At 38.0% G+C, this 57,671-nt stretch carries 47 protein-coding genes and 1 pseudogene (2 of these 48 only partly in view); 30 read left to right on the top strand and 18 right to left on the bottom strand.

From position 1 onward, the window contains the following. The 3 genes from mnmG to tsaE form a co-directional block, all read left to right on the top strand. A protein-coding gene (mnmG, locus tag PALPR_RS10470) for a tRNA uridine-5-carboxymethylaminomethyl(34) synthesis enzyme MnmG (RefSeq protein WP_013445596.1) crosses the window boundary here: on the top strand, positions 1-1,089 show its 3' portion. 786 nt of this gene lie to the left of the window's left edge; the window shows 1,089 of its 1,875 coding nt (coding positions 787-1,875); its start codon lies off the left edge, out of view; its stop codon occupies positions 1,087-1,089. Positions 1,090-1,195: 106 nt separating this feature from the next. Further along, positions 1,196-3,013 carry an excinuclease ABC subunit UvrC gene (gene uvrC / locus PALPR_RS10465; RefSeq protein WP_013445595.1) on the top strand — a complete coding sequence of 606 codons (1,818 nt, stop codon included), beginning with the start codon at positions 1,196-1,198 and terminating at the stop codon, positions 3,011-3,013. An 85-nt stretch (positions 3,014-3,098) separates the two neighbouring features. Further along, the gene (gene tsaE, locus PALPR_RS10460; protein ID WP_013445594.1) at positions 3,099-3,539 is read left to right on the top strand and encodes a tRNA (adenosine(37)-N6)-threonylcarbamoyltransferase complex ATPase subunit type 1 TsaE; all 441 of its coding nucleotides are present in this window, start codon (positions 3,099-3,101) and stop codon (positions 3,537-3,539) included. Positions 3,540-3,784: 245 nt separating this feature from the next. Here tsaE and PALPR_RS10455 read toward each other — a convergent pair whose 3' ends face one another. Both PALPR_RS10455 and dusB read right to left on the bottom strand, forming a co-directional pair. Next, positions 3,785-5,815 (bottom strand): M13 family metallopeptidase, encoded by a 2,031-nt coding sequence (locus tag PALPR_RS10455; RefSeq protein WP_013445592.1) that lies wholly within the window; start codon positions 5,813-5,815, stop codon positions 3,785-3,787. A gap of 41 nt (positions 5,816-5,856) precedes the next feature. Beyond that, a complete protein-coding gene (gene dusB, locus PALPR_RS10450) occupies positions 5,857-6,882 on the bottom strand; it encodes a tRNA dihydrouridine synthase DusB (protein ID WP_013445591.1) in 1,026 nt (341 codons plus the stop codon). Between the two features lie 100 nt (positions 6,883-6,982). Between dusB and PALPR_RS10445 the strand changes: the two genes are divergently transcribed. Together PALPR_RS10445 and PALPR_RS10440 are read left to right on the top strand one after the other, a co-directional pair. Next, positions 6,983-7,837, top strand: coding sequence for a hypothetical protein (locus PALPR_RS10445; protein WP_013445590.1), 855 nt, complete (start codon positions 6,983-6,985; stop codon positions 7,835-7,837). Between the two features lie 126 nt (positions 7,838-7,963). Then, positions 7,964-9,202 (top strand): peptidase U32 family protein, encoded by a 1,239-nt coding sequence (locus PALPR_RS10440; RefSeq protein WP_041620894.1) that lies wholly within the window; start codon positions 7,964-7,966, stop codon positions 9,200-9,202. Between the two features lie 31 nt (positions 9,203-9,233). Here PALPR_RS10440 and PALPR_RS10435 read toward each other — a convergent pair. The 5 genes and pseudogenes from PALPR_RS10435 to PALPR_RS10420 form a co-directional block, all read right to left on the bottom strand. Continuing rightward, positions 9,234-9,602: pseudogene (locus PALPR_RS10435) on the bottom strand (VOC family protein); the annotation flags it as partial. Between the two features lie 12 nt (positions 9,603-9,614). Continuing rightward, complete coding sequence (locus PALPR_RS15440; RefSeq protein WP_013445588.1) at positions 9,615-10,031, bottom strand: helix-turn-helix domain-containing protein; 417 nt, start codon at positions 10,029-10,031, stop codon at positions 9,615-9,617. Positions 10,032-10,413: 382 nt separating this feature from the next. Beyond that, positions 10,414-10,980: a hypothetical protein gene (locus PALPR_RS10430; protein WP_013445587.1), complete on the bottom strand. Its 567-nt coding sequence runs from the start codon at positions 10,978-10,980 to the stop codon at positions 10,414-10,416. Positions 10,981-11,037: 57 nt separating this feature from the next. Further along, positions 11,038-11,967 carry a quinolinate synthase NadA gene (nadA, locus tag PALPR_RS10425; RefSeq protein WP_013445586.1) on the bottom strand — a complete coding sequence of 310 codons (930 nt, stop codon included), beginning with the start codon at positions 11,965-11,967 and terminating at the stop codon, positions 11,038-11,040. Between the two features lie 520 nt (positions 11,968-12,487). Further along, entirely contained in the window at positions 12,488-13,309 is an 822-nt protein-coding gene (locus PALPR_RS10420; protein WP_041620893.1) for an SDR family oxidoreductase, read from the bottom strand. Between the two features lie 121 nt (positions 13,310-13,430). On the opposite strand from PALPR_RS10420, the gene PALPR_RS10415 reads away from it, so the two are divergent. From PALPR_RS10415 to PALPR_RS10375, 9 genes are all read left to right on the top strand, one after another. Next, complete coding sequence (locus PALPR_RS10415) at positions 13,431-14,408, top strand: NAD-dependent epimerase/dehydratase family protein (protein WP_013445584.1); 978 nt, start codon at positions 13,431-13,433, stop codon at positions 14,406-14,408. A 17-nt stretch (positions 14,409-14,425) separates the two neighbouring features. Further along, positions 14,426-15,640 carry an aspartyl protease family protein gene (locus PALPR_RS10410; protein ID WP_013445583.1) on the top strand — a complete coding sequence of 405 codons (1,215 nt, stop codon included), beginning with the start codon at positions 14,426-14,428 and terminating at the stop codon, positions 15,638-15,640. Between the two features lie 187 nt (positions 15,641-15,827). After that, a complete protein-coding gene (locus PALPR_RS10405; RefSeq protein WP_013445582.1) occupies positions 15,828-18,443 on the top strand; it encodes a DUF5686 and carboxypeptidase regulatory-like domain-containing protein in 2,616 nt (871 codons plus the stop codon). A 177-nt stretch (positions 18,444-18,620) separates the two neighbouring features. Next, complete coding sequence (rpmH, locus tag PALPR_RS10400; protein ID WP_013445581.1) at positions 18,621-18,779, top strand: 50S ribosomal protein L34; 159 nt, start codon at positions 18,621-18,623, stop codon at positions 18,777-18,779. Positions 18,780-18,965: 186 nt separating this feature from the next. After that, positions 18,966-19,799, top strand: coding sequence for a PASTA domain-containing protein (locus tag PALPR_RS10395; protein WP_013445580.1), 834 nt, complete (start codon positions 18,966-18,968; stop codon positions 19,797-19,799). 20 nt (positions 19,800-19,819) lie between these two features. Further along, positions 19,820-20,890: an RluA family pseudouridine synthase gene (locus PALPR_RS10390; RefSeq protein ID WP_013445579.1), complete on the top strand. Its 1,071-nt coding sequence runs from the start codon at positions 19,820-19,822 to the stop codon at positions 20,888-20,890. A 122-nt stretch (positions 20,891-21,012) separates the two neighbouring features. Next, positions 21,013-21,990, top strand: coding sequence for a D-alanine--D-alanine ligase (locus PALPR_RS10385; RefSeq protein WP_013445578.1), 978 nt, complete (start codon positions 21,013-21,015; stop codon positions 21,988-21,990). Positions 21,991-22,098: 108 nt separating this feature from the next. Next, positions 22,099-23,076: a polyprenyl synthetase family protein gene (locus PALPR_RS10380; RefSeq protein ID WP_013445577.1), complete on the top strand. Its 978-nt coding sequence runs from the start codon at positions 22,099-22,101 to the stop codon at positions 23,074-23,076. A gap of 117 nt (positions 23,077-23,193) precedes the next feature. After that, complete coding sequence (locus PALPR_RS10375) at positions 23,194-23,922, top strand: hypothetical protein (RefSeq protein WP_013445576.1); 729 nt, start codon at positions 23,194-23,196, stop codon at positions 23,920-23,922. A gap of 10 nt (positions 23,923-23,932) precedes the next feature. On the opposite strand, the gene PALPR_RS10370 is transcribed toward PALPR_RS10375, so the two are convergent. Further along, a complete protein-coding gene (locus tag PALPR_RS10370; RefSeq protein WP_083807199.1) occupies positions 23,933-24,532 on the bottom strand; it encodes a 5-formyltetrahydrofolate cyclo-ligase in 600 nt (199 codons plus the stop codon). 198 nt (positions 24,533-24,730) lie between these two features. Between PALPR_RS10370 and PALPR_RS10365 the strand changes: the two genes are divergently transcribed. The 7 genes from PALPR_RS10365 to PALPR_RS15685 all read left to right on the top strand — a co-directional run bounded on the left by PALPR_RS10365 (position 24,731) and on the right by PALPR_RS15685 (position 33,482). Then, positions 24,731-25,549: a hypothetical protein gene (locus PALPR_RS10365; RefSeq protein WP_013445574.1), complete on the top strand. Its 819-nt coding sequence runs from the start codon at positions 24,731-24,733 to the stop codon at positions 25,547-25,549. A gap of 25 nt (positions 25,550-25,574) precedes the next feature. After that, positions 25,575-27,641 (top strand): ComEA family DNA-binding protein, encoded by a 2,067-nt coding sequence (locus tag PALPR_RS10360; RefSeq protein WP_013445573.1) that lies wholly within the window; start codon positions 25,575-25,577, stop codon positions 27,639-27,641. A 260-nt stretch (positions 27,642-27,901) separates the two neighbouring features. After that, a complete protein-coding gene (gene pta / locus PALPR_RS10355) occupies positions 27,902-28,903 on the top strand; it encodes a phosphate acetyltransferase (RefSeq protein WP_013445572.1) in 1,002 nt (333 codons plus the stop codon). 89 nt (positions 28,904-28,992) lie between these two features. Next, entirely contained in the window at positions 28,993-29,949 is a 957-nt protein-coding gene (locus PALPR_RS10350; RefSeq protein ID WP_013445571.1) for a 3-hydroxyacyl-CoA dehydrogenase family protein, read from the top strand. Between the two features lie 17 nt (positions 29,950-29,966). Further along, positions 29,967-31,172: an acetate/propionate family kinase gene (locus PALPR_RS10345; protein WP_013445570.1), complete on the top strand. Its 1,206-nt coding sequence runs from the start codon at positions 29,967-29,969 to the stop codon at positions 31,170-31,172. Between the two features lie 183 nt (positions 31,173-31,355). Continuing rightward, positions 31,356-32,558 (top strand): acetate/propionate family kinase, encoded by a 1,203-nt coding sequence (locus tag PALPR_RS10340; RefSeq protein WP_013445569.1) that lies wholly within the window; start codon positions 31,356-31,358, stop codon positions 32,556-32,558. A gap of 144 nt (positions 32,559-32,702) precedes the next feature. Further along, positions 32,703-33,482 (top strand): sulfite exporter TauE/SafE family protein, encoded by a 780-nt coding sequence (locus PALPR_RS15685; protein WP_013445568.1) that lies wholly within the window; start codon positions 32,703-32,705, stop codon positions 33,480-33,482. 78 nt (positions 33,483-33,560) lie between these two features. Here PALPR_RS15685 and rodA read toward each other — a convergent pair whose 3' ends face one another. From rodA to PALPR_RS15435, 9 genes are all read right to left on the bottom strand, one after another. Then, a complete protein-coding gene (gene rodA, locus PALPR_RS10330; RefSeq protein WP_013445567.1) occupies positions 33,561-35,027 on the bottom strand; it encodes a rod shape-determining protein RodA in 1,467 nt (488 codons plus the stop codon). Beyond that, a complete protein-coding gene (locus tag PALPR_RS10325) occupies positions 35,011-36,849 on the bottom strand; it encodes a penicillin-binding transpeptidase domain-containing protein (RefSeq protein ID WP_013445566.1) in 1,839 nt (612 codons plus the stop codon). Before PALPR_RS10325 ends, rodA begins: the two co-directional genes overlap by 17 nt. Positions 36,850-36,852: 3 nt before the next feature. Next, a complete protein-coding gene (gene mreD, locus PALPR_RS10320; RefSeq protein ID WP_013445565.1) occupies positions 36,853-37,350 on the bottom strand; it encodes a rod shape-determining protein MreD in 498 nt (165 codons plus the stop codon). Positions 37,351-37,433: 83 nt separating this feature from the next. Continuing rightward, positions 37,434-38,276 carry a rod shape-determining protein MreC gene (mreC, locus tag PALPR_RS10315; RefSeq protein ID WP_013445564.1) on the bottom strand — a complete coding sequence of 281 codons (843 nt, stop codon included), beginning with the start codon at positions 38,274-38,276 and terminating at the stop codon, positions 37,434-37,436. A 98-nt stretch (positions 38,277-38,374) separates the two neighbouring features. After that, positions 38,375-39,394 (bottom strand): rod shape-determining protein, encoded by a 1,020-nt coding sequence (locus PALPR_RS10310; RefSeq protein WP_013445563.1) that lies wholly within the window; start codon positions 39,392-39,394, stop codon positions 38,375-38,377. Between the two features lie 79 nt (positions 39,395-39,473). Then, positions 39,474-40,994 (bottom strand): bifunctional phosphoribosylaminoimidazolecarboxamide formyltransferase/IMP cyclohydrolase, encoded by a 1,521-nt coding sequence (gene purH, locus PALPR_RS10305; protein ID WP_013445562.1) that lies wholly within the window; start codon positions 40,992-40,994, stop codon positions 39,474-39,476. A gap of 196 nt (positions 40,995-41,190) precedes the next feature. Beyond that, positions 41,191-41,643: a DUF4268 domain-containing protein gene (locus PALPR_RS10300; protein ID WP_013445561.1), complete on the bottom strand. Its 453-nt coding sequence runs from the start codon at positions 41,641-41,643 to the stop codon at positions 41,191-41,193. 118 nt (positions 41,644-41,761) lie between these two features. Continuing rightward, complete coding sequence (dprA, locus tag PALPR_RS10295) at positions 41,762-42,880, bottom strand: DNA-processing protein DprA (protein ID WP_013445560.1); 1,119 nt, start codon at positions 42,878-42,880, stop codon at positions 41,762-41,764. Positions 42,881-42,888: 8 nt separating this feature from the next. Next, positions 42,889-43,284, bottom strand: a complete 396-nt coding sequence (locus tag PALPR_RS15435) for a VanZ family protein (protein ID WP_013445559.1) — start codon at positions 43,282-43,284, stop codon at positions 42,889-42,891. Positions 43,285-43,386: 102 nt separating this feature from the next. On the opposite strand from PALPR_RS15435, the gene PALPR_RS10285 reads away from it, so the two are divergent. Beyond that, positions 43,387-44,178 carry a M48 family metallopeptidase gene (locus PALPR_RS10285; RefSeq protein ID WP_013445558.1) on the top strand — a complete coding sequence of 264 codons (792 nt, stop codon included), beginning with the start codon at positions 43,387-43,389 and terminating at the stop codon, positions 44,176-44,178. Between the two features lie 138 nt (positions 44,179-44,316). Here the strand turns inward: PALPR_RS10285 and upp are convergent, their stop codons facing one another. Further along, on the bottom strand, positions 44,317-44,970 hold the full coding sequence (upp, locus tag PALPR_RS10280) for a uracil phosphoribosyltransferase (protein WP_013445557.1): 654 nt from the start codon (positions 44,968-44,970) through the stop codon (positions 44,317-44,319). A 1,072-nt stretch (positions 44,971-46,042) separates the two neighbouring features. Here upp and PALPR_RS10275 point away from each other — a divergent pair. The 8 genes in view from PALPR_RS10275 to PALPR_RS10240 are tightly spaced (at most 25 nt apart) and all read left to right on the top strand, a layout consistent with a single transcriptional unit that may run on beyond the window. Further along, positions 46,043-47,389, top strand: a complete 1,347-nt coding sequence (locus tag PALPR_RS10275) for a hypothetical protein (RefSeq protein ID WP_013445555.1) — start codon at positions 46,043-46,045, stop codon at positions 47,387-47,389. Between the two features lie 18 nt (positions 47,390-47,407). Beyond that, positions 47,408-47,815 (top strand): hypothetical protein, encoded by a 408-nt coding sequence (locus PALPR_RS10270; RefSeq protein ID WP_013445554.1) that lies wholly within the window; start codon positions 47,408-47,410, stop codon positions 47,813-47,815. A gap of 25 nt (positions 47,816-47,840) precedes the next feature. After that, positions 47,841-49,247: a hypothetical protein gene (locus tag PALPR_RS10265; protein ID WP_013445553.1), complete on the top strand. Its 1,407-nt coding sequence runs from the start codon at positions 47,841-47,843 to the stop codon at positions 49,245-49,247. A gap of 2 nt (positions 49,248-49,249) precedes the next feature. Beyond that, positions 49,250-52,657 (top strand): hypothetical protein, encoded by a 3,408-nt coding sequence (locus PALPR_RS10260; RefSeq protein WP_013445552.1) that lies wholly within the window; start codon positions 49,250-49,252, stop codon positions 52,655-52,657. Then, entirely contained in the window at positions 52,654-53,817 is a 1,164-nt protein-coding gene (locus PALPR_RS10255) for a hypothetical protein (RefSeq protein ID WP_013445551.1), read from the top strand. Before PALPR_RS10260 ends, PALPR_RS10255 begins: the two co-directional genes overlap by 4 nt. Positions 53,818-53,820: 3 nt before the next feature. Then, a complete protein-coding gene (locus PALPR_RS10250; protein WP_013445550.1) occupies positions 53,821-55,332 on the top strand; it encodes a hypothetical protein in 1,512 nt (503 codons plus the stop codon). 9 nt (positions 55,333-55,341) lie between these two features. Then, a complete protein-coding gene (locus tag PALPR_RS10245) occupies positions 55,342-56,085 on the top strand; it encodes a hypothetical protein (RefSeq protein WP_148226464.1) in 744 nt (247 codons plus the stop codon). 5 nt (positions 56,086-56,090) lie between these two features. Further along, positions 56,091-57,671, top strand: partial view of a hypothetical protein gene (locus tag PALPR_RS10240; protein WP_013445548.1) — the 5' portion only. 252 nt of this gene lie beyond the right edge of the window; the window shows 1,581 of its 1,833 coding nt (coding positions 1-1,581); the start codon lies at positions 56,091-56,093; its stop codon lies off the right edge, out of view.

Below are 57,671 nucleotides of genomic sequence, written 5' to 3'. Positions count from 1 at the left end.
TTCAACGGACAAATTCAGAGCATCGGGCCCCGTTATTGCCCCAGCATCGAGACCAAAATTGTTACCTTTGCCGATAAGATTTCGCACCAGTTATTTCTCGAACCCGAGGGTGTCGATTCGCAGGAATACTATTTGAATGGTTTTTCCTCTTCTCTCCCACTCCGTGTTCAGATTGATGCTATACATACCATACAGGGTTTGGAAAATGCTCAACTCTTCCGCCCGGGCTATGCCATCGAGTACGATTTCTTCGACCCCACCCAGCTAAAACATACGCTGGAAACGAAACGAATCAAGAATCTTTTCTTTGCAGGACAGGTAAACGGAACCACCGGATACGAGGAAGCAGGCGGACAAGGACTCATTGCCGGTATCAATGCACACATTAATTGTATGGGTGGAAAAGAATTTACCCTCGCCCGCAACGAAGCATACATTGGCGTTCTCATCGACGATTTGGTTACCAAAGGAGTTGATGAGCCTTACCGCATGTTCACTTCGCGCGCCGAATATCGTTTGATTCTTCGTCAGGACGATGCCGATGTTCGCCTCACCGGCAAAGGATACGAAATAGGATTGGCAACAAATAACCGATTCCAACAGCTGAATACCAAAATTGAGAAGCAAAACATCCTCACCGAGTTTATCAAAAACTACTCCATTAAGCCAGCATTCATCAACGAATTTCTTGCTTCGCGCAATTCGTCCGAACTAAAACACGGATGCAAACTGAGCGATTTGGTTCTTCGTCCGCAACTTTCCATCGAAGATTTGTCCGAAGCCATCCCTGCGTTGAAAGAAAAAATCGAAGCGATTGGAAGCCGCAAAGAAGAAATTGTCGAAGCCACCGAGGTTTTGCTCAAGTACGAAGGCTACATAGAACGCGAGAAATTAATTGCCGACAAGCTCCAACGATTGGAACATATCAACATTCGCGGACGCATCGACTACAATACTATTCAGTCCCTTTCCACCGAAGCACGCCAGAAACTTTCGAAGATAGATCCCGAAACCATCGGACAAGCTAGCCGCATTCCGGGCATTTCACCGAGCGATGTAAACATATTACTGGTGCTGCTCGGACGATAAAAACAACCAATTGTTTCACGTGGAACAAATCAAATCAACCGAAAAAGCAAAGAAACGAAACAAGAAAGCAAGTTGTTCCACGTGGAACAAACCATAAATAAACCGCATGAAATCGAATAATACATTAAAAGAACAGGTAAATGCACTACCGGACAAGCCGGGAGTGTATCAATATTTTAATGCCAACGACGAGATCATCTATGTAGGCAAAGCTAAGAATCTAAAGAAACGGGTTAGCTCCTACTTCAACAAAGTACACGAACAGGGTAAAACTAATGTGCTCGTAAAAAATATTGTCTCGCTAAAATACATCGTCGTTGAAACCGAAGAAGACGCGCTGTTGCTTGAGAATAATCTGATAAAACAATATCAGCCCCGTTACAATGTTTTGCTCAAAGACGGTAAAACCTACCCAAGCATTTGCATTACCAACGAACCTTTTCCCCGAATATTCAAAACGCGAAATATCTATAAAAATGGCGGGCAATACTTCGGTCCGTATAGTTCTACTTTTACCATAAACTCTTTGTTGGAAATCGTGCACGACCTCTTCCCTATCCGTACCTGTAAATGGATGCTAACAAAAGAAAATATTCAGGCGGGTAAATTCAAAGTCTGCTTGCAATATCATATTCACAAATGCAAAGGACCGTGCGAAGGAAAAGAAACGGAAGCAGAATATAAACTGAACATTGAACAAATACGTCAGATCATTCAGGGTGACGCCAACGAAATAAGCAAAATGCTGCTGGAGCAAATGCAACTGTTAGCATCCGAATATAAATTTGAAGAAGCGCACCAACTAAAACTAAAATACGATTTAATAGAAGGCTATAAATCGAAATCCATAATCGCCAACACGGTGGTAGAAAATACGGATGTGTTTGCATACGATGAAAATGAAAATTCCGCCTATGTAAATATTTTGCGTATTGCTAAAGGATCGATCGTCCAGGGCTACACCATCGAGTACAAAAAACGGCTCGACGAGCAAAAAGAGGATTTGCTCTTAATGGCCATTGTAGAATTGCGTGAACGCTTTCAAAGCAAGTCAAAAGAAATAATCGTGCCGTTCAAAATGGATATTCCGATAGCAGGGATAACAGTTACAGTTCCGCAACGCGGCGACAGAAAAAAACTGTTAGACCTTTCTCTGCAGAATGTTCGTCAATACAAACTTGACAAACTCAAGCAAGCCGAAAAACTAAATCCTGATCAGCGAGCAATTCAATTGCTGAAAACAATTCAGGAAGCGCTGCACCTCGACAAACCTCCGTTAACAATTGAATGCTTTGACAACTCCAACATTTCCGGATCGGATGCAGTAGCTGCCTGTGTCGTTTTTAAGAAAGCTAAACCATCGAAAAAAGATTACAGAAAATATAACATAAAGACGGTGGTTGGTCCGGACGATTATGCATCGATGAAAGAAGTAGTTCGTCGGAGATACAGCAGAATGTTAAACGAAGAATCCCCCCTACCCGACCTCATCATTGCTGATGGTGGCGTAGGGCAAATGGAAGTGATAAGACAGGTAATAGAAGATGAGTTAAAAATTTCTATTCCGATTGCAGGACTTGCTAAAGATAGCAAGCACCATACCCGGGAACTTCTTTTCGGATTTCCCGCAAAAGCAATCGGTCTAAAAATTAACGACCCACTTTTTAAACTTCTGGCATCGATGCAGGACGAGGTGCACCGGTTTGCTATCAGCTTCCATCGCGACAAGCGCAGCAAGTCACAAACAGCTTCCGAGCTCGATACGATAACGGGAATTGGAGAAAAAACAAAAAATGACCTGATAAAGCATTTCAAAAGCGTAAAACGCATTAAAAGTGCCAGTTTGGATGAGCTTACGGAAGCGATTGGAAAAAGCAGGGCTTCAATAGTTTATAGCCATTTTAAGGCAAACGAAAGCCTCTGAGAATCGAATATTTGATTTTTACCGTATCTTTGCACGTAAATAATGCATCCTAAAACATGAATTATAAGTAGAAAAAAAGGATAAAATGTCAATGAGTGAAAAAATAGAAAAAACAGAACTGGAAATTCAGTCACTGGGTACGATACACAAAACCGCACAAGAATTTATTGAGCTGATAGGCAAAAACACAGTTTTTGCATTTAACGGAAAAATGGGTGCCGGAAAGACAACCTTCATCAAAGCCATTTGCGAAGTTATGGGTGTTAAGGAAACCGTGAACTCTCCGACATTCTCTATTGTTAATGAATATGAGAGTGCAGATGGAAGGATAATATTTCATTTTGATTGCTACAGGATAAATAAAGTACAGGAAGCACTTGATTTCGGTGCAGAAGAATATCTTTACAGCGGAAACCTCTGCTTTATCGAATGGTCGGAAAATATAGCTCCTATCCTACCCGAGTCAATAGTCAATGTGGATATTGAAGAAACAGAAAACGGAAAAAGAAAAATAACGATTGTATAATGAATTTAAAACAAAAGAAAAATGAAACAAAAAAAGAAAAGCTCTGTAATGAAGCAGGTGAAGGCTGCACGCAAGCAAAGCCGTGAAGAAGAAATTCGAACGTACGGAAAGTTGATAAATTATCGAAAGGTTATGACCAGCAAAAAGCAGTATAACCGCAAAAAAAATAAGGCAGACGATGAGGTTCTGCCTTATTTGTTATATGACCTTATCACTACAGTGAAAAGGCTGTTCGAAGGGTTGTCTTACCAGATAGAAACACGCTTTTCTACAGGCACAAACATAGGATCTCCGGCTTTGATACCGAATGCACTATACCATGCTGAAATCTGTGGAAGAGCGCCGTTTACACGCCATTTACCCAATGAGTGAGGATCTGATTTAGTGCGTTTCAAAATTTCTTCTGGACGTACATTTCCTGCCCAAACATTTGAATAAGCCAGGAAGAAACGTTGTTCAGGAGTAAAACCTTTTTCTTTCTTAAGCGGAGATAGCGCTGTGGCTTTCTTGAATGCCTGATAAGAAATCTGTAATCCTCCGTGGTCAGCTATGTTTTCGCCCAAGGTAAATTTACCGTTTCCATGCACACCCGGAGCTACATAAATAGAATCGAAAAAGTCAGACATTACTTTAGCACGCAATTCGAATTTTTTTCCATCTTCTGCTGTCCACCAGTCTTTCAAGTTACCTTCTTTATCAAACTGACGACCCTGGTCATCAAATCCGTGAGTCATTTCATGGCCAATAACAACGCCGATAGCGCCATAATTGAATGCATCATCAGCTTTCATGTCGAAGAAAGGATATTGAAGAATTCCGGCAGGGAAACAAATTTCGTTGGTCGACGGATCGTAATATGCATTCACCGTTTGAGGAGTCATTTGCCATTCTGTTTTATCTACTGGTTTGTCGGCTTTAGCAAAACGGTAAGTATGTTCAAACTTATTGGCTCTTTGTATATTAGCGTAATAAGAATCCTTGTTGATATCCAAAGCGGTGTAATCTCTCCACTTATCAGGATAACCAATCTTAACATAGAAAGCTTTCAGTTTTTCATTAGCTTTCACCTTGGTTGAATCGCCCATCCATGGTAATGCATTGATGCGCTCACCAAGTGTAACCTGCAAGTTATGAACCAGCTTAAGCATACGCTCTTTAGCTGCAGCAGGGAAATATTTCTTTACATACATTTGTCCAACAGCTTCACCTAAAATACCGTCAACAGTACTTACAGCGCGCTTCCAACGAGGTGATTGTTCTTTCTTACCGGAAAGAGTCTTTCCATAAAAATCAAAGTTTTGAGCATAAATATTATCACTCATATACGAAGCAGCATCATCGATAAGTTTCCATTGCAAATAAGCGATATGCGCAGATATAGGCTCTGTAGTAAGCACTTTACCAACTTCAGTCAACGATTCTTTTTGCGAAACGCTGATATCTTTTATATTCTTTAATCCCAAAGAATTAAGATATGCTGCCCAATCAATCTCAGGCACCAACTTTTGTAAATCGGCAACAGTCATTTTATTATAATTGGCGTGTGGGTCGCGTAATTTTACTTTGTCGTAAGCTGCTGTTGCAAGACGTGTTTCGATTCTCAAAACATCTTCCATATTCTTTTGTGCGTCAGATGATGTAAAACCAACCAATTCGAACATTTTGACAATATGCGCTTTGTATTTGTCCCTAATGTCTTTAGTATTAGCATCATTTTCAAGATAATAATCACGCTGTCCGAGACTTATACCACTCTGATAAGTCTGAACCAGATTAAGGCTGCTGTTCATTGGATCGGCTCCAACATAAATAGAAAAATAAGGATCGAGACCTGATAGCACCAATTCTGGTGCAAGTTTAAGAATATCAGCAACAGTCTTAATCTGAGCTATACGCTGCAATTCATTCTTGATAGGCTTATATCCATCGGCATTGAGTTTGGTGCTGTCCATAGCCAGGCTGTAGATATCGCCTATTTTTTGAGCAACTGTACCTTTGGCAGCCGGTTTAGCGGCTAGACCTTCAATTAAACCGCGAAGCTGTTTGCGATTGTTTTCGGCCAACATATCGAAACTTCCAAAACGTGAATATTCACCTGTGAGTGGGTGGTTTTTCATCCAGCCACCGCAAGCATACTGATAAAAATCGACATGTGGTGAAACCGAAGGGTCGAGGTTTTCCAACTTAATACCCGGGCTTAACGGGGTTTTCTTTTGTGCATAGCCAGCTGTCATCATAAGCATTAATGCAAAAGTTGATAATAAAATTTTCTTCATCTTAAAATTATTTGAGTGATATATAATTGAAAATAATAACATTAAAGAGAGTGTTCGGGTTCACGAACAGAATCAATTATTCTGAAAAGTTCATCCAGATTTTCGGCACGAAGCATTGCAATACGGGTTTCTTTAAAGTTTGGAATACCTTTAAAAACGGGCGTAGCAGCCAGATGTCGACGACTATGGATAATTCCTTTAAGTCGCTGATTACTTACGCTTTCGATAGCGGTATTGTCATCAATATCAAGCCAACGAACGGAAGCAATAATATGCTCTTTCAAAATATTCTTTTGTTCTTCAAACGTGAGAACAGGATGTATTTCACCAGTTTGAAAATACTGCTTCATCTCTGCAAAAACCCACGGACGACCAATAGCAGCGCGCCCCACCATGACCGCATCAACCCCATATCTGTCAAAACATTCGGCTGCACGTTCGGCAGTAGTTACATCACCGTTGCCGATGATAGGAATATGCATACGCGGATTATTTTTCACCTCACCAATCAATGTCCAGTCCGCATCGCCTTTGTACATTTGCGAACGGGTTCGCCCATGGATAGCCAATGCTGCTATACCACAATCCTGTAGCCGTTCAGCCAGTTCAACAATCACCTTACTGTCTTCGTCCCATCCCAGTCGGGTTTTGACCGTTACCGGTAGATTTACAGCTTTGACCACCTCCGAAGTTATCTGAAGCATTTTCGGGATATCACGTAAAAGCCCCGCTCCTGCCCCTTTACCGGCTACTTTCTTTACAGGACATCCAAAATTCAAATCAATAAACTCCGGACAAGCTTCAGCTGCAATTCGCGCTGCTTCGGCCATGGCATCTGCTTCACGTCCATAAAGTTGTATAGCCACGGGGCGTTCTTCGTCGTATATCGTAAGTTTCTGTTCGGTACGCTTAACGCTACGAATAAGCGCGTCTGCAGAGATAAATTCCGTATAAACCATATCTACTCCGAAACGCTTGCATAAAAGACGAAATGCCGGATCGGTAACATCCTCCATAGGAGCCAAAAAGAGCGGTTTATCTGGAAATTCTATGTTTGAAATTTTCATGTTTATGCAAAAAATAGATACAAAGGTAGGAAATATTTTTAAGGTATAAATTGTGGATACAATTATCTATCTTTGCATCGAAATTTCTAGCGTGCAATAAATGAAAAAAAATCTGATTCTTTTGTTGGTAATAGTTTGTCAACAAGGTATTTATTCCCAAGTTCGTTATTCGAGTTCTTGGTTTGGTCCTAATGCAAATCCGGTTCCTGAATTTACCGATGCCACCATTCCTTCCAAAACAACTATCAGTTTAATGGGTGATTATTATTTTGGGCATGGTGACCTTACCAAAAACGGATATATTAAAGTGGATATTCCCTTGATTCCTGAGTGTGTTTCGTTCAAAATATGGTCGTCCGTGCTGGAGCATTATCAAACAACAGAAGAAGTGATGCAAAACCGCGGTGCAAGTAAAACAAGCGGATCGGAAATTGGGGATATTTATGTTCAAACAAGGATCAGACTTTGGAAAGAACAAAAAAACCGTCCGGAAGTTATATTGAACAGCACATTAAAATCCGCTTCGGCAAAATCATACGCTACCCGACGCTATTTCGATACGCCGGGCTATTATTTTGATGTAGAAATGGGAAAATCATTTTTCACTAAAAGCAGTTTTATCAGTGAAATAAGATTAGTGGCCGATGCAGGTTTTTTATGCTGGGAAACAACCAATAGTGCGCAGGATGATGCACCAATGTACGGTGGAAAAATCATACTGGGCAATCAAGACTGGAAACTGGAAAACACGCTGTCCGGCTACTGGGGTTGGAAAAATTTGAAGGATAAAACCTATGGTGATGTTCCGTTGGTGTATAGTGTGAAACTCATTAAGCAAAGCAAAAACCTGAATTATTTCGCACAATATCAGTATGGAATTCATGATTTTCCATATAACCAAATACGTGTTGGCATAAGTTTCACATTGAGTAAACTAACCCCTAAGTTTAAATGACCCCTAAAGGGGAATAAGATTAAAACATTCTACTTATTTATAAAAATGAATCAAGAAAACATACAAGACGAAGCTAACTCAATTCCCCTTCAGGGGCTTGGGGTTCTTCGCTCTGAAATAGAAATAATGGCTCCTGCCGGATCGTGGGAAAGTCTGTCGGCAGCCATCAAAGCGGGTGCCGATTCGGTGTATTTTGGCATCGAAAAGCTGAATATGCGCAGCAAATCCAGCAGCAATTTTACAACAGAAGACTTGCGCAAAATAGTTGCCATCTGTAACGAAAATAAGGTAAAAAGCTACCTGACCGTCAATACCATTTTGTATGATAACGATTTGACCTTGATGCGCGAAATTATCGACGTAGCCAAAGAATCGCAGGTTTCGGCCATTATTGCTGCCGATGTGGCTGCCTTGATGTATGCCAACAGTATTGGTGTAGAGGTACATCTTTCTACTCAGCTGAATATTTCAAACGTCGAATCGTTGAAGTTTTATGCCCAATTTGCCGATGTGGTGGTACTGGCTCGCGAACTGAATATGCAACAGGTTTCGGAAATATACCAGGCCATTATCAACGACAATATTCGTGGAAAAAGCGGTGAACTGATCCGTATCGAAATGTTCTGCCACGGTGCGCTTTGCATGGCTGTTTCGGGTAAATGTTACCTCAGTCTGCACGAGAAAAACGTATCGGCCAACCGCGGTGCCTGCAACCAGATTTGCCGCCGGGGTTATACGGTAAAAGACAAAGATTCGGAGATAGAGCTGGAGGTTGATAACGAATACATCATGTCGCCAAAAGACCTTAAAACAATTGGTTTTGTAGACGAAATGCTGAAAGCCGGCGTACGTGTTTTCAAAATAGAAGGACGCGCACGTGGAGCCGAATACGTAAAAGCCGTAGTGGGTTGCTACAACGAAGCCATTGAATCGTACCTCAACGGGACGTTTTCAGACGAGAAAGTGGCCGAATGGGACAACAGGCTCAGCAAAGTGTTCAATCGTGGATTCTGGAACGGCTATTACCTCGGACAGCGGCTCGGAGAATGGAGCAAGAACTACGGCTCGGAAGCCACCCACAAAAAGATTTATGTGGGTAAATGTACTAACTTCTTCCAAAAACTGGGTGTAGCTGAGTTTTTACTGGAAGCTCAATACCTGGAAGTGGGCGACGAAATACTGATTACCGGCGAAACGACCGGAGCTTACGAAGACACAGTAAAAGAAATACGCGTGAAGCTCGAACCAACGCATAAGGTAGAAAAAGGAACGTATTTCTCCATGAAAACAAACGAACTTATACGACGGAACGATAAATTATTCAAGATAGTTCCAACGGAACATGGCACAAAAAAAGCGGAGTAATATCCGCTTTTTCTTTCTTCCTAAAAGAGTATTATTTAGGAGCAAACATTTCGTCCGAGAGCTTTTGCATTTCTTCGAAACTAACGGCTTTTTTATGGGTTGCAATCATCCATTTATACCCAAACGGATCCATCACCTGCCCTACTCTATCGCCGTAAAATGCATCTTCAATAGGCATAACCACAGTAGCACCTGCATCAATCGCTTTTTGAAACACTTTATCAACATCTTTAACATACAATCCTATACATGTAGGATTTCCACCAATTGTCAAAGGACTTTTATTGCCCCATTCCAGATTTTCATCGGACATCATAAGTAGTGAACCTTCAATTTCTATTTCGGCATGACCAACTTTTCCATCAGGCATTTTTAATATGCCAAGCTCTTTGGCATCGAACGCTTTTTTATATTACACCCAACTCGGCTTGCCCATCCCTTTCCGCATCATAAACCGATAAAAGCCCGAATAACTTCCAAATCCGAGACGTTTAGCAGTTACTCTTAATTCTTTGTTTTTCTCTTTTAGCAGGTCGTTAGCCATAAGGAGAACATACGCTTCCGTGAAATCAGAATATTTCATACCGGTAAGTGTAAAGATAGTAATACACATTTGGGTTCGTTTAATACCCAATAAAGCTGCATGATAATTGCCCGTGCGAATACCATGTTGGTGAAAATTATTTACAAAAGCATCCAAAAAAGCATTCCCTGTGGGTCGGAAACCGGTAGTTGGAACTTCGGTTGAGCTGTCGGCTTCCATTGTCTCAGGTTGGTTCATGTTGATGTACAAATCTGCTGGGGTGTACTGTTTGAATGTTGCGTTCATACGATGATAATTTAAGGTTATTACTTTGCAAAAATAACAATAATTTTTATACAAAATAATAATGTATGAACTAAAATATTGCGATTCGTATATCACTGACAATATCCGAAAACGCGGAAATTACCGTTGATCGCTCATTAGCAATTTCCGAACAATAAAATATTGCCGCCGAGAGCTCAGTAGCACTTTCCGAGGGTTTGGAAAGTGCGAATGATATTTGATTGGCAATATCCGAAAATTCGGAAATTGCTGTTAGTATATCGTTGGCAATTCTACAAATTATTAAATGGCAAATGAAGTACGAACCGCAATAAATTAAAATACCGACTAAAATGAATCACTCATTTCAATCGGTATTTTTTTTATTTTATAGGTAAGTTTATCAAAATCTTTTCCCTATACACACCCCAATGCGTGGATAAGCATCATTTATATAATCTCCGAATAATCTTCCTACACCTGCATACACTTCACCTGTTAAGCCATTTCGAGCCAGCAATTTTACACCAATGGCTCCACCAAAACCAAAGTTTGTTTTGGAATTAGTATACAAAGGACCTTGAACGTAAGTGTTATTTACAAAGTACGATTCATAATAATTTTCTTTTTGACCCACCAATGCCATATTACCTTCGATGAAGAATCCTGATGCTTTTTTCTTCCCAAAATAAAGACGATAATAAGGTAATGCATACCAACGCATAGACATATCTTCTGTTTTTTCGAGCGAAACAGATCCGGCTAACCCTACACCCATATTATCTTCTATAAATCTCTCGTAATTTAACTCAGGAAATCCGATTATAGAAGTTGCAATATTAATTCTCAATTCGTTATTATCACGTTGATTAATTGAAGGAGAAGTAATAGTAGAACTGCTGTTTTCCTGACTAAATAGATTAAGAGCAATTACGCAAAAAGACAGACAAATGATTAATTTTTTTTTCATTGAAAGTAAAGTTTGAAATATTATTGATTTAAATTTAATTATTACAGAGGAAGATTTTTAGCTCATCTCCAGCATTCTCAAAATTGGTTTTACTGCCTTAACTCGTATTTCTTCATCAATCAAAATCTCAGGAGTTTCATCTTTCAGACAGTTATAGAGCTTTTCGAGTGTATTTAAGCGCATAAAATTACATTCATTGCATGCACAGGTACTATCGTTTGGTGGAACCGGAATAAATTCCTTATCGGGATTTTGTTTTTGCATTTCGTGTAAAATTCCACTTTCGGTAGCTACCAGAAATGACTTTTTATCCGAAGCTGTGGCATAATTCAGCAAAGCTTGTGTACTTCCAATAAAATCGGCCATTATCAAAACGGTTTTCTTGCATTCGGGGTGAGCCAGTATCAATGAATCGGGATGCTCCGATTTTAATTTCACCAGTTTTTCAACAGAGAATTGCTCGTGTACATGGCATGCTCCGTCCCATAATAACATCGAACGTCCGGTGACACTGTTGATATAATTTCCCAGATTCCGATCCGGTCCGAAGATTAATTTCGCATCTTTGGGGAACTGATCCACTATTTTCTTGGCATTGGTTGAAGTCACCACCACGTCAGTTAGCGCTTTTACGGCTGCTGTGGTGTTTACATACGAAATAACCGTATGATCTGGATGTGCAGTAGTAAATGCTTCAAATGCGTCCGCAGGACAGCTGTCGGCCAACGAGCAGCCGGCATTAATATCGGGAACCAGTACTTTTTTCGAAGGAGAAAGAATTTTGGCTGTTTCGCCCATAAAGTGAACACCGCAAAGCACAATGATATCGGCATCGGTCTTTGCAGCCCATTGAGCCAAAGCCAGGCTATCACCTACGTGATCGGCTATATCCTGTATATCGCCCATTTGGTAGTAATGAGCCATGATTACGGCATTCTTTTCTTTTTTTAGTCGGTTTATTTCCGATATAAGTTGATTTTTGTCCATTTCAAAGTTTTCAAAAACACATTAATATTATTCTTCTAAATTTTTCAAAAAACCTTTTAAAGATAATAATAGGCTGTTAGTTTGGTTGATAAAAATATTGCATAAAGCTTGTATATTTCGTTATTAAAAATCCACAGAATTATATGAACATTTTAATATGAATTATTTCTTTCAAAATAAGAAAATTACAAACTTTATCAACACGCTGTTAATAACTGCAAAGTTAGAAAGTTTTTACGAATGACCCTGCTGATAAACTTCAAAAACTGGTTAAAAAGTATCCATTAAAAAAGTGCTAACTTATTTGGTGGTATCAAAACAATCGATAAGAGAAAAGAGTTTCCGAGCTACCAAATGAAGTTATAATATTTCTATCACGGGTTTTCACTAAGTTTTCAACAGGTTGTTGATAGGTTATAAGAAGGTATTTTCATCTTCCGAAAGCAATACGAAACAATATTCAATAAAAAAAGGCGAAGAGTAATTTCTTCGCCTTTTGATTATATATAAAAACGTGTATTTATCCGTAAAGTAACCCAACAACCCACAAACTAATTCGGGTAGGAAGAATTTTGAACAGCCAGCAAATAACTTTATATTGAAATCCGGGAACAACGGTTACTTTCATACTTTTACGCATGGCCTGATCTGCCATTTGTTTTGCTACTATCCGAGCCTCCATGCCGTTTTGCTCGTCTTTTTCCATTCTGCCTACGGATTTTTTCATTGTCTGATAGTAAACCGAATCGGTAGATTGAGATTTTTCAGCATATTTTCTGGCCGAAGTAAAATCGGTTTTGGTGTCGCCCGGTAAAATAGTGCAGCATTGGATGCCAAAAGGTTTTACTTCGATAGCCAAAGCCTGCATAAATATAGAAAGTGCTGCTTTTCCGGCGGAGTAAAATGCCTGAAACGGAATAGGAACCACAGCAGCAACAGACGAAGTGGCTATGACTTTTCCGTAACCTTGCGATCGGAATACAGGCAAGCAAGCATTAATAGTATTGACAGCACCAAAGAAGTTGGTTTCTAATTGGTAACGCATTTCTTCGTTCGACGTGTCTTCAATAGATCCGGCAATACCGTTTCCGGCATTACAAATTACAGCGTCCAGACGGTTGTTTTCTTTCAAAATTTGTGCTACTACTGAGGCGATTTCTTCAGGTTGATTGACATCCATTTTTACAGGAATCAACTCCCCTACTCCACTGGAAGCTTTTTGCGAATTTCCACCACGACGCGAAGCTGCGTATACGCGAACTCCTCTTTCCATAAGTTGAGTCGCAGCCGATAAACCAATTCCGGCACTGGCACCGGTTATTAATACTACTTTTGTTTCCATTAAATTAAAAAAAGATTTGGCTGCAAATATACTGATAATTAAATTCATTCTAATTTTTGGATAAAAAGAAATTGTATTAAAAGTTTGTTACTTTTGTAAATCATCATTTTATACAATATAAATGAAAGTTTTAGTTACTGGTGCTAACGGATTATTGGGTCATCATGTTGTATTTGAATTAGTAAAACGTCAACTTGATGTAAGAGTTATTGTCAGAAGTACAGAAAATATTTACTTTGATGTGGCTAAAACAGACGTATATGTTGGTAATTTTACTGATTATGAAAGCCTGAAACAAGCTGCTGCAGGATGTGATGCTATCATACACATTGCTGCTGTAACGGCTACTGATTTGTTGCATTACGAGGACTACAGCAAGATTAATGTGGATGGTTCAAGACTGCTTTTAAAAGTAGCCAATGAATTGAATATTAATAAAATTGTTTACGTTAGCTCTGCCAATACCATTGGATTCGGAACTGAACAAGAACCTGCGGACGAATGTTTTAATATTGAATTTCCATTTACAGAATCGTACTATGCGCAAAGTAAAGTAGCTTCTGAAAAATTGTTTATAGAAGCTTCTAAAAAGTCCAATATGCACGTGGTTATTATCAACCCGACGTTTATGATTGGGTCGTACGATACCAAACCCAGCTCAGGCAAACTGATGTTGATGGGTTATAAAAAAAGGTTGATGCTAATTCCCAAAGGTGGTAAAAATTTTGTTTCTGCACACGATGTAGCCGTTTCGGTTTGTAATGCATTGGTTGAAGGCCAGACCGGTGAGCGTTATTTGGCTTCTGGAATTAATCTTTCATTTAAAGAATTCTATTCACTTCAAATCCAAATTGAAAATTATAAGCAATATATTATTGAATTACCGGATTTTATACTAATTTTGGCAGGTAAAGCAGGTGATTTATTACGGAAAGCGGGAATTGCCACTGAGGTTTGCAGCATGAATCTGAGGCAATTGATGATAAAAGAATATTACCGGAATAGTAAAGCAAAAGCCGAATTACATTTACCGGAAACAGATTTAAAAATAGCCATAAAAGAAGCAATAGACTGGTTTAAAAATCACAATATGACGTAATTTTTCATGCTAACCTTATGAAAAAAGTCTTCACAATATTATTGTTTTTTGTTTATTTATTCGACTTTTCAGCTAACGCCAAATTAAAGCCAACAGAGTCCATTCCTTTCGAAATGGTGGGAAGCTATGTGGTTATCTCTGTAAAAATAAACGGCTCTTCAACCCTCAAACTTGTTCTCGATTCCGGGATAAGAAATACCATTATTACTGAATTAATGCCAACCGATAAAGTTTCGCTGAATTTTTCTGATGTGAAAGATATCATGGGACTGGGCGGAGGTAATACCCTGGAAGCTTTTACCAGTGATTTCAATACATTAAAAATAGGAAAAATACAACTTACCAACCGGACTGTCTATGTGTTGAAAGATGATGTGTTTAATTTATCAAAGCATTCGGGAACAAAGATAAATGGACTGATTGGCGTAGATTTTTTTCAGGACCACGTAGTAGAGATTGATTACAACAGCAGACGAATTAGATTTTATGACGCTGAAAAATTTGAAGCCCCGGCAGACTATGGAATGCTACCCATTTTTCTCGAATCGCAAAAAATGTTTGTTAAACTATCAGTTTTACAATCGGACAGTACTCGTAAAGAAGTACGAATGTTGGTAGATACCGGCGCTGAACTGAACGCCTGGTTTAAAACTTCGACCAAGGAATCGGTAAAAGTTCCTCCAAAATGGGTTCAGGGCACTATTGGAGAGGGTTTAAACGGTACGATAACTGGAAAATACAGCCACATACCTCAAATTTGTTTTGGTAACTATTGTTTAAAAAATGCCGTTGTATCGTTTCCAGATTCGGCCACTATAGCAAGTATTGTATCGAGTTCAAAACGAGATGGCACCATCGGGAGCCAACTATTGAGCCGTTTTAATTTATTTATAGATTATACTCATCGTAAGATATACGTAAAACCCAACAGACATTATAACAAGCCTTTCTCATATAATGTAGCCGGAATCGAAATTATTCAGTTTTTTCTGATTGCTCCGGTCATACAAGTGCTGGATGTTTGGGCAAACTCTCCTGCCGCTATGGCCGGTATAAGGAGAGATGATTATATAATCGAAATAAACGGAACCAGTACATTTCAGATGACGATTGGTGAAATAAGAAAGATCTTTGAAACGCCATCGAAACGCCCGATGAATCTTATCCTTAAACGGGGATCTGAAGAAATCCCAGTGAATATAGATATGAAAGATAAATTCAAGTCCTATTAAATATACGCAGTCACAGATGAATGTTAACATTTATCTGAAAGTATGATAAAAATTTAAATGAATATTGGTTTTATCCTCTAAAATTTAAATATAGCTAAAATTTAAATGGTTCACTTATCTTGTTAAGGTTTATTTGATTTAAAATCAATACTTTTGCTTCTAGTTATTATTTTTACTCTGAATAGTTATGAAGCAAATTATTCCCTGTCTTTGTTTTTTCCTGTTTTCTTTCACGTTTCTTTCAGCGCAGGTTCTGAAAGGAAAAGTAGTTAGCTCCAATGGCGAACCCGTTTCAAATGCCACTGTTTACATTCACGAAATTACCTCGGGCATTGTTGCCGACGAACAGGGAAAATTTCAAATTAAACTCAATCCCGGTACGTACACCTGCGATTTCAGATCAATAGGATTTGAAGCTCAGACGAAAACCATCGACATAAAATCTACCGGTGCCGAAATACAAATTGTACTCGTTGACAAGCCGTTAAATTTGAAAGAAGTAATTATTACCCGATCAAAAGAAGATCCGGCGTATCAAATAATGCGACAAGCCATTGCCCGTGCTCCTTTTCATTTATATCAGGTTTCTTCTTTTACTTCAGATAATTATTTAAAAGGAAGTGCCAAAATAGAGAAGATACCGGGATTGATGAAGATGATGATCAACGATAAAAAGATCCTTTCGCTTATCGGTAAATTGTTGGTGCTGGAGTCGCAGAACGAAATAAGCTATCAGTCTCCGTCCAGATATACTCAAAAAGTGATAGCCTATAAAAGTTCCATTCCCAAAGAGATGGAACCCAAGGGAGGTATCAGAATTCCTACGTCCAGCATTTACGAACCGGTTTTTATGGATGAAATTTCGCCGCTCTCACCTCAGGCATTTCGGTATTATAAATTTAAGCTGGAAGATATTTTTACGAGTGGAAATTATCAGGTAAATAAAATCAAGATTACTCCTAAAGTAAATAGCAGTAAGCTGTTTTCGGGATACATATATATTTTGAACGGAAACTGGAGCGTGTATTCTGTCGACTTTAGTGAGACGGAATTAGGCACCGTTACCCGCACAAAGATAGATTACCACGAAGTGCGTCCCGATGTGTTTTTGCCCATTACGTACGAAATGAATGCTACTATCGGAACCATGGGAGTAAAAGGATACGGTCGTTTTTATTCTTCGGTAAAATATAAGAATATAAAATTAAACGAATCGGCAAATCAGGCCAAAAGCCCCAAAATAATGGTAAAAGCCACTCAGCCAAGCCTATCGAAAAAACAGCAAAAGACACTTGATAAGATAACCGAATTATCAGCAAAAGAAAAAGTTACAACAAAAGATGCTATTAAACTGGCGCGGTTGTCGGCTTCGGTTATAGAGCCGGAAGAGTTGAAAGAAAGAAGAGAATCTCTCGAAATAAAAAATGTAGAGCTTGTAAAAATGGAAATCGATTCGATGGCCACAAAACGCGATTCTACATTCTGGGAAGATGTGAGAAACGTTCCCTTACAGGTTGATGAAGCTAAAAGTTTAAGCCAGAAAGATTCTATGGATTTATCGGGTTCGGTAAAAACTACAAATAATTCCATTGAGATTAATTTAGGTCGCTCAGGTCGGTCAAACAATTTACTTTCGGGAGGAAGTATCGGTTTAGGCGGTTCAACGCGTCTGCATTACAACGGATTGATGCAAGGATTATTAAAAGAATACAACTTTGTTGATGGTTTTTGGTTTGGGCAAACGCTGACGTTGAAAACCAATACAACGAAAACCAATTCGTTGAGCATTTCTCCATCTGTTTATTACACTACAGCGCGTAAATCTTTGGTATGGACTCTTGACGGTTCCTATCAATATTCCCCAATACGTAAGGGTTTATTCAGTTTTAGTGCCGGAAATACGTCTGAAGACATACAGCAAAGTAATGGTACATCCCGTTTTATCAATTCTGTTTCTTCTCTGTTTTTTGGCGATAATGTAATCAGATTTTATCAGCGCAAATATTTGTTTGCAGAAAATCAAATAGATATATCCAACGGATTGCGTCTTACGACAGGTGCTGCTTATGAAAACCGGCTACTTTTAAGTAATCAAACCAATTATCATTTCTGGGGCAACTCTCCCCGACCGAATTCTCCCTCGTCGGCTTATACAACCGATTTTCCGGAAAATTACGCGACTACTGTGTGGATGAAAATGGAGTATACACCTTTTTTCAGGTATCGTATCAGAGATGGTCGGAAAGAATATGTTAGCTCGGCCTATCCCACATTTACGGCTGATTATAAAAAAACAATGAATTTGCTAAATAAAACGGAGCAAGCATCATACGACAGATTAAGCCTCTCGGTGAGACAAAGTTTGAAACTTTCCGAATTTGACAAGCTGACGTATAATATCTCTGCAGGAACCTTTCTGACAAAAAAGAAACTCTATGCACCCGATCTGAAGTATTTTAGTACCAGCCCATTATTTATAACCGAAAAGTCCTTTGATGCAACTTTCAGCTTGTTGGACAACTATAGCAATAGTCATAGCAGATGGTTAGCAGCTCACGTAAACTGGAGCTCCGATTATTTATTACTCAAGCGGATAAGCTTTCTTCAGACCTATTTGTTTAACGAATCGTTGCAGGTACGATCCTATTGGAGTGAACAGAATAAGTCGCCATATACCGAAATAGGATACTCGATCGGATTTAGTAATTTAGGCCGATTGGGAGTTTTTGGAGCATTTGATGGGTCAAAATACAAAAGTACAGGCATTAAACTGAGCATCCCATTGTTTTTCTCATTCCGATAAAAGATAAGATTAAGCAGGTATTTGTGCTTTTTTACAGTTATTTGCCATAAAATAAAAAATTACTTTCTGAAAAACAGACAGAAAAAGTTATCAACAGTTTGCCATTTCGAAAAAAACATCTATTTTTGCAGTCCCAAAGTCAGAAAGAAAAAATAATAACGCAAAATACAAAAAGCAATGAAAAGGACATTCCAACCTTCTGTTAGAAAAAGAAAAAACAAACACGGATTTCGTGAAAGAATGGCAACAGCTAACGGACGCAGAGTATTAGCAGCCCGTCGTGCCAAAGGTAGAGCAAAACTTACAGTTGCAGATGAAGCACGTCACAAACACTAATCTATCTGCTAAAACAGTATAAAGAAAGTAAAGACTTCGGGTGAGTTTTTACTTTTTTTGTTTTTATACCCTTAAGAAGCAATAAATTCATTATTTTTGGCATTGATTCCACAATTCTAAAATTTCAGACTGAATTGCTATTAATCAATAACTTGTAACTCGTTACTCTTAACTTGTAACTATAATATGGATATAAAAAAATTTTGGAAAGAGACTTTTGGTGGATTTGTACTTAAAAATGTATTGATAGCCATTGGTATCATCGTAGCCCTGTCATGGATTACTCTTATCTGTGTTGATTTCTATACCCATCATGGCGAAGCAGAAGTGGTACCCGATCTAAGAGGTTCTTATGTAGAAGAGGCTGAAGTAATTCTTGCTAAAAAAGGCTTGTATCCTCAGGTTATTGATTCGGTGTATGTTCGGGATAAAAAACTGGGAACTATTATTGAACAGATACCTGCTCCTAATTCAACCCTAAAAAAGAATCGTCCGGTTTATATTATAATAAATTCGCGTAAAGTAAGACAGGTAGCTCTGCCTGAAATTAACGACGTATCGTACCGACAAGCAGATGTTATGCTTCAATCGGTTGGTTTGAGTGTCGCCAGCGTGGAGTATGCACCATCAGAATATAAAGATTTAGTATCGGAAGTGAAATTTCATGGAAGAACGATTTTGCCCGGAACCCGAGTTCCCGAAGGAAGCGCTCTGGTGCTGGTAGTAGGTAGTGGTTTAGGCGAATCATCGTCAACAGTTCCAACACTCAAAGGTATGGGACTCGATGCAGCTTCGCAAGAAGCAGTTGCAGCTTCATTCGTAATTGGTGCAGTAGAATATGATGTTCCACCTTCAGGAAACGAATCGCAATATATTATTTACCGACAACGTCCGGCCGCCGGTAGCTCTTCAGCTGCAGGAACCCGTATTGATGTTTATCTGACAAGAGATAAATCGCGGTTAAATGAAGTGTTTGAAGAAGATAAAAAGCAAGCGGAAACTGATGAACAGTTTTTCTAAACTTACATAATCATCAAAAAGTGGCAGACGATTTTTTTGAAGAAATAGAAGAGGATGAAGTAGATGGAGTGGGAGGGGAGCAAGAGCTTTTCGAGCATTTTCGTTTCGTTGTAGACAAAGGTCAGGCTATGGTGCGGATTGATAAGCATCTGGTCAACTGCATGTCCAATACCTCACGAAACCGAATTCAGGAAGCTGCCGATGCGGGAAATATACTTGTAAACGGGAAACCCGTAAAATCTAATTACCGCATTAAGCCTTACGATATTATAAGCATCGTACTGTCTTATCCACCATCACAGTTTGAAATTATTCCGCAGGACATTCCGATTAATATTGTTTACGAAGATGATGATATTATTCTGGTAAACAAACAACCTAATCTGGTGGTGCATCCCGGATTCGGAAATTTTGATGGAACCTTGCTTAATGCTATTGCATGGCATTTAAAAGACCATCCGGAGTTCGATGCCAATGATTCTCGTATAGGTTTGGTACATCGTATCGATAAAGATACTTCGGGGCTGATACTGATAGCTAAAACAGAAGAGGCAAAAGCACATCTGGGCAAGCAGTTTTTTAATAAAACTACCCAGCGACGTTACCATGCGTTGGTTTGGGGAAACGTGAAAGAAGATGAAGGAACAATTGTCGGAGCTTTAGCCCGCGATCCGCGCGACAGGATGTTATTCACTGTTTTTCCTGAAGGTGAAAATCCGCTCGCAAAGCACGCCGTGACCCATTATAAAGTATTAGAACGTTTTGCCTATGTCACCTTGGTCGAATGCCGGTTAGAAACAGGCAGAACTCACCAGATACGTGTGCATATGAAACACATAGGTCATACGCTTTTCAATGATGAGCGGTATGGTGGGCACATAATTCTGAAAGGAACTAATACAGCCATGTATAAAGCATTCGTAAAAAACTGTTTTTATATATGTCCGCGTCAGGCTCTGCATGCAAAAACGTTGGGTTTTGTACATCCTCGCACCGGTGAATTTATGCATTTTGAAAGCGAATTGCCCGATGATATGCAGGAGTTGATTGACAAATGGAGGAAATATGCAAAACTTTTGGCTGAAGAGTAAGAAACCCTAAACTCTGTAAGGGAACTGGGTTAGTTTTCGCTCTGATGTTTAGGAAAATATATATTGAAAAAGAATAATAACAATACTATTTAAACTCCCCTTTAGGGATTGGAGGTTATATTATGAAAAAAAATATTGCCATCGTAGCGGGTGGAAATTCGTCGGAAGTAGTAGTTTCGCTTGACAGCGTTGCAGGACTGTACTCGTTTATGGATAAAGAACGATATAATTTGTTTATCGTTACTATTGTAGGTTCGGTTTGGCAGGTGGAGTTATCAGATGATGAAAAAATTACGATTGACAAAAACGATTTTAGTTTTACAAAAAGCGGGGTTAAAACGCTCTTCGATTTTGCTTATATCACTATCCACGGAACTCCGGGCGAAAACGGAATTCTTCAGGGTTATTTTGAATTAATCGGGCTCCCATATTCATGTTGTGGAGTGTTGGCAGCTGCTATCACGTTCAATAAATTTACCTGCAACCAATACCTGAAAGGCTTTGGTGTAAGGGTTTCCGACTCATTGGTGCTGCGTGCCGGACAAACTGTTTCGGATGAAGAAGTAGCTCAGAAAATCGGATTTCCTTGTTTTGTGAAACCGAATGTAGGTGGAAGTAGTTTTGGAGTAACTAAGGTGAAAAGTATTGAACAACTTCAACCGGCTATTGAAAAAGCATTTACCGAAGGCGATGAGGTGATGATTGAAGCATTTATGTCCGGTACGGAAATAACTTGTGGTATTTACAAAACCAAAACTAAAACTCAAGTGTTACCGATTACTGAGGTTGTTCCGAAAAATGAATTCTTTGACTTCGATGCAAAATACAAAGGCGAAGTAGAGGAAATTACCCCTGCCCGTATAAGCACTTCGTTGACAGAACGCGTTCAGAAGCTTACCTCTGCCATTTACGATATACTTGGCTGTAAAGGTATTGTACGCATAGATTATATCATTTCAGAAGGAGATGTTATAAATTTACTGGAGGTAAACACAACTCCGGGTATGACTGCTACCAGTTTTATACCACAACAAGTGGCTGCTGCCGGTTTGGATATAAAAGACGTAATGACTGAAATTATTGAAAATGAACTAGTATAGTTACAAGGAGATGGTTACATGTTACGAGTATTGGTTTGTTGGAAAGATACAAAAAACTAAATACTACGGTCTTGTAACTCGTAACTTGTAACTCGTAACTATATAATTATGAAAACATTCGACGAAATAACTCAGCTAATAAGCTCTGAAATTGAGCAAATTAATTGGAGTAAAGAGCCGCGAGGGCTTTACGAGCCGATTGGTTACGTTCTTTCTCTGGGCGGAAAACGTATTCGTCCGGCGCTGACGTTGATGGCTTGCAATTTGTTTTCGGACGATGTTCAATCGGCCATGAATACTGCGCTGGGCATTGAAATTTTTCATAATTTCACGTTACTGCACGACGATATAATGGATCGGGCCGATGTTCGTCGGGGGCGCCCCACGGTGCACAAAAAATGGGATGATAATACTGCTATCCTGTCCGGCGATGTGATGCAGATAGCTTCTTATCAGTTTGTCACCAAAACTCCTGAAAAATACCTCAAAAAAACGTTGGATTTATTCTCCAAAACAGCTGCCGAAATTTGTGAAGGTCAGCAGTATGATGTTGATTTTGAAAGCAGAGATGATGTAAAAGCAGATGAATATTTGGAAATGATTCGACTAAAAACTGCTGTTTTGCTTGGAGCAGCTCTTCAAACCGGAGCCTGGATTGGTGGAGCAGGAGAGGAGGATGCACAATTGCTTTACGATTTCGGAATCAATATAGGATTAGCATTTCAACTGAAAGATGATTTGCTGGATGTGTATGGCGACGAGGCTACCTTTGGGAAAAAAATCGGTGGAGATATTTTGTGCAATAAGAAAACATACCTGTTGATTCATGCTCTTGAACTGGCTAAAGGAAACGAAGCAGAAGAATTACAAAAATGGCTCAAACTGGATAATGAAGATTTATCTGACGAGAAAATTTTAGCTGTCACATCGCTTTATAACAGACTGGGAGTTGATACCATTTGCGAAGATAAGATGCAGTATTTTTATAGTAAGGCCATCGCAAATCTTGAAAAAGTAGAGGTTTTGGACAATAAAAAGCACGAATTGAGAAAATTAGCTGAAAAATTAATGTTTAGAAACGATTAATTTTTTATCTTTGTCGGCAAGATTACAATTTTCAATTTATTAATACACAATTTTCAATTCCGATTTAATTGCCCGGGCGATTAATCTGATGTTGTTTATTGTTAATTGTCAATTAAGATGCCCTATCGCCGACTTCCCAATACTGATCAAGCTCGCTTACGCGCTTTACGTACTGCTATTCAACGCGCGGATAAAGAAAACTATGGTGAGCAGGTTGTTTCCTACAAAACTATTCACGAAGCAAAAACCTATCTGAGTATTTTTGAAAAGCAGTTGATACAATACCAACAGACGCTCGAAAGTCAGGTTTCGGCCAATAAGCGTTACCAACAGATTGTACACAATGCCCGTCTTTATATCTCACATTTCATTCAGGTTTTCAATCTTTCGGTCATTCGAGGTGATATTAAAAAGGATCATAAGCTTTTTTATCAGCTCGACCCAAATGTGCATACTGTGCCCGATTTAAGTACGGAAGCTGCGTTGCTTAACTGGGGAAAATGCATAATTGATGGAGAAAATGAGCGATTACGCAACGGTGGATTACCGATATATAATCCTACGATTGCCAAAGTAAAGGTTCATTACGAGGTTTTTAAAGAATATAAATCTACTCAGAAACTTCATCAAAGTACTACCAACCGTAACTGGGAAGATCTTGTAAATTTGCGAGAAAAAGGCGATGCTATAATTTTGGATATCTGGAATCAGGTGGAGGCAAAGTATAAAAACGAAAAGCCTTATTCGCGCCTGATGAAGTGTAAGAATTATGGTTTGGTTTATTATTACCGAAAAGGAGAGAAAGAACTAACCAAAATTGATGATTTGGTTCCGGCAGACGCCTAGGTCGTTTATGCTATTCTATCAAATGAGATGCTGTTATTACTTTATCCATTTTTATGTCCGATTTTTCGGAAGGAATGCGTGGTAATAATTGCAAATCAAATCCTACACCAATTTTTACTAAGCGCTTGTTTGCCAAAAAACGATCGTAGAAAGCTTTTCCGCGCCCCAGCCGGTTTTTGTCTGAATCGAAGGCAATTCCCGGTATGATCATCAAATCAATATCTCCCGTAAAATTATCTTCAGTATCGGGTTCCCAGATGCCTAATGCCCCTTTTTTCATATTTTTCCCCGGCATATATGGTTTTAAAATCAACTTTTCACCCACTACAGTAGGAAGGATTATTTGTTTTTTAACGCTCCACTTTTCTATAATTTCATGTGTTGGTAACTCATCCGAAGTAGACCAATAAAGCAGAATATTTTCAGCAGATTTAAATTCAGGCAGAGTTTCTACTTTGCCAAAAACTGCACGTGCTTCCTGTTGTTTCTGCTCTAGCGGAATTTGTTTTTTCAAATCAGCTATTTCTTTTCTGAGCTCAGTTTTTCGGGTAATAACATCTTTGTTTCTTTCCGAAAACAATGATATTATGGAGGAAATTATTTTTTTCATTTTATCTGTTGGCTACAACTATTTTCATTGCAAAATTAAATATTTAATTATAGAAATGATTGAATGTAAATAAAAACAAAATATTTTTCACTAAAACCATTGTTAATTGAAATCTTTTTTATAGCTTTGTTAATCGATTTTTTGATTGATGTTCTTGAGTTTACTGTTTTATTAAGTTATAAAAACCCTTGAATACTTATGAAGAAAATAATTTCTGTGTTTACATTTATTGTCTTGTTTCAATTTCTTCAGGCTCAAATTTCCAACATTATTCCGTCTTCCGAAGACATTGCACAGACTTCTGTTGCCGATTCTCGAAATTGGTCAGCCTTCAACAATCCGGCTTCACTGGGCTATATTGAAAATGCTGAAATAGGAATTGGTTTTGAAAATCGATATTTTCTTTCCGAACTATCTACAAAAAGCATTCAACTCGGCATACCTTCCGAGTTGTTGAATACGGGACTTTCTTTTTCTCACTTTGGCTATTCGCTCTACCATGAAATGATGCTCGGGATTGGTTTCTCGCGAAATTTCTCCGACAAATTCAGCATGGGCATGCAGTTTAATTATTATACTGCGTTTTTCACAGCCACTAATTCGTATCATGGCACTTTGCTGCCTCAGATTGGTTTGTCAATAAAATTGTCTCCAACATTCAATCTGGGTTTCCAGTCTTTTAATACTTTTCAAACCAATGTGAAAACAGAATTTACTGTAAAACGTATTCCGTCCATTTTCAGTTTAGGGACAGAATACTTTTTTTCACCCGAAATGGTTTGGCGTACTCAAATAGATAAGGAAGTTAGTAGTAGTTATCGTTTTGCCTGCGGGTTTGAATATCAAATGCTTCAATTCACCAACATTAAACTGGGTGCATACGGTTCGGATTATTTGACTCCGTGTCTGGGTTGCGGTTTTAAAACAGGAGGTTTTTTGATTGATCTGAACTGCGAGCTGCATCCGTTGCTTGGTCTAAATAGCAATGCAACAATAAAATATCGATTCAGAAAATAAGTCATCACCTTAACCTTTTTTTATTGTGAAACGCTTGTTTGTTTATTTGGTTTTAGTTCTGTTATGTTCTTATCCGGTAAGAGCACAAGATGTTATTTCGACTACCGAACAACTGATTGCAGACATATTCGAACAATATACTGCCGAAAGCGAAGATGATATAGACTACGATAGTTTTTACGAAGATTTAATGTTTTGTGCTCAAAATCCAATTAATCTGAATCAGGCAACACGAGAACAGTTGGAAAAACTTCCATTTTTGTCGGACAATCAGGTTGAAAACATTCTAGCTTATGTTTATCAATCGGGTTCTATGCAAACGATTTTTGAACTACAATTGGTCGAAGGGCTTGACATGACTGATATAAGACGTATGCTCCCCTTTGTAAGCGTGGGCGATGGCTTACAGAATGACAAGAAAATTTACTGGAGCGATTTGTGGAAATACGGGAAAAATGAATTGTATTTTCGTTTAGACCGTGGAATAGAAAGCAAAGAAGGTTATAAACTTGTTCCGGATGAGAATCCGGATGCAAGCGAAACTAATGCAGAAAAATATATTGGAAATGAACTATACAATTCGCTCAGGTACCGATTTCATTACAAAGACAGAGTGCAACTTGGCCTGACGGCAGAGAAGGATGCCGGTGAACAATTCTGGGGAAAGACACATAAAGGATATGATTTCTATTCCTTTCATGTACAGCTTAATGGATTCGGAAAATTTAAAACTGTTGTGGTTGGTGATTTCCGTGCCAACTTTGGTCAGGGTCTTGTGCTACATCCGGAATTTTCGATGGGGAAATCTTCGTATGTACTGAATGTGACACCCCGAAATTCAGGATTGAAGAAATTCAGCTCAACCGATGAGAGTAATTTTTTCAGAGGTGGAGGAGTCACTATTCGATTAGGAAAGTTTGATATTTCAGTTTTTTATTCTAGTAAGATGATAGATGGTGATACTGTGAACGGAACTTTCTCTAGTTTTATCAAAACGGGTTACCACCGTACTTTGAAAGAATTGGGCAAGATGCATACTGTTAACCAGCAGATAGCAGGAGGTAATGTGACTTATACCAATATGAATTTGCAGGTGGGTGTAACAGCCGTTCATACCGAGCTTGATAATGCGCTTATGCCTGATAAATCGGTTTATAATTACTTTTATTTTAGTGGGAAAAAACAAACTACTGCCGGTATTTTTTACAGATATCGTTTGTATAAACTCAATTTATTTGGCGAAACTGCTACCGCCGATAATGGTTCTATTGCTACCCTGAATGGCTGTTTTTTCAGTCCGCTTTCTTATATCAGCCTGGTGATGTTGCATCGCTATTATTCGCGCGAATATGATACGTTTTATGCTTCTTCGTTTTCAGCAACATCCAGAATAAACAATGAAAACGGATTGTATCTGGGAGCCGAAATCAGGCCTTTCAGAAAATGGAAATTTGCAGCATACGCTGATAGTTATAGCTTTCCATGGCCAAAGTATGGCATTGATTTACCTTCCATTGGTAAAGATTATCTTGTTCAGGCAGATTTTGCCCCGAAACGTGATATTGCTATGTACTGGCGATTTAAGTTTGAAGAGAAGCAGACCAATCTTTCCGATGTGGGGAATGTTATGCCCGTTGTGATTCCTCTTCAGAAAACTTCTTTGCGTTATCAGCTAAGTTATTCTTACGGAAACTTTAGTTTTAAAAACGTGCTTGAAGGAAATTTATCAAAGCGCAAGGGAGAGGACATGACCTACGGTGTTATTGCCTTGCAGGATGTAAGTTATTCTTTTAAGAACATCCCGCTAAAAGTAAATCTGCGTTATCAGTTTTTTGATGCTGTAAATTATGAAAACCGGCTTTATTCATACGAAAATGATGTATTGTATGCATTTTCCATTCCCATGTATTTTGGCTTGGGCAACCGGTATTATCTGAATTTGCAATACGATATGAACAAAAAACTGTCTTTGTGGTTTAAAATAGCACAAACGGTTTATGCGGATGATCGTGAAACCCTGAGTAGTGGCAATGAAACCATTTCGGGCAATAGGAAAACCGATATGAGACTATTACTAAAATATGAGTTTTAGTTTCTAATCTTTCTGCATAAAATCATTTCAGAAATATAAAGTTGAAAATTAATAATTGACCATGTTTTTCACAATAAAACGACGATTTTTTGCCCCGGTTTAAGGTGGTTTTTATTAGATAATTTGGCATACTCTCAAATATTTACACAAAACTGCCATCTCTACATTGCAATTTTAGAATATTGCTGTATCTTTGTATCGTTTTTCAGCTCGAAGAAAAATTCCTCCCGCCGATTACCAGAACATTATTTCTCTACAAAATGGATTTATTAGAAAACATTATGGCTCGTGCCAAGGCAAACTTACAACGTATTGTATTGCCCGAAGGCACTGAAATTCGCACATTGAAGGCTGCGGATATTATCCTGAAAGAAAAAGCTGCCAAGCTTATTTTGATCGGAAACGAAAATGAGATTAAGAAATTAGCTGCGGAAAATAACCTGACTCACATTGCTGAAGCCACGATTGTTGATCCTGAAACAGATGTTAAAATGGGTGATTATAGCAATTTGCTTTTTGAACTTCGTAAAAGCAAAGGCATGACTATAGAAGAAGCAACCAAACTTGCAAAAAATCCATTATATTTGGGCTGTCTAATGATTAAGAACGGCGACGCTGATGGAGAGTTGGCCGGAGCTCAAAATACAACGGGCAATGTGCTGCGTCCTGCTTTTCAAATCGTAAAGACATTACCCGGAATCAATGTAGTTTCAGGAGCGCTGTTGATGTTTACGCCAACACCTCAGTATGGTGAAAACGGATTACTGGTTTTTGCCGATTGTGCTGTGAATCCAAATCCTACAGCGCCTGAACTGGCTCAGATTGCGGTTTGTACAGCTGAAACTGCGCGTGTAATTTGTGGATACGAACCACGTGTAGCTATGTTAAGTTTCTCATCAAAAGGAAGCGCAAAACATGAACTGGTTGATAAAGTTGTTGAAGCAACCCGACTTGCCAAAGAAATGGCGCCTGAGTTGATGATAGATGGTGAATTACAGGCCGATGCAGCACTCGTTCCTTCGGTTGGACAGAGCAAAGCTCCCGGAAGTCAGATTGCCGGACATGCCAATGTGTTGGTTTTCCCGGATCTACAAGCGGGTAACATAGCTTATAAGTTAGTAGAGCGTTTCTCGGGAGCGCAGGCTGTAGGTCCTATTTTGCAAGGCATGGCTGCACCTATCAACGATTTGTCCCGTGGTTGTTCTGTTGATGATATTGTGAGGATGATTACGATTACGGCTAATCAGGCAATGAAGAACTAATTCACAATTCAAAATACATAATTGGATGACATATTTTGAATAAAGAATTACACATCATATATTGTTAATTATGCATTAAAGAGAATAATATGGCAGAAGAAATTATTGAAGCAATTGAACGTTATGGACTAAGCAAGCGTAAACGCAACCGTACACTTTTCTCGCGCATAGGTGTGGTAGGCTGCGGTAAGGAAGGGAGCGTAATAGCTACTACAGCCGCTCTCAACGGTATGGAAGTGGTGTTTCTGGAACCTTCAGAAGAACGAATCGGTAATGCCTATGTTCGTATTGAAGATAAATTAGACAAGAAAATAGAAAGCTGGGGTCTTACCGTAAATGAGAAGAAGGCAATTCTTGCCCGGATTTCAGGTACCACCAATTATGAAGATTTTAGCGGTTGTGATTTTGTAATTGAAGCCATTCGTTACGATGATCAAACCGGCGAACGTCGTATCAACCAGCGCAAGGAAGTATTTTTGCAGTTGGAAAGAGTTCTCTCTCCGAATGCTATCATTGCTTCTAATGTTTCTACTGTAATTGTAACCGATTTAGCTGCCGAGCTTGAACATACCGAGCGTTGTATTGGTCTTCATTTCTTGTCAAATATACCAGGATCGCAAATTATCGAGATTGTTCCGGGGCTGAATACTTCGGATGAAACATTCGATAAAGTTTGTCAGTTTGCCAAACTAATCAATCATCAGTATGTTCCGGTTATGGAGTCTGCCGGGTTGATAAGTATCCGCTTGTTCCTTATTCAGCTTAATGAAGCTTGTGGAATTTTGATGGAAGGAATTTCGAGTGTAGAAGATATAGATTTGGTACTTACGGTAGGTTTTGGACACCGTCAGGGAGTATTTCGTACGGCAGACCAAATGGGCATTGAAAAGATTGTTAAACTGTTGGAAAACCTTTGGGATGAATATGGAAGCGTTAAATACAAACCATCACCAATTTTGTTGCGTTTGTTCAGAGCCAAACATTTTGGAGTAAGCCGTGGTAAGGGTTTTTATACTTACGACGAAGCTGGGAATATAGTAAAATAGGTAAAAGAAAGAAAGCGATGAAGGTATTAGTTTTAAATTGTGGTAGCTCATCAATAAAATATAAATTGCTCGACATGGAGAGTAATTTAGAGCTTGGCTCAGGAGCGGTTGAAAAAATCGGGATGAAAGGTTCTTTTTTGAAACATACCCGTGCAGATGGTGTTAAGGTGATGTTGAAGGGCGAAATTCTTGAACATCAAATAGGAATTGAATATATTTTAGGAATACTTACCAGCGAAAAACACGGATGTATTAAATCGTTGGAAGAAATTGGAGGAGTTGGTCATCGGGTGGTTCACGGAGCTGAGAAATTTAATACCAGCGTGTTGATAACCGATGAAGTAATTCAGAAACTTGTTGAGTGTATTGACATTGCTCCATTGCACAACCCACCGAATCTGGCGGGTATCCGTGCTATCTCGGAACTTTTACCAACCATGCCTCAGGTCGGGGTGTTTGATACGGCTTTCCATCAAACTATGCCCGATTATGCTTACATGTACGGCATTCCATATACTCTTTATTCTAAATACGGCATTCGGCGCTATGGATTTCACGGAACGAGCCATCGTTATGTATCGAAGCGTGCTGCAGAATTCTTAGGATTGGATTATCATAATTCTAGAATAATAACAGCCCACATTGGTAATGGTGTGTCGGTTACAGCCATCGAAAATGGAAAATCGGTTGACACTTCCATGGGATTCACCCCGATTGAAGGCCCGATGATGGGAACACGTTCGGGCGATGTGGATTTAGGTGTGGTTACTTTTTTGATGGAAAAAGAAATGATTGGAGCATCAGCAGTTTCCACATTATTCAATAAGCACAGTGGAATGCTTGGAGTGTCGGGTGTTTCATCAGATATGCGCGATATTGAAAAAGCGGTCAAGGAAGGAAATGATCGGGCGCGTTTAGCTCGTCACATGTACGTCTACCGGCTCCGAAAATATATCGGTGCTTTTGCTGCAGCAATGGGTGGTGTAGATGCTATTGTATTTACAGGCGGTATTGGCGAAAATCATGTTTTTACTCGTAAATACATTTGCGAAGGGCTTGGATTTATGGGTGTAAAAATTGATTGCGACCTGAATGCCGCTTCACAGGGTATTGCTGTAAAACTAAGTACCGAAGACTCACAAGTATATGTAGCGGTGATTCCGACTGATGAAGAATTTATGATTGCATCGGACACAATTGAGATACTGAAGAATCGTAATTGATTTGTATACACGATATTTGAAAAATACCTGAGACTATTAAGTTTCAGGTATTTTTTTATTATCATAAATTGGAGTACATTTTGGATAAAGAGTAAATAATATTCAGAAAAAAATTCTATATTTGTAAATGTAAACCTATTTACTTGTCAATCAATTAAAAATCTAATTCAAGAATCAAAATCCATGAAAATACTTGTTTTGAACTGCGGAAGTTCATCCATTAAATACAAGCTGCTCGACATGATAAATAAAGAGGAGCTAAGTTCTGGCGCTGTAGAGAAAATTGGTATGAAAGGCTCGTTTTTGAAGCATGTTCGTCGGGATGGTCAGAAAGTTCTGCTTAAAGGAGAAATACTGGAACACCGAATTGGAATAGAATATATTCTGGGAGTTTTGACCAGTCAAAAACATGGATGTATTGAATCCTTAGAGGAAATTAATGCTGTAGGTCATCGCGTAGTTCATGGGGGAGAGAAATTTAATTCAAGTGTTTTGATTACTGAAGAAGTTATTCAGAAGATTACCGAGTGTATTGAAATAGCTCCACTACATAATCCACCAAATTTAGCCGGTATAAATGCAATTACAGAGCTTTTGCCTACAGTTCCGCAGGTAGCGGTATTCGATACAGCATTTCACCAAACAATGCCAAACTACGCATACATGTATGGTATTCCTCATTCATTGTACACAAAATACGGCATTCGTCGATACGGTTTCCATGGAACAAGTCACCGATATGTTTCGCGTCGTGCCGCAGATTTTCTTGGACTAGACTATAACAATTCACGCATTATAGTTGCTCATTTGGGCAACGGAGCGTCTATATGTGCGATTAAAAATGGCAAATCGGTAGACACTTCTATGGGTTTCACCCCAATTGAAGGGTTGATGATGGGAACCCGATCCGGCGATGTGGATCTGGGGGTAGTTACTTTCCTGATGGAAAAAGAAATGATTGGTTCGGCTTCGGTTTCTACTCTATTTAATAAGCATAGTGGAGTTTTAGGAGTTTCGGGTGTTTCTTCGGATATGCGCGATGTGGATAAAGCTAAGGGCGAAGGAAATGAACGCGCTCGTCTTGCCTGGGACATGTACGAATATAAAGTAATGAAATATATTTCGGGTTATATTGGAGTGCTCAATGGCGTGGATGCAATTGTATTTACAGGTGGAGTAGGAGAGAACCAGACAGAAACTCGTGAATACGTTTGTAAGCAATTGGCTTATCTTGGCGTAAAGGTTGATTTCGACCTGAACAAAGTTTCAAAAGGTAAAGAAATACTTTTGAGCACACCAGAATCAGCTGTGAATATATGCGTTATTCCAACTGACGAGGAATTTATGATTGCTTCGGATACACTCGATATAGTACAACAGAATTAATCCCAATGATTAGGTTATAATTTTGAAAGCGTCGTGCCCCTAAATGCATGACGCTTTTTCTTTTTAAGATTAATACGAAGATAATTTTTGCATTGAACTAATTGAAGTAATTTTGCGAGGCAAAAAACTAAATGATATAAAGTTATGGAAATAGGAATATTAATAGTCGGTATAGTTGCCGGAGTAATGTCCGGATTATTTGGCATTGGAGGTGGAATTATTATGGTTCCTTCGTTGATAGCTTTTTTCGGAATGGATATGCTTAATGCCAATGCCACTTCGCTTGCCGCAATGCTACTGCCTGTAGGTGTGTTGGGTGTAATATCATATTATAAAGCAGGTTATATAAATATTAAAGAATCTCTTTGGATTTCTATTGGATTACTGGCAGGATCTTTTTTCGGTGCTGAATTGGCCATTTCGGTTGATGTAAAGGTTTTATCAAAACTTTATGCAGCTTTTTTGCTTTATGTGGCGGTGGGTTATCTTAATATCCCAGCATTGTTCAGGAGGAAAAACAACTCCAACATTGAAAATCCTATTAGCGGGGAAAAAATTCAGCGTTCATTTTGGATTTATATAGTTGTAGGTATTTTTGCCGGAATCATTGCCGGTCTGTTTGGCAAAGGTGGAGGGTTGGTAATAGTTCCGGTACTCATTAAATTCTTTCGATACGATGCCAAGGCAGCATCAGCAACTTCTCTTGCCGCACTGCAACTTCCTGTCGGATTGCCCAGTGTGATTGTGTATGCTCAGGGTGGTTATCTGAACTGGATCTATGCCGGATTAATGGCCTTAGGAATTGTTTTCGGAGTATTCTTTGGAACTAAGCTGGCAATTAAACTGCCATCAACTACTTTCAAAAAAGTTTATGCTGTTTTTCTATTAGGCGTGGCGGTTTATATGGTTGTAAAGTATATTTAAATGTTGAATCTGTTCCGGTTTCGGCTCAAAACAAACATTTAAATTTTTATTGTAACTGCTCAACTGCTTAGGACGTGTTTACCTCATGCTTTCTAGCCTAGCAGCGTCCAATCTAAGCAGTATAAACAACAAAACAGTAAAACCCCACAGCGATGAACCTCCATAGCTGAAAAACGGCAAAGGAATGCCAATAACAGGCATTATCCCAAGTACCATCCCTATATTTATAGTGAGGTGAAAGAAGAAAATACTGGCTACACAATATCCGTAAATCCGGCTGAACTGGTCTCGTTGTCGCTCAGCAATGCGTAAAAGGCGCATTAAAAGCATCCAGTAAATAAACAGCACCAAAGTAGAACCCCAAAAGCCATGTTCTTCGCCCACCGTGCAGAAAATAAAGTCGGTGTCTTGTTCCGGTACATATTTGAGCTTGGTTTGCGTACCATTCAGAAAACCTTTTCCCCATAATCCTCCTGAGCCAATGGCAATCTTCGATTGGTTCACGTTATAACCCGATCCGGCAAGATTGCTCTCCATCTTTAGCAATTCTTTGATACGTATCTGTTGATGTGGTTCCAGTACCTTTTCGAATAAATAATCGGCAGAGAAGCAAAACAAAACGGACCCTATGGAAAATAACACCAAGAACCAATATCTTTTGTATCGGTAGAAAAGTTCAACAATCAACCAGTAAATACAGGATGCCACTACAGTAAAAATAGCCACATAATTGTAGTTGATAAAGAACCAGATATTTAATACGTACGAAATCAATCCTATCGAGAGTGTGCCCAAAAGTACTATAAAAGCTTCTTTCCTGTTTTTACCGAAGAAGATGGCATATCCTATCTGCACCAGCATGATTATGCCCATACCCAATACCATACCTAAAGTACCTCTGTCGGTTTGTATCGGGATTACACTCAGTTTAATGATAACTACAAAAAGCAATATGGCAAAAGAACCGAGCAGTAGAACAATACCATTCATTCCTTCACGGTACAACATCAAAAGAAACGCAACAAATACCAACGCAGTACCTGTCTCATTTTGAAGAATAATGAGTATAGCAGGTACAAAAATGATAAATCCCAGCGGAATTAAATCCTTCCAGTTTTTGAGTTTATAGTTGTATGAACTCATGAATTTGGAAAGAGCCAGCGCTGTAGCTACCTTCGCTAATTCGGCTGGTTGAAAACGGATAGGTCCAAACACTAACCACGAATGCGACCCTTTAATATCAGGGGCAATAGACCGGGGGGCAAAGATGGTTACAATCAACAGAAATATAGCGAATCCATAAATAAAATAGGCAAAAAAGTTGTACATTCTGGAGTCAATCAGCAGCAACGCACCACCAATGGCAAAACCGGTCAAAATCCATATAATCTGCATGCCAGCGCGTTGACTGAAGTCAAAAACACTAGCCTGATCAAAGTTATAGCTGGCGCCATAAATGCTGATCCATCCCATAACGATCAAAACAACGTAATAAAATACTGTTGTCCAATCCAGTGCATATTTTATACTAACGTTCTTGTACATACGAGTTGGTCACTGTATTAGTCGTTTTTTCTTCTAATTCGGTACGAGTAATTTTACCTTTGAGGTATTGCTCGGCCAGTAAACTAAAAATAGGTGCGGCAAACGTGTTTCCGAATCCGGCATTTTCTACAATTACTGCTATAGCAATTTTAGGATGCACTCTTGGGGCAAAACCCACAAAGAATGCGTGGTCTTTACCATGGCTGTTCTGCACAGTTCCCGTTTTTCCACACATGTCTATTCCCGGAATTTTTGAACTTCTGGCTGTACCATACTCAAATACACGCCACATTCCTTCAAATACAACCGGAAAGTATTTCTTATCCACCTTGCACTGATGAATTTTTTTCAGCATCGAGTCACACTTGTTCAGGTGTGGTGTGATATAATGTCCCTCGTTGGCTATAGCACACATCAGGTTAGCCATTTGAAGCGGAGTAGCCATAATTTCACCTTGCCCTATCGAGTTGGAACGGATAGTAATGGCACGCCATCCTTTTTCCGAACGATAAACCTTGTTGTAGAATTTTTGCGTAGGGATGTATCCGCGAGACTGTTCATAAAGATCACCATCTTTGAATTTTTCTCCTAGCCCAAAACTTTTTACCCGATCAACCCATTCATCATAAGTGGTTCTGAAATTGATATTTTTTGGTCCATATCCGTTCTTTTCAATCGTTGCCCTGAATGCATTCCAGAAATAAGGGTTACAACTTTGCTCAACAGCACTCAGCAGGCTTACCGGAGAACCGTGGTGGTGCGTACACTTTACAGGAGATGATTCCGGACCGTTACAACTGAACAATGTATGTTCCGTAATTCCACCCATTTGCTGGCAAACCAGTGCCTGGAGGGTTTTAAATGCTGACCCGGGAGAATACTGACCTTGTGTTGCCCGGTTCATCAATGGTTTGGTTGGGTCTTTGAGTAGCGAGTTGTAATTTTTTGAACGCTGACGTCCTACCAGAATGCCTGGATTAAAGGTTGGGTTGGAAGCCATTGCTAAAATTTCGCCGGTCTCCGGTTCGATGGCTACCACACTTCCGATTTTCCCCTGTAAAAGTTTTTCGGCGAGTATTTGCAGTTGGAAATCTAAAGTAAGAGTCAGGTTTTCACCGGCTTTAGGAGACACATCTTCTTTTCCATTTTCATATTTTCCCTTGATTCTGCCTTTAGCATCGCGCAGCAAAATTTCCACTCCTTTTTCGCCTCGCAATTGTTCCTCATAAGTATATTCTATGCCGTCTCTGCCTGCATAATCGCCGGTTTTGTAGTAGTCGTCATTTTCAATTCTTTTTTGCGAAACCTCTCCGATACTACCCAACACATGAGCCGCGTTTGGGTAGGCATATTCACGCAGGGTACGGTTTTGTATGTAAAATCCGGGGTATTTGTACATCGATTGCTGAATAGTAGCAATATCCTCAATGCCGAGCTGTGTCATAAAAAGCTGTGGAGTGTACGACGAATAACTAGGATTTTTTCTGTAATCTTTAATTTCAGCAATGCGGTTGATGAAAAATTGTTTGTCGATTTTGAGAGCTTTACAGAAAGCCAAAGTATCTAAATCATGAATTTCACGAACAATGAGGGTAATATCGTAAGCAGGCTTGTTGTACACCAACAGTTTGTGATTTCTGTCGTATATGAGCCCTCTGGATGGGAATTGCGTTTTTCTCAGGAAAGCATTACTTTCCGCACCATTCTTATATTTTGTTTCAATAATCTGGATGCTAAACAAACGCAAAATATATAAAATGACGACTGCTGTCATGATTCCGCCAATCACATACCTTCGATTTTGGAGTGTGTCGTTTATCATACTTTACTTTTTGCTAAGCGATTGAATCCCCAGAATCATTAATACGGTAACAGCAGTACTTAGTATAATTTTGGTAAGAGTGATTCCGAAATTTACGAAAGAGAAAGCTTCGAGCATAAGTAAGGTGGCGTGATGTATTAAAACCAATAACACCACATATTTTACGTAAGCGCTCACACCAAAGCTATAGAAAGAAGGTGTCGGATTATTTCCTTCTTCGATGGAAGTAAATAATTTTATAATTCCATTTCGGAGGAAAGCTACCAGAACAGTGGCAAAAGCATGCATCCCCATGGTGTTGGCAAATGCATCGATAATTAAGCCTAAACCAAACGCCAGTATGAGCGTAAGCCAACGAGGCATTTGAACCGGAAAGGCCAGTATAATGAGGATGTATAAATACGGATTGATGTACCCCAGGAACTGAATATTATTCAGTACCAGCACTTGAAGAAGCACCAAAAGTATGAATCTGATTATGTTTTGAAGTACTATAGGCATATATTTACTTACCGATTTACAATTTAATTAAGTACGATTTTCTCAATCTCAAATCGTTTATCTCAAGATTGTAAATTTAATTATTATTCTTCTGCTTTCTTTTCCAAATCAGTTTGCTCTTTATAATTCAGGTAATTGATGACCTTTACATGCGATAGCGTTCGGAAGTTCACAGCCAGCTTAACTTTTATTCTGTAATAGGCATCACTTTCCTTTATTTTAAAGTCCTCTATATATCCAACGGGAACTCCAACCGGAAAATTGTTTGTAAAACCACTGGTAACAAGTGTGTCCCCGAGCGCCAGCTCCACGTGGCGTGCAATGTCATTCAAATTGGCAAAACGATAATCTTCGCCCGACCATTTAAGCGGCCCGCTATAATTGTTGCGTTTAAATTTGCAGCTTATTTCCAGTTTATTATTCAGAATAGGAATGACTACCGAAAAACGATTGGAAACTGTTTTTATGATTCCCACTACACCTTCGTCGCTGATAACGCCCATATCTGGTTTAATTCCATCAACGGCACCTTTGTTTAGCGTAATGTAATTAAGTAGTTTGTTGGTAGAGCAGTTTATTACTTTGGCGGCAATAAACTGATATTCCATTTCGGGTGGAATGCGAAAATGTACGGAGTCCGGTGTTTCTTTTTTCTGTGTTGACAGTTTATTTTCCAGGTTGATAATCTGGTTTTTCAACGCGGTGTTTTCTTCGGAAAGGTTATCGTTGGCAGCACGGAGTTTAAAGAATTCTACAACGGAGTTACTCCATTCGTACATGCCCGAAACTACCGAGTTGCTCGATGAAAGAAACACGCTTTTTTGATAATCCTGATTTTTCACAACCAATGTGAAGGAAATTACTTCTAAGAATAGAAATAAAAACACAACGCTATATTGAATCAAAAAATTGATAAGATTCTTCATGATGGGCGAAACTGCACGGAGAAAATGATGTATAATAGAGCAAAAATTTTCGGTAAACGCAAGACTTATCTAGCGGTTACCGAAAATTCAGGATAGTTTTATCGAATCAGGAACGAGAATTTATCTACGTTTTTCAACGCGATACCTGTTCCGCGAGCTACTGCGCGCAATGGATCGTCAGCAATATGGAACTGGATATTCAGCTTATCGGTCAAACGTTTGTCTAATCCGCGCAGCAATGCACCACCTCCGGCAAGGTAAATTCCTTTTTGAACAATATCTGCATATAATTCAGGAGGAGTTTGTTCCAATGCACTTAGGATAGCCGCTTCTATTTTTGAAATGGATTTTTCAAGACAATGAGCAATTTCCTGGTACGAAACCGGAACCTGCATTGGCAGAGCCGTCATACGGTTTGGTCCGTGAACGATATAATCTTCAGGGGCATCTTCCAGATCGGTAAGAGCTGCACCCACGTTTATTTTGATTAGTTCAGCAGTGCGTTCGCCCACTTTGATATTGTGCATACGTCCCATGTATTCAACAATGTCGAGTGTGAGATCATCACCGGCGATGCGGATCGATTTGTTAGAAACAATACCGCCCAAGGAGATAACCGCAATTTCGGTAGTACCACCACCTATATCAACAATCATACAACCGTTGGGAGCTTCCACATCAATCCCAATACCGATAGCCGCAGCCATAGGTTCGTAAATCATGTACACTTCGCGTCCGCCTGCATGTTCACTCGAGTCACGTACCGCACGAATTTCTACTTCGGTACTACCTGAAGGAATACAAACCACCATTTTCAGGGTAGGAGAGAAGAGGTGATTTTTGGTTGGAATCATTTTTATCATACCGCGAATCATTAATTCGGCAGCGTAGAAGTCAGCAATTACACCATCGCGCAAAGGGCGAACGGTACGAATTCCTTCATTTTCTTTTCCTTGCATCTGACGAGCTTTCTCTCCAATCGCAATCAGTTTGTCAGTGCGTTTGTCCAAAGCTACTACCGATGGTTCATCAACTACAATTTTGTCATTGTGGATGATAATCGTATTGGCGGTACCTAAGTCAATAGCTATTTCTTGTGTAAATGAAAATAGTCCCATTTTCTTAATTTATTTCAGGTTTTTTAATTTTGTTGTTTATAGCCGTAAAGGTCAGGTATGTCTTGTCCCTACGCGAGAATTAATGTTTAAAGTGGCGGAATCCGGTTGTTACCATAGCCAATCCTGTTTCGTCGCACTTGGCTATCGAGAGCTTGTCGTTAATAGAGCCACCGGGCTGGATAACGGCAGTAATGCCTGCTTCTGCTGCCAGTTCCACACAGTCGGGGAATGGGAAGAATGCATCCGAAGCCATAACCGCTCCTTTTAAATCAAAATCGAAAGCCGCAGCTTTATCTACAGCTTGTTTCAGCGCATCAACGCGTGATGTCTGACCCACACCGCTGGCAAACATTTGTTTGTTTTTGGCAAATACGATAGCATTTGATTTGGTGTGTTTTACAATTTTATTGGCAAAAAGCAAATCCTCAATTTCCCCGGCAGTAGGAGCTTTCGTAGTTACTACTTTCAGGTCTTCGGGAGTTTCTATGTGTGTATCTTTGTCTTGCAACAGCACGCCGTTAAGCAACGAACGGAATTGTTTACTTTTTATTTTAGCCTCTTTTATAATCAAAATGATTCTGTTCTTTTTTTGGCTTAAAATTTCAATAGCTTCCAGGTCGTAGTCTGGTGCAATAACTACTTCGAAGAAGATTTTGTTCATCTCCTCTGCTGTAGTTTTATCGATAATGGCGTTGGTAATCAGTACACCACCAAAAGCCGAAACAGGATCGCCGGCCAAAGCTGCATTCCATGCATCAACCAAAACCGGACGCGAAGCAATACCGCAAGCATTGTTATGTTTAAGAATGGCAAAAGTAATATCGTCGAAATCGTTGATTAAATTTACAGCAGCATCAATGTCGAGCAGGTTGTTGTAGGAAATTTCTCTTCCCTGAAGTTGTTCGAACATATCTTCGAACTTGCCAAAGAAAATACCGCCCTGATGAGGATTCTCGCCGTAGCGAAGTATTTTAGCATTGTTTTCGCTCATGCGGAAACCGCTTTTGTCTTGTCCATCAAAATAGTTGAAAATAGCCGAATCGTAGTGCGAAGAAACTCCGAAAGCTTCTTTGGCAAACCAGCGACGTTCTTCAAGTGTGGTTTCTGCACCGTTGGACGAAATAAGATCGAACAAAGGCTCATATTGTTCTTGCGAAGCTACGATAACCACATCGTTGTAGTTTTTGGCTGCGGCACGAATCAATGAAATACCACCGATATCAATTTTTTCTATGGTGGTTGGTTCGTCGGCTCCTGCAGCTACAGTAGCTTCGAAAGGATATAAATCTACAATTACTAAGTCAATTTCAGGAATTTCATATTCGGCGATTTGCGCTTTGTCGAGTTCGTTATCACGACGGTTCAGAATGCCGCCGAAAACTTTTGGATGTAATGTTTTTACTCTTCCGCCCAAAATCGAAGGATAGCCCGTGAGGTCCTCAACAGCACTACATGGAATATCGAGTGATTCGATAAATGATTGGGTACCGCCTGTTGAAACAAATTCAACACCTTCGGCATGTAGTTTTTTTATGATTACGTCCAAATTATCTTTGTGATAAACAGACACTAAGGCTCTTTTAATTCGCTTTTTCTCCATATTCCTTTTTTCGTTTATTTATGGGATGCAAAGCTACAAAAAAATTGTTATTTTATCAACATAAATATTCGAATGATTTTGGGTGTGAACGCAATTTAATAAGTTGATACAGAAATGCAAAAAAATCTATAGAAAGATATAAAAATGAGGTTTACTTCTCTTGATGTGTAAAATTGAAGAAAAGCAGAATTATTTTTTACTCAATCGCCTCTTTTACAGTTTTAAAGGCTTTTTCCAGTTTGAGCATTTCAGTAGCCATAAACTCGTAAAATTCCATCCATTGGATGCGGCGGTGAATGTCTATTCCGGTTTTCGTGGTGTAAATTCTGCATACTTCATTTCCGGCTTCGCGAACGTAAGCAAAATCCCAAATTAAGCCATCGGGAAACTGCTTTTCCATAATGGTTTTGTATTGTTCAAACTGTTCGTATTTCTCTAGTCTGTCTTTGGGGTTGTGGAGGTTTATTTCCAGTATTACGAAAGCGCCTTCGCGCGTAGCGTCGAACTTCATTTCTACGCCTTTCATCTTGGTATTATAAAGCATGAATTTGCTTTTGCGTCGCTTCAATGCCGGAATGTGGCTGCAATACGTCCCAAATCCTTCCCAAAATTCTTTTTTCAGTTGTTTTAATTCTTCTTTGCTATACATTTGGTTTATTGGTTAATTAGTTGATTGGTAAAGTAGTTAATTGGTTTGTTTTTATATTATTTTGATTGTCAGTCGAAACCAATCAACCTGTAAACGAATTAACCAATTAACCAATCAACTATTTTATAATCTTATACAAGTTCCCCGGCAAACATTTCACCACTCCTTTGAACTCCATTTCGAGTAACATGGACGAAATCCGGCTGACAGGTTTTTCCAGCAAAATAGAAAGCTCGTTGAGTTGCAGGCCGTCGGTATGTTGTCGTAATACGCTTACCACTGTTTGTTCTTCGTCCGAAAGTTCCAAAAACAAAGCAGTTTGGATAGAAGAACTCGCAGACACATTTTGTTTTTCCCAATTCATAAAACGTAATAAATCGTCGGCCGATTCGATGAGCGAAGCTTTATTATTTTTAATCAAAGCATTGCATCCGGCCGACCATTCGTCCGTCACTCTTCCGGGGAAAGTAAACACGTCGCGGTTATAATCATTAGCCGCTTCGGCAGTAATGAGTGCGCCACCTTTAATCGCCGATTCAATTACCACCGTGGCGTCGCAAAGTCCGGCAATGATTCGGTTTCGTTGTACAAAATTTTGCCGATCAGGATTTGTCTGGCTCAGATATTCTGTGAGTAAGGCACCGTCTTGCAGCATTTTTACTGCCGTAGGTCGATGAGCCGCAGGATAGATTCTGTCCAATCCGTGACCCACCACACCGATGGTTGGTAAATTATAATCGAGTGCTGCTTTGTGTGCACAAATATCCACGCCGTAAGCCAGTCCGCTTACAATAATTGTATTGGGTTGTGCTGCGGCCAGGTCGGCTATTAATTGTTTGCAGTTTTCTTTCCCGGTTTCGGTGGCGTTGCGGGTGCCAACTATGCCAACAAATTTGCCTGCATTCAAATCACAATTGCCTTTGGTGTAAATCATGATGGGCGAATCGGCGCATTCTTTTAGTCGGAAAGGATAATCGCGATCAGTAAAATAAAAAGGCTGAATTTTGTTTTTCTCTATAAATTCAATTTCCTGTTCGGCACGAGCTAAAACGTTTTGCGATACAATTTCTGAAGAGAGCGTTTCGCCTATTCCGGGAATTTTGGCCAGATGCTGTTTTTTCTCGCTGAAAACTCCCTCCGCACTGCCAACATACGCAATGAGGTTTTTGGCCAGGTTGTTACCAATGCCTTTTATCAGGGTGATACCGATTTTGTATTTCAGCGTTTCGTCAACCATTAGTGAGCTTAAAACCAGATTTTATATTTTTTCAATACTCGTGCGCTTAACAGCCCCAGCAATGTTCCGGCAATGTCACTAAACCAGTCAATCCATTCGGCTGTGCGGGGTGCAAAATAAATCGGTTGAAGAATTTCTACCAATCCACCCAACAAAATAGGAGTAATGATACAAGTAAACAGAAAGGACAATGACTTAATATTTATATGTTTATTTCGCTTATGAAAATCAAAAATCAGAATAAAAGTCAGTCCTGAATAAAGGAGAAGATGCACAAGTTTGTCTTCGTAAGTGAACGAAGGTACCCCGGTAAATGTTGAAGGAGGAGCAAACGATAAATACAAAATGCCGGCAATTATAATTAAGGATTCCCAATACTGGAACGGGTTATATTTTGAGGTCATATTTTAGTAATAATTTTATAAATCAGGATGAATAATTATCTTTGCAAAGATAACTTTTTTTAAACCGAGAAATAAATACTTCATCTATAAAAAGATATAATTATGAGAAAAACAATCTTTTTCCTTTTATTTGCAGTTATTGTAACATCTTGTTCTACAGTACTGCTTACCGGACGTAAACAGCTGTTGCTGGTAAACGATTCTGAAGTTTTGGCATCCAGTTTCCAGAGTTACAAACAGTTTATCGATTCGGTTCCGGCTTCTAAAGACAAAGTAAACACCGCTCTGGTAAAAAAAGTCGGAGGTAAAATTTCGAAAGTAGTAGAAGAATATCTAAAGGCCAATGGTATGGCGGCCGATGCAGCGACTTATGCCTGGGAATTTAATCTGGTAAAAGACACCACTATGAATGCATTTTGTATGCCGGGTGGAAAAGTAGTGGTATTCGAAGGTATACTTCCTGTTACTAAAAACGAAGTAGGATTGGCTGTGGTGTTGGGTCACGAAATTGCACACGCAATAGCGAAACACAGCAACGAGCGTATGAGTCAACAAATGTTGGTACAATACGGAGCTTCATTGACTGATCTGCTTACGTCGAAAAAGTCGGATATAACCCGCTCAACGATTGGCACCATTTACGGTATCGGTTCTCAATATGGTGTTATGTTGCCATACTCACGTAAACACGAGTACGAAGCGGATAAATTAGGTTTGATATTTCTGGCCATGGCGGGATATGACCCTAACGAAGCAATAAACTTCTGGGGCAGAATGGCTGATAAAGCGGGGAACAAACCCATAGAGTTTATGAGTACGCACCCATCGGACGAAAACCGGATTGCACAGCTAAAAGCATATTTGCCTGAAGCAATGAAGTATTATAAGAAATAAGGGATGACCCCTAGCCCCGTTCGGCTGAGCTCACGCCGAAGCCTAAAGGGGAACAAGAAATTGCTTTTGCATATTACTAAAAAACCTTCATTCAATTCCGAATGAAGGTTTTTTGTTCCCCTTCAGAGGTTAGGGGTTTTACAATTTCTCGCCAAAAGCCAAATCGCCGGCATCGCCGATACCCGGGATGATATACGAATGCTCGTTGAGTTCAGGATCGATGGCAGCTGCCCAAATGGTAGTCTTAGCTTCGGGGAAATGAGACGCAACATAATCGATAGCTTGCTGACTTGCAATAACCGTGGCAATATGAATATGCGCCGGTTTGCCTTTGGTAAGCAATGCACCATAAGCCAACTCCATAGAACCACCTGTAGCCAACATAGGATCGGTAATAATCAGCGTTTTTCCATCCAGGTTGGGCGAAGCTATGTATTCGATAAAAATGTCGAACTTCAACGCGTCTTTATACTTGCGGTAAGCCGAAACAAAAGCGTTTTCAGCGGCATCAAAATAGCTCAGAAAGCCCTGATGAAACGGTAAGCCGGCACGCAGGATGGTAGAAATCACCAGTTTTTCGTCAATCACCTCGGTATGAGCCACGCCAAGCGGAGTTTTCACGTCCTCAGGTTTGTAGCGCATGGTTTTACTCATCTCGTAGGCCATTATCTCGCCAATGCGCTCCATATTGCGACGGAAACGCATGGAGTCTTTCTGAATTTTTACCGACCGAATTTCTTTAATGTAATGTTTCAATACGGAGTTATTCTCCGATAGATTTATGATTCTCATTTAGTTCTGTTTTTTTCGGACACAAAAGTAATGCTTTTTCAAATTAAAACGATATAAAATGTTGAATTCGTGTGGGAATAATTTATCCGCCAAATCCGAACGCAACCCACGCGTCGGTATATCGGTGGCGATACCATTTTTTGAGGACTGGAGACTTCGCAGTTCCTCAAATCCTTTTTCACCCCCTCAAACCCTTTAGTAAAGGCATTTTTTACATAATCCATACGATTTTACGGTATATAATGGGTTTATTTTCAGCCCGAAAGCGGCGGAGTATGACAGAAATAGTCTGTGTTAAATATTCTTTGTTTAGAAAAATATTTCATATTCCCTAAATTAGAACATATCAGGCAGTTAAAACTATCTATTTGTAATAATTTCAACTTAAAAAGATGTTTTTTTTGAGATATTTGAACAAAATACAGAACAAGTATTGCAAAATTAGACAATATAACTTAAATTTGTCAGCAGAAAATTATAGCTGTTGACCTACACCGAGGAGTATTTTTTGATTGCAGACTTATAGAGTGAAATTCTATCGTACAATATCTAAATAATATCCATATGAATTTTATCATTACCGCAGGGCTTACACAAGCACAGCCCGAAAGAAACGGTTTGTTTACGAAACATTCCACCCACAGCGCCCACAGTGCGCATCGTTTTCAGTGTACCACTTATGTGAGTGGCAGTATTTCGCCGGAAAACTATTCACAATAAAACACTCACGAGCAAGCAAAAGCATCCATCGACTCCCGCCGAGCCGCAAGGGGACATATTATATCTGTCTGAAGTCAAATTCGGATTAGCTAAAGTAAAGACGGGACAAGATTCAGTGCAATTTAACCCAAACACTCACCATCACTCTACCCGGAGACGAACCGTATAATTTGGAGGTGAAGATGATAAGGGGTGAGAAAAGAAATTCTTCTAATGGCACGGGTTGATAGGCTCGTGCCAGCGGGGGATGACCTTAGTAAAATGAAACAATATAATGGTTTGAAATGCGAACCATTGGATACGAAAAGTAGGGAAAGAAAAAGTTAAGATAATACAATAAAAATAGACTTATATGCAGAAACCACTTTTAATACTCAGCTTGGCTGCAATATTCCTTTTTACTGCCTGCGGACATCGGGACAGGTCAAAACCATCAAATGAATGTGATGGCACTCGAGTTGACACATTAGCAATTACTCCAAGAGTAACAAAAGCTCATAACATCAATATCTATATCGAAAACTCCGGCAGTATGGATGGATATGTTTGCGGAAATACCGAGTTTAAAGGGGCTATCCGTGATTTGATGGTATTACTCAAACACTATTATGGAGAAGGAGGAAGTATAAAGGTCTATTTTATCAATAGCCAAATCAGAGGAACAGATACAAAGACTGACTTGGCAACTTTTGCTCAAAATATTAACACCCACTGGAAGGTGGAAGGGGAAAACCGGACTTCGAGTAATCTGAACAATGTATTCAAAATGATACTTGAAAAAACGGATAAACAAACTATTTCCATTCTTTTCTCCGATTGTATCTACTCTATTAAAGGAAAAGATGCCGAAGGTTTACTTTCGGACGAAAAAAGCCTGACAGAAGATGCGTTTCTTACCCGCTGGAGAGTTGACTCATTAAAATTAGCTACAACAATAGTTAAAATGAAATCGAAATTTACGGGGACCTACTATGATAAAGATAATCAGAAAACTCAGTTAAGCGGAGAGCTAAGACCTTATTACATTTGCGTAATTGGCAACAACGACATTATGCTCGATTTTAATCAAAAAATACAGTTGGAGAAAGATAAAATCGAAGGATTTGATAATAAATACGTCATTTCTACCGGTGCAACGGATGATTTGTATTATTCCGTACTGATGTCAACTGACAATGCCGGAAGATTTAAAGCTACAAGAGCACTCAGTACAAAAGAATATGTACATGGTATCGAAGATGTCGATGTAAGAAGCCGAAACAGGGACGAAAACGCAGGAAATAAATTTGCGTTTGCTGTTGCTATCGATTTTAAAAATGTTGCCGCTGAAGAAGATTATCTGCTAACTCCGAAAAACTATACGCTCAGTGATAATAATTTTATCGTCAAAGAAATCAAACCGGTTGATAAAAACAAGGTGAGTGCAAGCGATTGGTTGAAAATCAGTAGTGCGAATCCCACGCACATTATCGTATTGGAAGCAACGGGTACAGCCATTTCGGATGTAAAAGTAGCGCTGAAAAAACAAATGCCCCAATGGATAGAACAGACCACTACAATGGATGACAGATATATCCGTAAGAATCTGGATAAAACCTTCGGAATTAAATATCTGATTGAAGGTATTTCTGAAGCCTATCAGGTGATTTATCCTTCGGACGTGAACTTTTTTGAATTTGAAATAAAGATAAAAAAATAACATATAAAATAATTGGATATGAATGATTTTTTTGCAAACTGGTATGAATTAATAGATTATTTTCCTGGTTTTTCAGATGACATGTACAACCAAAATTTGTATATAACCATTGGTCTTTGTATGGTGCTAATTCCTATTGGAATTTTGACTATCTATTATTATGTTGTTGACTCAGTCAAATTTAATAAGGGGTGGTACTGGTTAATACTGGTTCTAATTTTATGTGCAACTAATTTTGGTATTGCTTACGGTATTAGTTACAACGAATTGTCGTACTTGTACGAACAGCAAAACAAAGTAATGCCCTACTCAACTGAATTTGTCGGTTTTTCATTTATTAATGCTTTCTGGACTTTTGTCGTTTCATTTGTATGGTCGATGATGATTAAATGGAAAAGCAAAAATTGTCGCAGAACACCATTTTGATTGAATAATTTAAATTGATATAAATATGAGTAAAATATATGTTTTTGGTATTGGAGGTACAGGAGCCAGAGTATTAAGGGCGCTAACCATGTTGCTTGCCTCAGGAGTAGAATGTAAAGCAGATACAATTGTCCCGATCATTATAGATCCGGATGCCGCTTCAGGTGATTTGGAACGCACAGTAGAATTAATGAAAAAATACGGTGAGATTCGAAGCAAACTGAATTTTGATACAAAAAGATCCAATCGCTTTTTCAAAACCTGTATTCAACAGACTATGGCTAACTTTCGTTTGCCATTAAGTAATACGCAGGATGTATTGTTTGACGAATACATGAATGTAAGCGGGATGAGCCGCGAGAATCAGGCATTGGTTAATATGTTGTTCTCGCAAAAGAATCTGGCATCGGATATGACGGTTGGTTTCAAAGGGAATCCGAATGTGGGAAGTGTTGTTTTAAACCAGTTCGACGATTCTTATGAATTTCAGAATTTTGCCAATGAATTCACCGATCAGGATAAAATATTTATTATCAGTTCTATTTTCGGAGGGACAGGGGCAAGTGGTTTTCCTCTTTTGCTAAAAACCTTACGCACCAGCGAGGAAGTGGCAAATAAAGGATTGGTTAACCCTGCGCATATCGGAGCTGTTACCGTGTTACCTTATTTTCAGGTAAAACAGGAAGACGACAGTCAGATAGATTCTGCCACATTTGTTTCGAAAGCAAAATCTGCCTTAGCGTATTATAACCGGAATATTAGTAAGAACAATGCAATAGACAATCTCTATTATATTGCGGATGACACCCGCACTACTTATGATAATTGTGAAGGAGGAACCAATCAGAAAAACAATGCACATTTAATTGAATTGATTTCTGCCCTGGCTATTATAGATTTTGCAAGCACTAATAAGCCGGAAAAAGCAGTGCATAAAGAATACGGATTGGACTCCGATACAAAAGAAATTATTTTTGATAATCTGGGGAAAATAAGTAAAAGTAAATTGCGAAAAGCGATGACCCAATTTCTTCTATTCTCAAAATTTTTTACTGAGAATGAAGAATCTCAATATCTCAATCAACCATGGACAAAAGACCGCGAATTGGATAAAACATTTTTTGATGGAGATTTTATCCGTACGTTGGAAAATTTCCAAACTGAATATCTTGCATGGTTAGGCGAAATGGCCAGACAGCAAAGAGCTTTTACCCCTTTCCATTTACGTAAAGATAAGGACAAAGTATTTGACCTTGTAAAAGGAATTACGCAGAAGAAATTATTGACAATCGATGCTAATTATAACCTTTACACCAACCGGTTGAATGGACAAAAAGGAGAAAGTAAATCAGGGGCTAAGGAGCAGCAACTTACCGAGTTATTTTATTTGGCAACAGAACAATTAGTAAAAGACAAATTTAATATCATATAGTTATGTCGAAAGTATTCAGATTATATAATATACAAGGGAATCCCAATATTGTAGATTGGCAGGATGCCAATGTTTACGGAGTTCAGGCTATTAGTGAAATAACCGATCCCGACGGAGCAGATGCAAAAAAAGAAATCACGTCTATTCCTTCACCATTTGCCCGTATCGACCTGATAAAAACAGCTTTCCGGGAAGTGGTAAATATGGCCAACCGGGACTCAAGAGGCAGAGGATATGCAGGATTGGATGGAAAAACCATTTACCATAAAATGGTGTCGGATGCGTTTGACATTGCCCAGATCTTTTTTAATATTGAAACTTTTAAGGATAAGTTCGAAATTTTGGTTTGGGACAGATCAAAGGATTTAAAAGTGAATAATGTATTGGGAAAAACATTAAAACGTTATCTGGAATCGGATGCCACCGGAGACGATCCCTATAATTTCGGTAAATTAGAACGGATTTATTTGCTAAACTATATTGGTCCTGACCGTCCGGGCAATCTGAATATTGTTGGGGCAACTTCTCCCGCTACATTGTTCTTCAGTTCGGCCAACGATCTGAGTTACGTATCTAAAAACATTAACTTTGGACAAGACAGGCCTTTTGATCATGAATATCAACCTTTATATAAGCGGGATTTTGAATTCCAGAAATATATTTATGCATTCAGAGAGGCTTATGGCATAAAAGCCTTTGGCAAACATTTCAGGGAAATAGAAGATTATTTGATTAGCAGTACGGGGAAGGAATGCAATTACAAACACCTCAATGAAGAGCAAAAAAGGATCATTGATGATTTGGATGAAAGCAGTATTGCCGGGTACGAACCGATAACTGTTGGAGAGAAAGGTGCGGATCAGTTGGATATTTTGGGCAAACCGTTCCACAAAAAAACAAAACTTATTAATTGGCAAAGCGATTTTGAAATTGAATCCACCTTGTTTCAGGGAGAAAAGAAACCTTTAGTATTACCTGTTGAAGCAGGTAATACGTATGAAAATTTAAAATTTACTACAGATAAATGGGGAAAGCAACACAAAGCGCCCTACTACAATAATACCTTATGGACAAACCGTAAGCTTCCTATTGTGGATGATGAATATCCTTATTTAACCATCAGCGATTTCCTGACCGATACCATTGTACGTATGCCTTATGAAATCAATAAGGAGAGTTTCTTCGATGGCAATATCGATCGTGCCGATGGGAAAAGTTATTTATTGCCCCTAACCGATTTATTTTTCCAATTCTTTACTACCGACCAGTTGCGAGGCACATTAAGGGATGGAAAAAAAATGTTCGAACTGAAAAATAATGCCGGAGGAGTCACAGCAGTATTACGCATACCCATAAAAGGTAACAAACATATTGAATACCGCCGTACCTACTTTGAAGCAGTTGAACCGGATATTGAAAATAATGATGGAGGATTGGTAGAAGAAGATTTTGTATATGCTCAATTCCCGTTGATAAAATTTAAAACGAATAATGAAGCCTATTATCGAATGGGCTTGCTCTCAAATTTTGATAATGCGGAAAAATATAGTCTCAGATTATATTATCAAAACAATTCATTAAAAAGTGATTTTATTGTTCGGAATGAACAGGACAACCGATATAATAAATACAAAACCTATATTCTTGAAAAATCAAATTTTGATTATCTGCGTATTGATTGTAATAATGAGATATCAGGTATAGTTTTACCTGAGTTCAAACATCAGGGAGGAATGCAACAATATACTTTTGCTATTGATTTCGGTACTACTAATATGCACATTGAATATAGTTTGGACAATAATCCTGCAAAGCCATTTGACATTACCAAAGATGAAATGCAAATTCATTTATTACTTAAGGTGGTGGATATTATGAGAAGAAACATCTTTAATTATGATATGCTTCCGCCTACACTTGGAATGGAGGAAGAATTTAAACTCCCTATGAGAACCGTTCTATCAGAAGCTTTGACAACCGATTGGAACAGTTCGGTATTCCCTATGGCACAAGTAAATATCCCTTTCCCTTACGAACGAAAAACAGAACCTGAATACAATAAGATTATCACAAATCTGAAGTGGTCGAATGAAAAGGATAATATAAAGCGGGTGACAAATTATATTGAATCATTATTTTTAATTCTTCGGAATAAAGTAATTCTAAATAATGGAGATATAAGTAAAACAAAAATCATTTGGTTTTATCCGATCAGTATGACACAACATCGCTATGATTTATTTAAGAAGGCATGGGAAGAGACATATAAAAAATATTTTGGAACAAATGTTCAAAATGTTATATCAATAACCGAGTCTGTTGCTCCTTATGAATTTTATAAATCATCTGCTGGTAATACCTCCAACATGGTGTCTATTGATATAGGCGGTGGAACTTCCGATATTGTTATTGCTAAGAACAAAGAAGTAAAGTTCATATCATCATTTCGATTCGCAGCCAATTCTGTTTTTGGAGATGGATACGTAACAAGTAGAAATGGTTCAATTCAGAATGGCATTATTCGTCAATTCAAAGAAGAAATAGACAAGATATTGAAAAATAACAATATGGATGATTTGGTGAAGATATATACAAGATTGGATCATAAAAATGTATCTAGCGACTTAGCATCTTTCTTTTTCTCCCTGAAAAATAATAAAGAGGTTGTCGACGCGAGTATTTCAAATGATTTGGACTTCAATAGAATTTTACAGGCTGATGACAAACAAAAAATTGTGTTCCTGTTTTTTTACGTTGCAATTATTTATCATTTGGTTCACTTAATGAAAGCTAAGGATATACCTATGCCAAGGCATATAACTTTCAGTGGCAACGGATCAAAAATGATTCAAATTCTCACTACCAATACTCGTTTATTGGAGAATTTCACTAAAATGATTTTTGAGAAAATCTATAATGAGAAATATCCCTCGGATGGATTAACAATTATTCAGAGCCCTACTATACCAAAAGAAGCCACCTGTAAAGGAGGTATTTCATCTCAAATAGCACAGGATTATACACAAATATCTGCTACAAAAGTGGTCTTAAAAGGATCGGATAATTGTACTTTTATTTCGAATGAAACTTATGGTAATATTGACCAACAACAATACATTGCCCGAACAACTGAAGAGATTCGAAAATTTATTCAGTTTACATTTGACCTGAATAATGACTTTTCATTTAAAAATAATTTTGGAATAGACAGTGCTTCCTTTTCGTCAGCAAAAACGGAATGTTTTCGTGATTTAGCTATTTATACCGAAAACGGATTAAAGCAAAAACTGTCCGAAGTCTCGGATGATGATTTGATTGAAGAAACATTTTTCTTTTATCCATTGAATGGGATGTTATATGCCTTAAGTAGTAAAATATGTGAACTTAATTCTGAAAATACGGCGCAATGAAAAAGATAATTTTTATTCTTACGGTCTTTTTATTTACATATTCTTCTTTTGTTTTCTCCGAAAATAGAAGAATAGATAAACTAACCTTTGATTCGTTAGCTAATTATGTGAATTGCAGATATGCAAAAGTATATATAGAATATTTGATTGATTCAACTGAGAATATATCGGATATAGATAAGAAATCATACACAGATACAATTAAGACTAAATTGATTGTTAAATCATATAAAGGTGCTTTGGTCGGAGTACAACTAGATACATTGTTAAGGAATCATAATTGGGGGAGTACTGCAAAGATTTGTAGTAACTGGTACAAAAGTAAAAATTTCAATCAAGTAATTAGCAAGTCCAATATCGAAATTATTCAATATCTACTTTCCAGAGAAGGAATATATTCAGGAGTCATAATAAATGATTCTGCCAATATAGAAAGTGAACTTATAAAGATATTTCCAGATGTTAATAATAATAATGGAAAAAATCAAAATCCACCGGATAATGGCAAAAAGTATAATTGGATATGGATATGTTCTATTTTATTGTTAGTTCAATTTTTAATTTCATACCTATTATTTCGCTATATATCTAAGAAGAATAATAAATTAGAATCAGAGATTAATCACAGGATAAACAAACATTCAGGAAACATCCTGGATTTATTAAATAGAGTAAGAAGTTTGGAAGATCAGCCCCTGAAGAACAATTTGAATGATTTATTTACAGGTGAATATAAGAATCAAATTATAAATGTTTTAGTGCCAGAAATAAAAAAACAGATTGACGAAGAAAAACGGGGAGGTGAATCGAAGACTGAGACTGGAACTAAGACTGAAATAAACAGACTTAATGAAAAGGATACTGTTAAATATCTGAAAACGATACAGGATGGAATTTTTTATTCGGTTTCAAATATTCCTAGTGATTGTTTCTTTAAACTATTTAATGAAAATGGTCGAACCGCTAATTTTGAGTTTTGTGGTGATGAACAAATAGCTATTGCAAATAAAGATTCAATAAAAGAAGTTTGTGAAACTTCTGGTTCGTCCATCGAAGCAAGAGGAATTCAAAATATTAAAGACGGGGCAGGTATTGTTGAGCTACAAGAAAATGGAACTTGGAAAGTAACACAAAAAGCTAAAGTTAAATTTATTTCTTAAGCCATGCATTATATAATCATTCTTATAATCATAGTCGGCATTGTAATTTGGCAGATAACAAGATTTGTTGATACTAAAAAGAAACTTCAGACATTAAAGTCAGTTTTTCCGGAAGGTAATAACTTTTACAGCCTAACGACATATACCACAGGAGAGTTTCGAATAGATTCCAAACATGATAATCCTGTTTGGAAAATCATACAGTCCTCCATCAATAATTACCTGCTTAATAATAAAGGAGCAGTAAGTGATTTTCATTTGTTGAAGGATATTGTTGACCGTAATTGCGATAGTAAAGAGGAGGAAATTGAAACTCAGATTCCTGTTCCGCTATATTTAGGATTAGTAGGAACAATGGCGGGAATATTAGTTGGTGTAGGTATATTATGGATAAGTGGAGGTCTTTCTGATTTATTAAGCAGCAGTACTGGTAATGGTGCAAAAGGAATTGAGGCACTGCTTGGTGGAGTAGCAATGGCAATGATTTCAAGTATCAACGGAATACTTCTAACAACCTGGGGGGCAGGAATGGCAAGAAAAAGTAAAGTAGAACTTGAAAATAATAAGCATTCTTTTTTGGGTTGGATTCAGGTAAATTTATTACCAAAGTTATCGGATGGTGGAGTGGCTGCAGAAATGGAAAAGGTTTCGCAGAACCTGAATTTGTTCAATAATACTTTCTCAAAAAACACACATGAATTAAAGGAAACATTTGCCTTTGTTCAATCTACCTATAAAGATATATCATCGGTATTAAACGCTATCAATCATCTCCGGATAAACGATATAGCTAAGTATAATATTCAAGTATATGAGAAAATGCATTCTTATATTGATGAAGTTGGAGCTTTAGGTATGCATTTAAGAGAGGTTAATCAGTATTTAAGTGCAACGAGTACGGTTGTTCAAAAATTAGATATGGTTTTTGAACGGGAAATATCTCAGTTCGATGAAAGGATTCGGGCAATAAAAAGAGCAGTTGGAAATATTGATGAGGGTATTGATCGCTCATTAACTGCTTTGAATACAAACACGGCTTTGCATTTGGATGAATTTGTCAAATCATCGGTTCATTTGAACGAAAGGTTTGAGAGAGTAATCGAGGAACAACATAATACTTTAGAGAATGCGGTTACTGAACAACAAAAACAATTTGGAGAAGAGCTTTTAAAGCAGGAAGCCAATATCATTGATTTTATAGAAAAGCAGAACAAAGTATTAGAATCAAAACCAATTGATATCCTTGTTTCTGAACTCCAAAATCTTACAGCGGTAAAAACAAGTATTGGTAATTTGGAACGTGCAACTAAAGAGCAGAATGGGAAATTAGATAGACTTTCTCAATCAATTGAAAAACTATCGCAAATGAAGGTAAATCATGGTGGAATTGATCCAATACCAACTACTCCTAAATGGATGAAAATTGCAGGTTTTGCTATCGGCGGTTGTATTGCGTTGTCGGGTTTATTTTTTGTGGTGATGGCTATTCTATTTTTAACTAAAACATTAAATTAATCTATGGAGGTGGCAAAACCTGAATTTGACCCTAAAGACGACGTTCCAGAGGAAATTTCTGAGAGGAATGATTCTTTACCAGAGAATGGAAAAGATTTATCAAAAGATATCACATTAAAAAAAACAAAAGCCATAGGAAAATTTGACGAATGGAATAGAAAAAAATTCGAGAATCTTCAGGCAAATACGCATCAGCAACTTATTGAATATCAAAAATTATTAGCGCATTATCACGATGAATTAGAAAGATTTAAAGGAGTTAATCCACGAGAAAAAAAAGAAATTGAAAATTTTGAGAAATTATACAAAGTTCCTAATGAAGAAAAAGCACATTCAGCAGAAGAATATGATAATTGGTCACAGAAAAAGTTTGATGAATTAAAAGAAAACGCCCAAAAGCAATTTTATGAATATGAATTGCTTTTGGAAAGGTATAAAAAGCAATTAGAGGGATATAGGGAACACGGTAATGAAAATAAAATAAATGAAGACTCATTTAAAAAGGAAAGTAATCAAAATAATTTTAAAGCGAGCGATTTTATTATTGATGAAATTAAGAGAAATATTGATGTTGTCCGAAGAATAATAAAAATAAAAAATCAAAAGAGAAATGGGAGATATGAAAAGAATGTCGAAACTCCATTTCAAAGAAAAATTATTCATCTCTTAGCCAGTACGCTTATTTTTATAGCTTTTATCGTTTTTATAATTGTTTCATTGAAATATTTATTTGATTTTAATTTGTTGAAATAATAAGAATGACAGAAAAAATATTGCTCATATTAATTTGTTTAATTTGTGTTATTCTGGGTGTTACTATAATCTTATATCATAAGATTATAACAGGGTGTTTCTTTAAAAACTTTTATATCAAATTTGTTTTTGGGATTTTTGGTTTCATATTTTCGGCTATTACATATTTATATTCATCATATACAAACATTTTACTGAATAGGTACAATCACGACAATTTTTTATCTTATCCCATTAATCAAATCAAACGGATTAATAGCAATTTTGAACAAATTATTAGATTTGACAAAAACAATCTCATTGCAGAAGAGTATAAATATAATTTTATTATAGACAGGACATTATCGACTATAAATCTATGTGATTCAATAATAAAAGATACCCTATCAAATCATTTTATTCAAGATATTAAAAGAGAGGGCCTTATAGATAACAACATTTTGATTAAGTATAAAAATATTATTAAAAGCCAATTTGAGATACCAGATGTTTTATTATGTGAGATGCTTTTATCGTTAAGCCAAAAAGATAGTAATGTAAACTGTACTGTCCTTATTTACAATGGAAATACTGGTTTAAAAGATAATAGTCGTGTCCCAACAAGTAGTGTAATAAAAGGGGGAATAAAAGATATTCTAAAAAACTATATTGATACATTAGGAAATCAAAACGGCGGCTTGATTAGGAATAATTCTGAAAAAAAATCATATCCACATTGGCGTCAAAATAGGAAAACTGATGTTTCTGAGATATTTAGAATTGCAACCACACAGTCTCATTTTTGCAATGGAAAATCTGTTATAACGATTCTTACAGATGTTGAATCTGACTCCATCAAAAATACTTATGGCTTGTTAGAACAAGAGCTTAAAAATTATACAGAGAATTATCCAAAAAACATTTTGCAAATTTTACAATTAAAAGGAAATTTAAAACAGAATAAAGATGCAATTGCAAAAAACAATTCATTGATTGATAAGTATACCACATTTATACCTTTCGATAAATTTTATCAACCGAACATAATAGATGAAAATGAAATTAAAAATTTCTGTTCTTTTATTGTTCAAATACCTGTGAAAGATACGAGTCAGCAATTGGACTTTTATTATCCATTAGCGTCTGGTAAATTTCAAAACATTAATGCTTCAACTGTCATATTTAAAAACTTACCCAAAAAAGATTCTATATTTTTATTCCGATTAAAATGCGAGTCAGGAAATAAAGAAAAACTTGTATTGAATATTGGTTTACAATTAAATAAATCAAAGCAATTATTTGGTGATCCTGAAGAATTGGAGATAGATAGCATAACTAAATATCCACTTACATTTGCTGATAATCAAGATAATATAAATAATTTTTTTTTGGAGATTTCAACACCATCTGGTAGAATAAGGCAAAAAATACTGATTTGTTTTAAAGAATGTTTGGCTATAAATGTTTGTTATCTCTTGATTTTTCTTAATACTCTATTTTTTGTTTTGTTATATTTTATTAGTTGGTTTTTTTGTTTAAAAATAAGCAATTGTCGTTGCGTTACAAATAACCAGTTGTTAAATATTGTCGCACCTTATATTGTATTT

Source organism: Paludibacter propionicigenes WB4, from assembly GCF_000183135.1.
Taxonomy (GTDB): domain Bacteria; phylum Bacteroidota; class Bacteroidia; order Bacteroidales; family Paludibacteraceae; genus Paludibacter; species Paludibacter propionicigenes.
The sequence above is the reverse complement of the archived record's forward strand: the minus strand, read 5'-3'. Positions and strand labels throughout refer to the sequence as shown.

What these genes read in the sequence shown, in the direction of transcription:
- PALPR_RS10455 (WP_013445592.1), bottom strand. Translation starts at nt 5,815, where the DNA reads ATGAAGAAAATTTTATTATCAACTTTTGCATTAATGCTTATGATGACA.
- PALPR_RS10325 (WP_013445566.1), bottom strand. Translation starts at nt 36,849, where the DNA reads ATGATAAACGACACACTCCAAAATCGAAGGTATGTGATTGGCGGAATC.
- PALPR_RS10275 (WP_013445555.1), top strand. Translation starts at nt 46,043, where the DNA reads ATGCAGAAACCACTTTTAATACTCAGCTTGGCTGCAATATTCCTTTTT.
- PALPR_RS10420 (WP_041620893.1), bottom strand. Translation starts at nt 13,309, where the DNA reads ATGGAAACAAAAGTAGTATTAATAACCGGTGCCAGTGCCGGAATTGGT.
- PALPR_RS10365 (WP_013445574.1), top strand. Translation starts at nt 24,731, where the DNA reads ATGAAGAAAATAATTTCTGTGTTTACATTTATTGTCTTGTTTCAATTT.
- rodA (WP_013445567.1), bottom strand. Translation starts at nt 35,027, where the DNA reads ATGTACAAGAACGTTAGTATAAAATATGCACTGGATTGGACAACAGTA.
- PALPR_RS10260 (WP_013445552.1), top strand. Translation starts at nt 49,250, where the DNA reads ATGTCGAAAGTATTCAGATTATATAATATACAAGGGAATCCCAATATT.
- PALPR_RS10385 (WP_013445578.1), top strand. Translation starts at nt 21,013, where the DNA reads ATGAAAAAAAATATTGCCATCGTAGCGGGTGGAAATTCGTCGGAAGTA.
- dusB (WP_013445591.1), bottom strand. Translation starts at nt 6,882, where the DNA reads ATGAAAATTTCAAACATAGAATTTCCAGATAAACCGCTCTTTTTGGCT.
- PALPR_RS10255 (WP_013445551.1), top strand. Translation starts at nt 52,654, where the DNA reads ATGAAAAAGATAATTTTTATTCTTACGGTCTTTTTATTTACATATTCT.
- PALPR_RS15435 (WP_013445559.1), bottom strand. Translation starts at nt 43,284, where the DNA reads ATGACCTCAAAATATAACCCGTTCCAGTATTGGGAATCCTTAATTATA.
- PALPR_RS10410 (WP_013445583.1), top strand. Translation starts at nt 14,426, where the DNA reads ATGAAAAAAGTCTTCACAATATTATTGTTTTTTGTTTATTTATTCGAC.
- tsaE (WP_013445594.1), top strand. Translation starts at nt 3,099, where the DNA reads ATGTCAATGAGTGAAAAAATAGAAAAAACAGAACTGGAAATTCAGTCA.
- PALPR_RS10265 (WP_013445553.1), top strand. Translation starts at nt 47,841, where the DNA reads ATGAGTAAAATATATGTTTTTGGTATTGGAGGTACAGGAGCCAGAGTA.
- PALPR_RS10440 (WP_041620894.1), top strand. Translation starts at nt 7,964, where the DNA reads ATGGCTCCTGCCGGATCGTGGGAAAGTCTGTCGGCAGCCATCAAAGCG.
- PALPR_RS15440 (WP_013445588.1), bottom strand. Translation starts at nt 10,031, where the DNA reads ATGAACGCAACATTCAAACAGTACACCCCAGCAGATTTGTACATCAAC.
- dprA (WP_013445560.1), bottom strand. Translation starts at nt 42,880, where the DNA reads ATGGTTGACGAAACGCTGAAATACAAAATCGGTATCACCCTGATAAAA.
- nadA (WP_013445586.1), bottom strand. Translation starts at nt 11,967, where the DNA reads ATGGACAAAAATCAACTTATATCGGAAATAAACCGACTAAAAAAAGAA.
- PALPR_RS10270 (WP_013445554.1), top strand. Translation starts at nt 47,408, where the DNA reads ATGAATGATTTTTTTGCAAACTGGTATGAATTAATAGATTATTTTCCT.
- PALPR_RS10345 (WP_013445570.1), top strand. Translation starts at nt 29,967, where the DNA reads ATGAAGGTATTAGTTTTAAATTGTGGTAGCTCATCAATAAAATATAAA.
- PALPR_RS10370 (WP_083807199.1), bottom strand. Translation starts at nt 24,532, where the DNA reads ATGAAAAAAATAATTTCCTCCATAATATCATTGTTTTCGGAAAGAAAC.
- PALPR_RS10380 (WP_013445577.1), top strand. Translation starts at nt 22,099, where the DNA reads ATGAAAACATTCGACGAAATAACTCAGCTAATAAGCTCTGAAATTGAG.
- PALPR_RS10405 (WP_013445582.1), top strand. Translation starts at nt 15,828, where the DNA reads ATGAAGCAAATTATTCCCTGTCTTTGTTTTTTCCTGTTTTCTTTCACG.
- PALPR_RS10340 (WP_013445569.1), top strand. Translation starts at nt 31,356, where the DNA reads ATGAAAATACTTGTTTTGAACTGCGGAAGTTCATCCATTAAATACAAG.
- purH (WP_013445562.1), bottom strand. Translation starts at nt 40,994, where the DNA reads ATGGAGAAAAAGCGAATTAAAAGAGCCTTAGTGTCTGTTTATCACAAA.
- PALPR_RS10350 (WP_013445571.1), top strand. Translation starts at nt 28,993, where the DNA reads ATGGCAGAAGAAATTATTGAAGCAATTGAACGTTATGGACTAAGCAAG.
- PALPR_RS10250 (WP_013445550.1), top strand. Translation starts at nt 53,821, where the DNA reads ATGCATTATATAATCATTCTTATAATCATAGTCGGCATTGTAATTTGG.
- mreD (WP_013445565.1), bottom strand. Translation starts at nt 37,350, where the DNA reads ATGCCTATAGTACTTCAAAACATAATCAGATTCATACTTTTGGTGCTT.
- rpmH (WP_013445581.1), top strand. Translation starts at nt 18,621, where the DNA reads ATGAAAAGGACATTCCAACCTTCTGTTAGAAAAAGAAAAAACAAACAC.
- upp (WP_013445557.1), bottom strand. Translation starts at nt 44,970, where the DNA reads ATGAGAATCATAAATCTATCGGAGAATAACTCCGTATTGAAACATTAC.
- PALPR_RS10430 (WP_013445587.1), bottom strand. Translation starts at nt 10,980, where the DNA reads ATGAAAAAAAAATTAATCATTTGTCTGTCTTTTTGCGTAATTGCTCTT.
- PALPR_RS10395 (WP_013445580.1), top strand. Translation starts at nt 18,966, where the DNA reads ATGGATATAAAAAAATTTTGGAAAGAGACTTTTGGTGGATTTGTACTT.
- PALPR_RS10415 (WP_013445584.1), top strand. Translation starts at nt 13,431, where the DNA reads ATGAAAGTTTTAGTTACTGGTGCTAACGGATTATTGGGTCATCATGTT.
- PALPR_RS10300 (WP_013445561.1), bottom strand. Translation starts at nt 41,643, where the DNA reads ATGTATAGCAAAGAAGAATTAAAACAACTGAAAAAAGAATTTTGGGAA.
- PALPR_RS10445 (WP_013445590.1), top strand. Translation starts at nt 6,983, where the DNA reads ATGAAAAAAAATCTGATTCTTTTGTTGGTAATAGTTTGTCAACAAGGT.
- pta (WP_013445572.1), top strand. Translation starts at nt 27,902, where the DNA reads ATGGATTTATTAGAAAACATTATGGCTCGTGCCAAGGCAAACTTACAA.
- PALPR_RS10310 (WP_013445563.1), bottom strand. Translation starts at nt 39,394, where the DNA reads ATGGGACTATTTTCATTTACACAAGAAATAGCTATTGACTTAGGTACC.
- PALPR_RS10375 (WP_013445576.1), top strand. Translation starts at nt 23,194, where the DNA reads ATGCCCTATCGCCGACTTCCCAATACTGATCAAGCTCGCTTACGCGCT.
- PALPR_RS10285 (WP_013445558.1), top strand. Translation starts at nt 43,387, where the DNA reads ATGAGAAAAACAATCTTTTTCCTTTTATTTGCAGTTATTGTAACATCT.
- PALPR_RS15685 (WP_013445568.1), top strand. Translation starts at nt 32,703, where the DNA reads ATGGAAATAGGAATATTAATAGTCGGTATAGTTGCCGGAGTAATGTCC.
- mreC (WP_013445564.1), bottom strand. Translation starts at nt 38,276, where the DNA reads ATGAAGAATCTTATCAATTTTTTGATTCAATATAGCGTTGTGTTTTTA.
- uvrC (WP_013445595.1), top strand. Translation starts at nt 1,196, where the DNA reads ATGAAATCGAATAATACATTAAAAGAACAGGTAAATGCACTACCGGAC.